The sequence below is a fragment of the Snodgrassella sp. M0351 genome, from assembly GCF_016100575.1.
GTDB lineage: Bacteria > Pseudomonadota > Gammaproteobacteria > Burkholderiales > Neisseriaceae > Snodgrassella > Snodgrassella alvi.
Genome location: NZ_JACFSG010000002.1, coordinates 325,288 through 382,958, shown reverse-complemented (window position 1 = coordinate 382,958; position 57,671 = coordinate 325,288). Strand labels below are relative to the sequence as shown.

Genomic DNA, 57,671 nt, shown 5'->3' with positions numbered 1-57,671 from the left:
CCTGATTTCAGATTATACTCAGGAATATCTTCAGTTAAACTTACTGTATCAAAAAGGGAATATTTCATAATATCTTCACTTTACATAGAGTGTTGTTAATCTAGGTATTGATGATCCAGGATCATATATCCAACCAGTTCGAACAGTTGCTGTTTTCCCATTCGGTCCAGTAATTGGCATATCAATAGTAATTCTTTGACCATGATTATCTGCTTTACCTAGAATGGCTGTATTTGTTTTTGCTCCCGATTGTATTTTTGATATTAGATCATTTGCGTTTGATTGGTTATATCCTAAAGCTGACTCAAAAACTTTTGCTTTGTTTCCCCCTACGGGATGCTCGGTATTTAATGCATAAGAAGTAACTTTATTCGGATCAATTACTGCTTTATCTGCATTTGCTAGCTTCCCAGAGTTTCCTGTTTTAATTACAGCCTCTGCATGGGTGTAATTGTTCCAATTCGCTGTTGGTCCTGAAAGTTTATCTTTAGAGGTTATTGTAGCAACATCATCTACAGCACTCGTCCCCTTTCCGGCTTTTGCTTTAGAACCCTGCTTTTGCATCATTACAGAATATCTATTTTTTATCAAACCTATTTCGTCATTGGTTAGTCTCCTTCCTTTTTTCATACTCAGTGCACGTATAACTGTTTCAACACTAACTCCTGAGTTGAGTAATGTATCAACTTGCTGTTGCATTATACTAACTGACCCTATGTAGCTCCCAGCAATTTGATATTGGAATACTCTTATGGCTATCTGTTCGTCAGAAGCTCCAGAGCGTTTCATTTTTTTGACTAGATTTAACATTGTAATTTGGTTGAAATCTGCATTGCCAATTACGCTCGCTGGTATCCATTCATTTGCATTTAAATCAAATATGCGTGAACCAAACCTACGCTGACTTTCTCCAGCCCCCCTCATCATTTTATTAGCATAGCTTGTCAATAATATTTTGGATTCTTCTTCTGTTATTTGTCCTGTCATATACAAATTCAATATGATTTTATTTGCTTCATCAGAGGCCTTTAAATATTCTTTTTCAACCTGAATCCTGCACTGATCTGTTTTGCATGCATCATATTTTCTTTGATAATCATCCGCACTTTGTACACCTGCTTTTTTCAGTTTTTCATTTAATATTTTTTCCTGAGTGTTAAGTTTACTTTCCCCCTTACTGTTACGAAGTGCATTATTATCAACCGCCGTATGCCCAGCCTGATTCCCCTGTGCCACATCAGCCATACTGCTGCCTACTGCCGCTCCTGTTGCTGCTCCGGCCAGCCCTATGATTGATGAAACCGTGGCTTTTTCATCTGCAGTTAAATCTTTTGATTCCTTGCCATACAGCCATTTCGATACTACCGGCGCCAGAGCTTCTGTTCCTGCCGCAGCCAGTCCGCCAGCCAGTGCATTATTTCCTCCTGCTGCCGCTACTGCTGCTCCTACTACTGCGTGCGCCACCAGATGCGCAGTGCTGCCTTCTGCATCTTTTCCTTTAAAGTACTGCCCTATCTGATATGAAACTATCGGGCTGGCTGTGGCCGCCACTATCCCTCCTATGCTGTTAGTCGGGGCGGACAGGCCTGCTCCTATCGCATTTAACAGTAATCCGCCTGCATTCCACTGCGACAGTTCTTTTTCATATTTTTCACGTTCTTCCGGACTCAGTGCTGTATTTTTTAGTTTTTCTTTAAGGGCATCTTTTTTACTGTTTATTATGGCAGAGGCTGTCTGCATGTTATCGCTGAATTCCTGACTGATTTCACGCTGTAAATCCAGCTCTTTCTGTACCTTGTCTTTATCAAAGTTATTATGCAGATATCCGGCCTTATCAGCATAATCTTCGCTGCTGATATCAGTATGGATGGCTGCTATGGTTTCTGCTACGGTTTTGCCGGTTTTCTGCTGCTGCACTACTTCATCAGTGATGATGATATTGCCGGTATTAATACCACTGTGGGTAATACTACTGGTATGACCACTGTCACTACCATAGCCAACCGTTCCTTTGACGTTGCTGACACTCTCGCCTGTTTGGTTGTTTATGCTGGAATTATCCCAGCCTCCGTGATAGTTACCACTGGCACCTATTCCAATACTGCTACCACTGTAATCGCTGTGATTTTTGATGTCACTGCTGGTAAGACTGCCGGTAACCAGGCTGTTTTTACCTGCTGCTTCTGCGGCACTGGCAGAGGTGATGATGGCTCCTTTCAGATCTGTATTGCCTTTGATTTTAATCTGATAGCCGTCATCTCCGGCTATGATGCCGCTTTGTTCGGTTACTCCGGCATAATCGGCTTTGATTTTGCTCTTGCTGTAGCTGGCGGATCCCGATGCACCGTAGCCTACAGTGACCTGTCCGCTGATATTCTCCTGTTTACTGTCATATTTTGCTTTGTCCTGCAGGCTGGCTATGTTCAGCTCGGCTGCATCTATACTCACGCCTTTACCGATTACCTGTGCACCTATGATGTTGGTAGCACCGCCACTGCTGAGGCTGGTACTGCCGCTACTACTGCCAACATGGCTGTTCCGGTAGCTGGTTTCGTCTCCGTTACCATGGCCTTTACCCAGATTGCCCCCGGCTGTAACACCCAGAGATGTGCCACCAGAGCCATAGCTGATAGCCACTCCGGCATTCCAACCGCTGGATTTATTACTGCTGCGCTCGCTGTGGCTTTGTTCGGCTGCAAGCAGGTTAATTTCGTTATCTGCCTGTAAATGGGTGCCTTTGCTGCCTGCCACATCTGATCCGATGATGTTGATATTAGAGTCTTTGCCTGCGCCCGTTGCCAGTAAATTGACTGTTCCGCCGGCATTAATCTGACTGGCAGAGGCCACGGTATCTTTTGTGTGATTTTCACTTCGACTCTTCTGCTGACCGATGGTTATGCTGACACTGACATTTTGGTCTGCTGATTGATCGCTGCCAAGTTTATTCAAAGCTTCGCCTGCTTTGTAGGTATCCATACCGGCATTGAAGGCAGCCATGGCATTGACGCGGTCATTTTTACTTTTACCTACGCGGTTAATGGCAGTATTCGCAGTCTGGATGGCATTCACCACAGGTACGTTGACAGCAACGGTGAGTCCGCTCTTTTCAAAAGTATGAATATTGTCTCGGTTATGTTTATCTTGCGCAGCTGCAATATTTATATCTTTAGCCGCTATGGTTACATTGCCTGCAGGTGTGCTCACGCTGCTGCCGGTCTGGTTGTAGTGATTATCTGCAATGATAACGGTATCTCCGTACAGGCTGCCGATGCTGCTGCCGCTGTGAACAAGAGATTTACTGGTGGTATCGTCAGTTTCTTTCTGTTTACCGATAGTGAAGCCGATACCGCCGCTGCCCATCAGACCGGATTTAGTATCTTTGTGATACTGACGATCAGCATAATGATTTTCTGCGGCGCTGATGCTGATATCGTTACCTGCCTGCATAATGGTACCGAAATCAGAGATGACGTTGCTACCACGGATATTAATGTCTTTATCGCTGCTGATGTTGATTAAAGCTCCGGTAATATTACTGGATACAGCTTCATCATGGTCGGCCTGATACTGATCAAGACTGGTTTTTTTCGACAACAGACCGCTGGATTTAATATATGTAGAATGATCCATCTCGGTTTGCTGGCGTCCTTCGCTGATATTAACGCCGTTTTTACCATAAAGGTTGATATTACCCTGAAGGCTGTTGATATCACCCTGCCTGATATTGAGTTGCTCTCCGGAAAGTATGTTAATGTCGCCGATGGCATTGATGCTGGTACCGGTTTCATTCTGATAACGGTTTATCCAGTGATTTTTATCGCTGCGGCTGCCTGAGGCCATATTGGTTGCAGTGGTCACTGTATTAAGATCGATAGTGCCCTCTCCGGAGCTAAGCTGAGTAATGCCATTCTCAGCTGTATTGGTAATGCCGGCACCGTGACTGGTAATACCGTGTATACCGGCCACACTAAGAATACTGTCTTTTTCACCAGTGACATATAATCCTGCGGTGCGGTCAATAATGGTGCCGCCATTATGTTCATCTCCATAGCTGACGGTAGTGCTGCTGAGGTTGATTTTATCGGCTTTCAGACTAAGCAGATCTTTACCTGTGGCCACTCCGCCATTAAAGTCGATGTTCTCTTTGGCAGTGAGACCAACTTTACTGCCACTGATAGTACCGCTGTTGCTGATATTCTGTGCACCGATACTGGTAATATTCTGACCGGCTATGGTGCCCTGATTATTTATATTACCGCTATTTTGCAGGTTAATATTGCGGGCACTGATGAGACTGCCGTTGTCATTGACATCTCCGCTGTGAACCATCAGGTACACTTTGGGTACAAGTACTGTCTGCTGGCTGCCATCTGCCAGAGTGACGGTCTGGCTGACCATCCACACGATGTTACTAGTCAGTTGTGCCATTTGCTCAGGGCTCAGGTCTATTCCCGGTGTCAGGTTAAATTTCTGTGCATATGCGATACCGGCATTCATCAGTGCTTTATATTGCTCTTCATTATTGCTGTAACCTTCGAGATAACGGTAACCGGTCAGTTTAGCTATCTGCTCGTTAATCAGCCGCTGTTCATAGTAGCCGTCACCAAGCCGTTTTTGCATATTCTCGGGATTCTGCCCCAGAGCGCTGAGCATATAATCACTGCCCATCCATTTTCTCATGTTGGTAAAGGCCGGATCGGTTTCTACCAGATAGCCGCTATTGTCCGGACTGATATGATAAAGGCTGTTGTTAGGCAGTTTGGTAGTGTAATCACTGAGGGTCTGTATGTTCTGGTTATGACTGTTTAACTGTGTCTGTGCTTTATCTTGCTGCTGTAGCTGGTTATTGTTTTGAACCTGCTCTGCATGTGCCTGATTGGTTCCTGTGCTGGTGTGTTGCTGCACTACACTAACCGGAGTCTCAAATTCGTGGCTGCTGATGATAGTTTTGTTATACGAGGTTTCTCCATTCGTTTTAATTTTTCCCTTTGACAGTTTTTTATTCACATATTTATAGCCACCCTCTTTTCCATGCTCTTCTACTCGCTGCCGGCCTTTGGTTTCTTTGTTCTCCAGATTCAGATTATCTGTACTCTGCAAGGTGCCACCAACGATAATATGGCTGTTGTCATTAAGCCAGTGTTCACCACTGACGGTTAAATCTCCGCCTATAATAATTTCTCCGGGCTGAGTTTCAGTTACTTTTTGCTTATAAATATCACGCTTGAAATCCCACCAGTGCAGTTTTGATACTGAATATTTTTTCCATACTTTCTTGCTTTTATCATTAAAGGTAAAACTGATTTTTTTTCTTTCTTTTTTATATTTACCGTCTACACCATCTATCCAGATTTCAGGGTTACCTTTCTCCTGATACTGATGAATTTGGTTACTGCTCTCCAGATATTCTTCTACGCTAAAATGGTTATTTTGATTTTTTAATTGTTTAACTGCAATATTGCCATTACCCTGCGCTTCTATCCGTGCACTGCTGTTAGTGAGGCTTTCTGCCATACCGCTGGCCTGATGCTGCTCATTCAGAATGCCTCCGATAGCAATATCACCTTCGCTGGATAACAGAGCATGCTCTTGATTTATGATATTGGAAGCACCAATATCCAGACGGTTTCTGGCTGCTACCACTGCCGCTTTGGTTTCGGTACCGGTGTTTTCTTCCTGATTAAACAAGTTATGAGTACCGATAGCCACATGATTACCATAAATACGGCCGGTACCGATGTTGTTGATGCTGCTGCCCGACTGTATCAGTGTAGTACCGTTACTATTGAGCAGGCCGCGATTAGTAATGCTGTCAGCTGCGTTCAGTTCGGTATGGCTGTTGCTCTGAATAATCCCATTGGTCTGGTTACTGATGTTCGCCGCTTTGATAATTACGCTATTGCCGCCGGTTACGGTATGGCTATTACTGATATTTCCCTGACTGCTGATACTCAGGTTATGACCGGCACTCAGATCTGTATCAATGCTGAAATCATCAATCAGTGCAATATCTGCATCATTCCCGGCAGCAATAGTACTTTGGTTGTTGAGATTTTTTGCATGCAAACTGAGATTCTGTCCGGCAATAATCCGGCCATTATCGCTATTATCTACATGGAGATTATTGCTACTGTTATCAGTACCGTTACCGCTAATTGATATGTCTTTAAGAGCGCTTATCTGCCCTTGCTGATTAACGAGAGACTGGTTAATTACGGCATCGATTTTTTCATTGGCACGTATAGCGCCTTGTCTGTTATTCAGATTATTACTGCTAATCCGGATGGCTTCTGCATCTATTGAACCCTGCTGATTGTTTAATTCGCTACTGTATATATCTGCCTGTTTACCGGCACTGATTTTACCATTGCTGTTTTCTATGCTTTTAGCATAAATAGTCAGCTGACCATTACTGCCAATTTGTCCGTCACGATTATCTGCCTGATTTTGTATCTTCAGTTGCTGATCAGCTATGCTGCGGACAGCACCCTGCCGGTTATTCAGATTTGCTGCATCTATCCTCAGGCTGTTACTGTCTATCGCTCCGCTGCTGTTGTTCAGACTGTCTGTTTCCAGCTCTGTCTGACCGCCGCTCCACAACTGCCCGGCATTGCTGTTATCAATGTAGCTGCTGCTATTAAGCTGCAATTTGTTCTGGGCTGCTATTACGCCGCTATTGCTGTTATTTGTTTCTGCGCTGTTAATTTCTATCTGTCCGGCTGACTGGATACGACCATGGCGGTTATCCAGTGCTTTTCCTGCGTACTGTAACTGCTCGCTGCCGCTGATTTCACCCTGCCGGTTATCCAGCCGGTCAGTTTTGATTTGTGCCTGTCTGACAATCAGTTTGCCCTGAGTATTATCCAGCAAATCTCCGCTTACCTGAAGGTGATTCAGATGCAGATTAGCATGGTTACTCAATCCGTTATGAGCATTAAGATCGATGCCGCCGTTACCTGTAATCTGCCCGTTATCATTGATAATTTCCTGCCGGCTGATGATTTGTCCGGCTGCAAACTGTTTAGGCTGGCTGAGCGCAGGTTTGGTCTGACCTGTTGCTGTTGCACTGCTTGGCGGATTGGTATTGCCGGTATTGCTGTCTGACGGCTCTCCGGTGTCAACCGGTTTGTCATGGGCTGGTTCCGTGCTGCTTTCTGCTGGTGCATAGCCAATCAGACCGTTGTTTTCATTGCTTAGTTTATCTGTTTCCAGACTCAACGCCTGCAAACCGCTCTGGATAATTTTGCCGTTACGGTTATGAAGGCTGTCACTGATGATGTCCAGACGGCCACCGTTGATTTCTCCCTGATTATCCAGTTGTTGCCGGTTACGGATATTCAGTTCGTCAGCACTGGTAATTAAACCACTGTTGTCCAGCTGCCGGCTCTGTAATTGCAGTTTACCCAGGCTGGAGACAGTACCGCTGTTGCTGATACTGTCAGCTTTGATGGCGGCTGCAGCACTGTCTGAGCCGACACTGCTCTTATCAGCAGCAACGATGCTGCCGCTGTTACTCAGTTTGCCATCGGCACTAATCTGTACGCCACCTGCCCCGGCAAATATCTGACCGGCATTATTAATGCCGACACCTTTGTCGTTGCTGACGAGTGTGATTTTACCTGCGTACATACCGGCCAGTTTGCTACTGTCTATGGCTACCCGGTTCTGGGCTGAGTTCTCAGCCGGATAGCTGGGCGTAATTGCTCCCTGCGAAGTAATATCGTTGCTGCCGGCAATAATATTGAGATTATTTGCCCAGATGCCGGCATTGATTTGAGCAGCTTTGGTCAGGATATTGGTGTAATCACTACCCCGGCTATCCAGCCCCTGTCCGTTGATGCTGATATTGCCTTCACGTACCTGAAAACCATCCAGACTACCATTATTGAGTATGGGTTTGCCGGTAGTCAGTGTTACACCGGCAGCATTAATAAAGCCGCCTCCGTTAACATTGATTCCGGCGGGGTTTGCCATGATAACTTCGGCACGTTTACCGGCTACTTCGATGTAGCCGTTAATCCGGCTGGGGTTGCTGCTATTAATCTGGTTAACGATGACTCTGGCTTCGCCTCTGGCCAGCCAGGGATTGCCCTGTACCCAGCCGGCCTGCTGTGTCTGAATGCTTTTTCGGCTATTGTTGAGAATAGCACCTTTTTGATTTACATCCAGCTGCCGGTACTGATTGACGGACACGCCGCCTTTACTTGGAGTCTGAATATTTATCTGTGGTACACCATTGGCAGTTTGTAATATGGTGGGCTGCTGATTCTTAGGTGCAGATGTATCTGCGTGAATGTCGGCCGCTATGGCTCCGTTACCGGTCAGTACGCATAAGCCCAGTCCTAACAGGATAGAGCCGGTGATTAATGGCAGTTTAGCCAGCAGGCTGCCGGTAATGCTGTTACTGCTGCTGCGGTCGGCTGTGCTTTTACCTTCGCGAGTGGTGTTTTCTGCTACGGCTACCAGCATGCCTCTTTTTTTATTGAATATGATTTTATAACGGTTTTTATTCATGATTGATCCTCTTAAATCTGGCTTTATATCTTTAATTCATAGCCATTTTTTGTTTCTTTAACAATTTACATTGAATAATTAAGACTGAAGCCTACATTGGTTCTGTCCGTACGGAAGTATTGCGGTTTGTATATTGGTTTACCGGCAAAGATGTCGTAATACCATTGTCCGCCGGCTTTGATTTGTCCTTTAAAGCCGATAACTGCTCCAGCCAGTGTTTTTCCCAGCTGCATTTCAGTTGACGGTCCGGAAACGTGGCCGACATCAAGTCCGAGATATACCTGATGGCGGCCTTTGTATTGCCAGTTCAGGTTATTATTCCAATACCAGCCGCGCTCACCCATCAAGGTAACTTCGCCATCAAAACCACGCACGGTGTAACGGCCGCCAATGGAAAGCTGATCCTGTGTGATTAATGGTGTTTTGTTCCACTGTCCGTGAAAGGAGCTGTCATAGCTTAACTGCTGATTACCCAGCGTGAACGGCCACAATAAACCGGCATCTACGGTAATGATTTTCATGCGTGAAGTACCTTCACCAAATTCTTCTTCAGGTGCACGCAAACTGTTATCCGCGCCAGTACCACGCTTGTAGCCCAGCCCCAGATTGACGACGGCATTACCGATATATTCCTGATGATTCAGATTGACAGCCCAGCCTGCAGTATGACGCTGCTGAACTTCAATTTCGGCATCGTTAATAAAATTATGCGATTCGCGTTTCCATACCTTAGCGGTAACATCGATTTTGCGATGGCTGTTGCGGTAAAGCATACGGGTTAAACCCAGATCGGTATTGTCACTGTTACCACTGTAATCATAGTTTTCGTTATAACCTGCTATTGCCTGATGATAGCGGTAATGATTGCGGTTGAAGGCAATCTGCCAGTTACCGAAAGGAACTGAGTAATGCAGGGCATAGCCGTGTGTACCACTGCCGGTACGATTGCCATCACTGTCAAAATAGCTGTCTTTGCTGCCCAGATCATGATTGTAGTTGATGTAGAATAAATCACTTAATCCAAGAGGATTATCTACCGACAGGGTGACACCCCCCTGATAACGTCCGGTTGAATGACTGCCGGAATCGTCTATATTGAAACTTAAACGCATTGGCACGGTACGCTGTGACCAGCTTATTACTATATCACTCTGATTGGGCTCGTCTGCCGGCACAATCTGAATATCGGCTTCAGCAGTCGGAACCCGGCGAAGGTTTTCAAGCCCTTGCTCCAATGCACGTAAATTCAGAATATCACCAGCCCTGACCGGAAATTCATTCTGAATATGGCGAATACGACCAACATGTTTGGAAGCAGAATCATCCAGATTATAACGAATAGCATGAACCCGTCCGGCAATAACACTCAGCTGTAATTGCCCGCTATTAATATCTTGCGGACTGGCCAGAATACGGGTAGTGGTATAGCCACGTTCTATAACGGCATTTTGCGCCAGAGTCATAATCTGATTTATCGCTTTTCCGCCCAGACACATACCGGGCGTAAACTGACTCTGACGAAGAGCTTTTTTCAGGGCAAACTGAAAATGACCTGCATCTTCTCCGACCAGACTGATGTCCTGGATAGCAAAACAAGGAGTTTCATCTGTTATCAGTTTACCTGTTCCGGAAAGATTTTCTTCCGCAGGCTGCAAATGTACGTTTACATCAGGCTGCATTTGCTGCTGGAATTGCTGCTGACGCTGCTGCTCGCGTATAATCTGCTGCTGTTGTTTCTTATCTATCTGTTCAGCCGCTTCGTTCATTGATGCAGCATTGGCTTGTAACAGACTTATCCCTAATAGATTTAACAATAAAACTGGTTTTTTTATACGCATTTATGCTTAATGAATGTTAATACTAGTTAATTTTAACGTTATTAAAAGTTAATTACAACTTTAAATATTCCATTATCATTTACATAAGTATACTGAATAACTTTAGTATTAACAGTATTTTTTATAGAAGCTTGCATTAAATCAATATTAAATATTATATAAATATATGTTTTAAAATAACTTTTTTTTAATTTAATTAAAATTAATGAACTATATAAAAGTTTTCAGATATAAAATTTATATCAAAATACAGTATTAGCTTTTTTATGTTTAAATTTATATTTAATTATCAATATTAAATTAATTTATTTAAAATCTTAAAATTTTATTTTTTAATTATAATAAAAAAGCAATATTAGTTCTAATTGTTCAAAAAGGGCTAAAATTATCATTTCAAAGCGGAAAACCGATAAAATCTGACCGGATCAGAGATATTCTGATCCGGCCGGCAGCATTTCAGAATTCATTTTATGCAGATATCTGATTATCTGATTCAGTAAAATACTTTAAATCGTTCCGTATCATCAATAAAGTTTTTTTCAGGGAAAGGTGCTTCATTGGAACCAAAAGGCATCATGGCACGCAGTTTCCAGCTTTCCGGTATTTTCCATTCTTTAGCAACTGCCGCATCGGGCAAAGGGTTATAGTGTTGCAGGCTGGCACCGATGCCGGCATTTGCCAGAGCAGACCAGACTGCAAACTGGGCAATACCGCTTCCCTGTTCCGACCAGACAGGAAACTGCTCAGCATAGCTGGGATATTGCTGTTGCAGGCTGGTAATGATTTGCTGATCTTCATAAAATAATATGGTACCGACACCAGCCGCAAAACTATTAATTTTGGCTTCTGTGGGGGCAAATTTGTCTGCAGGTACTATGATACGCAATTCATTCATGACAATATGCCAGAATTTTTCACTTTGCTGACCAAACAGGATTACAGCACGTGAACTTTGCGAATTAAAAGCTGACGGAGACAGTTTAATGGCTTCTTCTATTAAAGCAGTTATTTCTTCCTGTGCCTGAGTAATATTCCTGCCGAGTGCATACTGGGTACGACGTTTTTCAATGGCTTCTATTAATGTATTATTCATGCTCTTTCCTTTATCATTATGCAATTAAATTAATAAATTAGCTCCAACATACATTGATATACTAGCGGAAAAATTTAAGTCTACCCAGCCCTGTTTATCAGTACAAAAATTATTTATTTCAGATATTAATAAATTTTATTTTCTTAAAAAACAGAACATAACAAACAAAATAAATCAGAATTGATAATAATTGCGCCGGTTTGAAGTCGTTGTTACACAGCATTTCCTTACAGGAATTGATTTTTTATTTCTATGAAATGCCAGATTTTCGCTATTAAACAGAGTGTTTTTAATATATTTTTAGAAATTATTACTATTTTTGGGTCAGGAATACGCAGTATTTAGCTGAGCAGATAGTGACGCAGAAAAGCCGTAATAGCGATACTGAACATCACTGTTGGTAACAGTGAAAATCGCCACGCCAGTAATATCGTGATGATAACGGCTAAAAGATTAGCCGGATTGGTTGTGGCAAAAGCAGGAGCAATTACAGCAATCAGGACACAGCCGGGGACGGATTCAAGGACTTTGGTCAGGCGCGGACTAAGCTTACGTTTACGTAATAACAGATAACCACTGATTCGGGTGATGTAAGTAACTACCGCCATGGCCAGAATAGTGAATAAAGCTGATAAATCAATCATACGCAGCCATGATAAAAGCTACAGTTAAGCCTGCTATTGTACCCAGTAATACATACCATGCACCAGGCAGGAAAAGATAGCCGGCAATCGCTGCCAGCAGGCTTACCAGCCATGGAATAGCTGCAGTAAAACCTTTCCACATTCCTTTGAGTAAAACCAGAAATACTGCCACAAAGGCCATATCAAAGCCGTAATGAGTGACATCGCCAATAACCGGTCCGATAAGTGCGCCCACAGTTGTGAATCCGACCCAGACGACATACAGACCTATGCCGGCACCAAGATAAAAATAATAGCTGAATTTCTGCTTTGGTGAGTTTTTCGCATCAGTAAATGCCAGTGCCCAGCTTTCGTCACACATTAAAAACAACGCAGATAATACTTTTCGTCTGGGCAGATCTTTTAGATAAGGTGTCAGTGCCGCACTCATCAGAATATGGCGACTGTTTACCAGTAGTGTCATTAAAGCAATCAAGATTAAATGCGGGGGTGAAGTCCACAGATTAACCGCTACAAATTCGGAACCGCCGGCAAAGTTTACCGCAGTAAGCAGTGAAATTTCACCGGTACTCATTCCTTTTTGAATTGCCTGCGCACCTAAAACCAGTGAAAACGGAATAAAACTCAGCATAACCGGCAAAGCGGTAATCAACCCTCTCTTAAATTCCTGTTTTGGTTGTAATACGGCAGACGATGACACTGTTTAGTGCTTTCCGGTGTAATTTTAGTGTTGTGTATTATAAAAAGGATATTTGCACAACGTAAACATAAAATACCAATATTGATAATGAAATACAGCTTAAGCGGACGGACTCGATACAAATAAATAATTTTATGCGCTAATAATAATCTACTTCTGAATTTTTTATGCAAGTTAATTACAATTGGATTATTTTATCTATTCGCTTTTCTATTCTATTAATAGTATGATGCTGAATTGATATATAAATTTCTTTCTTTAAAAATACATTTGTCATTTTGCTAATCATAAATATAAGACAGCTAACTCGGTATAAAATTTTTTGATGCTATTAGTTTTCATTATTCAGGAATAGTACGGATATCTGTATTAATCCGTTTATCTGACTCATGATTAGTGATTGGTTAATTTGGTATGTGCCGGATAAAGTTTAGTTTCTATAATGAAACAGACCAGCATAATTAATGCCGGTCTGTTGGTTAATAACTAATAGTAATAAACAATATCAATTAAATCAGAGCGGGACATATCGCCCGGATTATTTCCGGGCTGACCCTCAGGTATCGGAATACCCATTTTCTGGAAATGCTTTACCCAGTAATCAGGAAATTCACCAGTATCTTTAGACTTAAAGGTCATTGCGCGTAATGGGAATACTTCCTGCCCGTTGTTGGCTTCTTTGAATATCTGATAAATCAGCTCAGAACAGTAATACTGATCGTTGGTGATATCAAAGGCATCATCGTATTTTTTACCTACTTTTTGCTGTGCATAAATCAGAGCAGAAGGAATCAGTGCCTGATAAGGTGCTTTCAATCTGCCCACTACTGCTCGCGGCTGACATTTTTTTTTGGGATGCAGATATGTTTTCAGTGATGTGATACGAACTTCAGGAGTGGTGGCTTCAATAACAAAATACTGATTTGGATTTTTCTGCCAGACAATTCCGACATGAGTAAAATTGTATCCGGCCAGACCACTGGTAGCAGCTTTAATAGCACTATTCATACCGCCGTCACAATTTTCCAGAAAAATAAGATCACCATTTTGTGGTTTAAAGGATTTCTGAGCATAGACATTCAGGCTGAAAAATAAACTGCACACCAGAGCCAGCAATAAACGGATAGTTTTTTTATTCATGTACAAACCATATCTTATTAGTAAATAATGATTAATTATACTGCATATACATTGATTAACAAGTTTTTATAGAATTTAGACTGTAAAGTACGCTTTTAAATCAATCGGTATCTTTACCAAGCTTGCGCTGGAAAATACGGTAGCTGGCTGCAAATGCAGCAATAGCCGCACCAATCAGCGCACCACCGATAAACATGGAAACTAAATCAACAGTTTTGCCCACATCCAGACTGTCCAGTATCTGTTTAGAACTCAGTTTCTGGCTGCCCGGGCTGCTCATGCCTTCAATCATATGGCGATTATTACATTTGGGCAGCAAGATATTCTGATCAGCAGCCTGTGGAAATGTTTGTCTGACTGCTGTTTCACACTGCTGAATCTGTGCCGGCGTAACCAGATTAAACCAGCCGCCGATATACAGCCCCCCGGCAAGCAGACAAATAGCAATAATACCTACCAAAATGGCAGAACCTCTTTTCTGCTGCGCAGCCACTCCTGAAGTTTTAACATTTTTCTGCTGTTCGGTCTGACGTTTAATTTGACGGGTTTTGTTACTCACTAGCGCTCATTTCGTTGTAATAATTTAAGATAAATACCGTGCCTGAAGGGGCAATGCAAACCCGCTGACAACCGGCAGAAACTTTATCTAGGTAATCATATTGGCTGATAATAAATCATACCAAAAGCTGTTTTTCTGCTGAAATTAATGTTGTAAAAATTTCAGCTTAACCCCTGCCTTGGTTTTTGCCAGCATTTCGCTTACATTTTCGCCCAGATGCAAGGCCAGGCCGATAGTCAGCATATCAACCACCATCAGCTGTAGCAGACGGGAAATCATCGGGGTATATTTTTCGCTGTCTTCAGGGGTAACAACACTAATGACACAGTCACAGGCTTGTGCGACGGGTGATCCGGCACGGGTAAGAGCGATTACTTTGGCGCCGTTACCCTTGGCAATTTTAATTGCATCAAGTAAATCTCGTGAAGAACCTGAATGCGAAATAACAACCAGCACATCTTGTGGTGACAATACGGCAGCAGCCATCAGTTGTACATGACTATCGGTATAGGCAACGGTAGACAAACCAAAACGAAAAAGTTTGTGCTGAGCATCCATTGCGACAATACCTGAATTGCCTGCCCCATAGAATTCTATACGGCGCGCTTTGGCCATCAGCCTGACTGCGGTTTCCAGGTCGGCCGCATTAAGGGATTTACGGCTGCCAAGCACCGTGGCTGCGGTACTGGCTATAACTTTATTCAGCACATCCTGCATAGAATCGGTGCTATTGAGTTCTTCATGGACATACGGCATACCGTCATGACCGATACTGGCGGAAAGATTGAGTTTAAATTCAGGTAACCCGCTATAGCCCATGGTACGGCAAAAACGAATAACCGTAGGCTGGCTCACGCGTGCCTCTTTGGCAATATTGGCTACAGCTGCGTGTACAAACCACTTGGTCTGCGCCAGTACACATTCAGCCACCCGGCGTTCTGCTGAAGATAACTCAGGTAATTTCTGACTGATTTTGGCTAACATTATGCTCTCCTGTTTTGTTGTCGCCACAAAACAGGAAGAGAAATATTGATAATTAATTTATACATGGTAAACCTGCTGATTTCTCTTGTATTGCGTGCCTATCCTAACACTGAAATAAACAAATGCAATATTCTGATGCGGATTATCGTTATCATGATGGTTATTAAAACCATAAATATTTATTATAGCGGTATTAGAACAGATTTTTGTTATTACTGTAAGATATTCTGATATTTTCTAGCAGCGATACTGACTTAATGCATTAAATATAATTTCAAGTAAACGCCGGTTATCTACCTGCTCCATTACATTAACAGGCTGATGACTGACCGGCGGCATACCAACAGTCAGTCTGAGCGCACCCTCTTTCCAGCGACGGCTGCTGGCACGGGTACAGTCACGCGCAGTAGATACATCAACAATATAAGGCGAGCTGGTAACAATGCTTTCATCAATCAGCTTGGCGACACACAATACATCATGAATCCAGCAACCGGCCAGCTGGCGTGTCTGAATAGAATAGTCCATCCACGGACGTGATGTACGGACAATAAAATCTGCAAGCGGATTGGCAAAGCTCTGAAGTTTATCCAGATCCTGATGGGTGAGCAGTGTCTGTGTAGTTACGTCCAGCGGTGCAAGGGTAATATTGGCTCCACTTTCGATAACAATTTTGGCTGCTTCAGGGTCAACAGCGAAGTTGGTGTCCTTAAGATAGCTGTCCAGCTGAAATACACCGCCCATGATGACAATTTCGGCAACAGACCGGGCAAAATCAGGATAAAGCTGAATGGTATGGGCAATATTGGTTAACGGACCAATAGCCACCACGGTAATTTCACCGGGGTTCTTACACACCAGTTCACCAATTGCCTGAGCCGCATGTGGCGCACTGTGATCATTTAATGGCGGCAGCGGTGGCAGATTGTCCCATAAAGACAATAATCCCTGTTTGCGTACATTATTATCCAGTTGTTCACGCCATGGGGCAGCCGGTTCAAGCAATGCCTGAGCAGCTCCTTTTACTACCGGGATGCTTTGATTCAATTCCTGCATTAATTGGTGCGCTACCTGAAAACCGGTATCCCGTGGTGTATTACCAGCCACAATGGTAATCAATTCCAGTTTAATTGAATCTGCAGCCAGTGCCAGCGCCAGCGCCAGCCCGTCATCTACATTCGCGCCTGCAACACCATTACCGGGATCACAGTCAATTACGATACGCTTCATAAATATTTACCTGTGCTTCAATTACAACGGAGTCAGTAGCTGACTCCGTTAGTGGTGATTCTATCAATTTGTTAAAGCAGTTAAATAGCGTCTTCTACTGCATTCAGGTCGCGTCCGCGAGTTTCCGGAGCATAGAATGTAGTTATAAAGCCAATGCCTGCCATTGCTGCAAAATAAATTGCAATCGGCCACCATGTACCATACTGAGCCAGCAATGCTGAGGCAACTAATGGCGCAATACCACCAGACATAATGCCTCCGAGCTCTTTAGCCAGAGCCATTTTGGAATAACGGTTACGCACCCCGAACAGCTCTACTCCATAGGCTGCCTGTACACCGAAAATACCCAGTGATGCCAGACACATACCAATAACAATAATACTGGCTACAATAAAAGGATCCCGTGTTTCCAGAAACATATAAGCCGGAACAGCATACAGCATCAGCAGAAAACAGAACCAGCGGTAAACAATACGGCGGCCAAACCGGTCAGATAACCAGCCGGCAAACGGAATCACAAAAAAGCCTAACAAAGACGCAACAAATACTGCAGAAGTAGCGACAGTTTGATTCACTTTCAGAAATTTGACCACATAGCCGATAACAAATCCCTGTGCCAGGTAAGATGGGCCGTTTTCACCGATACGCAAGCCCAGCATGACGAAAAATGCTTTATTACGTGCCAGAAAGGAAGTTTTTTCAGCTGTCACCGTAGTTTGTGAAGCTGATATTTCAGTTTTTTGCACCTGAGATTGTTTAACTTCATTTTGTTCCTGCTCGAATACCGGAGTTTCCCGTACATGGCGGCGAATAAGAGTAGCGGCAATAGCTATCAGTGCACTGAGAATAAATGGTATCCGCCATCCCCAGCTGGCTACATCTTCTTTATCCAGCATTAACACCAGCAGCCAGACAGATGAAGCGACCAGTGTACCACTGTTAGAACCGATGCCAATAATAGAAGCAATCAGACCGCGGTGTTTAGGTGGTGCATATTCTCCCAGCATTACTGTAGCGCCGGAAAGTTCGGCTCCGGCCCCGAAGCCCTGCATAAAACGCAGTACAGCTAAAAGAAGTGGTGCCCATATCCCGATAGTGGCATAACTAGGGATAAGACCAATCAAAGTAGTGGAAATACCCATCAGGGCAATAGTAGTTACCAGTACAAATTTACGTCCTTTAAGGTCGCCAAGACGGCCAAAAAATATGGCACCGATCGGGCGGGCAACAAAGCCGACTGAATAAGTGGCAAAACTAGACAGAAGAGCAATTGCAGGCGTTAATTCGGGAAAAAACACATCTCCGAATACCAGCCCTGCGGCCAGGCCGTATAAAGCAAAATCCACATACTCCATGGTGGTTCCGAGCCAGCAGGAAAGTGTTGCCTTAATAAATTCCCGTCGTCCTTCAGGTGTGGCTAAACGCTGTTCAGCTGCGCTCTGTTTCGGGCTGTCAACTGACGATTGTAAGTCACTCATTCAAATATCCTATGGTTACAAATCAGGGTGAAACTAGTTACAAAAAAGATTAAAACAAAATTTCCAGCACAAACTTGCTGCCAAAATAAGCCAGCATCAGGCTGACAAATGACACAATAACCCACCATGCCACTTTTTTCCCGCGCCATGCCTGCATATGATGTCTGAGCAGGATAACCAGATAGATTATCCATGACAGCACGCCGAATACCGTTTTGTGGTTAAAACGTGCCGGCTCACCAAATACAGCTTCGGAAAATACTGTGCCGCTGACAGCCGCTATAGTCAGCAGCACAAAACCCGCCTGCAGGCCCTGAAACATTAATTTTTCAATAGCCAGCAAAGGCGGCAGGAATGATTGCTGCGGAACAGTTTTACGCCGGTGCAGATAATGATTGCGTACCAGCATGAGCACAGCCAGCAGGGTTGTAATGCCAAAGAGTGCATAAGCCAGCAATGCCGACAAAACATGTATCATGAATGCTGTGTTGTGCATCGGGTAAGCAATAGCCTGCCCGGGCAGCAGTAAGGCAATCAACAGTACGAGTGCCGAACAGGGAAACAGCGCCAGCTGTAATCCCTGCAGGCGATAGCGAAAACTGCCCACCCAATACAGCATTACCATTAACCAGGTAATCAGATTGAGTGCCTGACCGAACCCTACCAGCAGTACATGCTGCTGCAGCATTGGCTGCCATACAACAAAGGTATGCAGCAGCAATATCAGCAGTAACAGTGACTGCTCACCCCGCAACGGATAAGGCACATCTGTATGACGTTGCCAGAACCGCCATGCCAGTACAGAAAGCACGACATAAGCAAGAATAAGCACCAGCAGCAATAAGCTCATGATTTTTCCGCAGCAATAGCGCGCCAAAAATTGGCGCGCGTAGTGTAAAATAGGTATTTATTATTGCTATGCCTGCTAAAAAATACAGGCAGGTATAGCAACGGGGTGCCATTTTATAACCAAATTGCTACTTATCATACCTATTTATTGTGCGAATTGACTGGCAACAGGCAATTTTCACCGAACATATACAGGCTGCTTACAATTAGCCGGAGATGGTTTCGATGTTAGACAATCTATCAGATCGCTTTAGTAAAATCGCGAAAACTCTGCGCGGACAGGCGCGTTTGAGTGAAGACAATATCAAAGATGCCCTGCGTGAAGTACGTATGGCATTACTCGAAGCAGACGTTGCCCTGCCAGTTGTAAAAACGTTTATGGCTTCGGTAAAAGAACGTGCAGTCGGGCAGGAAGTCATTGGCAGCCTCACACCCGGGCAAGCTTTTGTTGGTGTGGTAAACGATGCCCTTACCGAACTGATGGGCACACAAAACAGCAGTCTGAATCTGGCTGCAGTTCCACCGGCCGTGATTCTGATGGCAGGTTTGCAGGGTGCGGGTAAAACCACCACGGTGGGCAAACTGGCTCGGCTGCTGAAAAATGAGCAGAAGAAAAAGGTACTGGTGGTTTCTGCGGATGTATACCGTCCGGCGGCAATAGAGCAGCTAAAATTGCTGGCACAACAGGTTGAAGTGGATTTTTTCCCGTCACACGAAGGTGAACAGCCGGTGACCATTGCATTAAATGCTCTGGATCATGCCAAAAAACATTTTTATGATGTACTGATGGTGGATACCGCCGGCCGGCTGGCTATTGACCAGAAAATGATGGATGAAATCCGGCAGATACATGCAGCGATTAATCCGGTAGAAACTCTGTTTGTAGTAGATGCCATGCAGGGTCAGGATGCCGTAAATACAGCACAGGCTTTTAATGATACGCTGCCTCTGACAGGTGTGGTATTAACCAAAATGGACGGCGATGCCCGTGGGGGTGCCGCTTTGTCTGTACGCCATGTAACCGGCAAACCGATTAAGTTTATTGGTGTAGGTGAAAAAATCAACGGGCTGGAACCGTTTTATCCGGATCGTCTGGCTTCGCGCATTCTCGGCATGGGAGATGTACTCTCACTGATTGAAGATGTACAAAAAGGCATTGATGAAAAAACCGCGCAGCAGATGGCAAAAAAACTGCATAAAGGCAAAGGTTTTGACCTGAATGACTTTAAAGCACAAATTCAGCAGATGCGTAAAATGGGTGGAATTGAATCCATTATGTCTAAGCTGCCGGGCGATATGGGACAAATGGCCAAACAGGTACCGGAAGGCACGGCAGAAAAAGCTATGAGTCGTGTGGAAGCCATTATCAACTCAATGACTGCCAAAGAACGCGCCAATCCACTGCTGATTAAAGCCAGCCGTAAACGCCGCATTGCCAATGGTTCCGGCGTTACCGTGCAGGAAGTGAATAAAATGCTCAAACAATTTGAGCAGTCACAAAAAATGATGAAATCATTTACCAAGGGTGGTATGGGTAAACTGATGCGTCTGGCCAAAGGCATGAAAGGTATCATGCCGCAATAACCTGTATTTTTAATACACTGCCTGAATTCAGATTCAGGCAGTTTTTTTATTTTCTACTATCGCCTGAAGATAGCTTATGACAAGCATCCGGCATGGATAATCTTATATTTTTTACTGTAAAATATTCCGATCGGGTTGTGATTGCTGTTTAATTACATTATGTTTAAAAAGGAGTACGATAATGCGCAAATTTAATGATAAAGGCTTTTTTTGAGCCAACCAGCAAACGCTGCAGAGGCTTTCCGTCAGAAACCAACGTTAAACGCGGAATGATAAGAACTGTTCATGGTGACAAAGTTCTGCATGAAAAGCTGGGACGCAATGATCCCTGTCCATGCAACTCCGGCCGCAGCTTTTAAGAAGTGTTGTCTGAAAACCTGCTGCTTTCGATGGCAGCAACAGGCATGACTACTTCCGCTAATGTCTGCCAGTAATCACTGCTACTGAATTAATCCACTTTTAATTACTTCCCCCTGTATTCTACGCATACCGGGGGATAATTGATTGGGCTTCTGCACAGTTTTATCCCGCCTACACAGATAATAAACAGGTAAAGCAGCAGAAATATATATTTATTAGTTAATTATCCGCCTGTACTCATAATTTTCATTCATGACATTTGCTTAATAATTAATCGTTTATTCGACTCAACCTCTATTTTGAAAATAAGACTGTTTACTTTGATATCCGGATTCTGACAAAAGCGCATCGTCTTAAACCATGCCTCAGCGCATGGGTTATAATCAGAATCTTATTTTTTGATTTTTTTCCAATTCGTAACCATGTTAAACACCCAATATTCTCCGAGTGAAATCGAAACCCGTTTATATCAGCAATGGGAACAACGCGGCTATTTTGCACCGTCACTGGATTTAAGCAAACCTTCTTTCGCTATTCAGCTGCCACCGCCTAATGTAACTGGCACCCTGCATATGGGGCATGCATTTAACCAGACCATTATGGATGGCCTTACCCGTTATCACCGCATGAAAGGTGAAAATGTGTGCTGGATTCCCGGCTCTGACCATGCCGGTATTGCTACGCAGATTGTGGTGGAACGCCAGCTGGCGGTAGAAAACATTACCCGCCATGATTTAGGCCGGGAAGCATTTATTGCCAAAATCTGGGACTGGAAAAAATTCTCCGGCGGCACCATTACCGAACAGATGCGCCGTGTCGGCTGCTCTGTAGACTGGAGCCGTGAATATTTCACAATGGACGATGTGCGTGCCGAAGTGGTTACCGAAGTATTTGTACGCCTGTTTGAGCAGGGTCTGATTTATCGCGGTAAACGGCTGGTAAACTGGGATCCGGTACTGGGTACAGCTGTATCAGATCTGGAAGTGGAAAATATCGAAGAAAACGGCCATATGTGGCATATCCGTTACCCACTAGCCGATGACCCGGACAACGCTCTGATTGTTGCCACTACTCGTCCGGAAACTTTACTGGGCGACGTAGCCGTAGCCGTACATCCTGATGATGAACGTTATGCCGGTTTCATCGGAAAACAGCTGGTACTGCCATTATCCGGCCGCACTATTCCAGTGATTGCTGATGAATATGTAGATAAAGATTTTGGTACCGGCTGCGTTAAAATCACACCGGCTCACGATTTTAATGACTATGAAGTGGGTAAACGTCATCAGACTGCACTGATTAATGTACTCAGTCTGGATGCCAGAATACTACCGCAGGCAGAAGTATTTGATTTTCAAGGTCAGGCTCAGGCTGGTATTACGTTACCGGCACAATATGCCGGACTGGATCGTTTTGCTGCACGCAAACAGATGATCGCAGACCTTGAAGCTCAGGGTTTACTGGTAAAAGTGGAAGAACACAAACTGATGACACCTAAAGGTGACCGTACCGGCAGTGTAATCGAACCAATGCTGACCAGTCAGTGGTTTGTGGCTATGACCCGTAGTGCTGATAATAATGTTGCCAACCCTGAACCGGAATCAGAGTTTAAAGGTAAAACTCTGACTGAAAAATGTATTCATGCAGTGGAAAGCGGACAAGTACGCTTTATTCCGGAAAACTGGGTTAATACTTATAACCAGTGGATGAACAATATTCAGGACTGGTGTATCTCCCGCCAGTTGTGGTGGGGTCACCAGATTCCGGCATGGTACGATCAAAACGGCCGCGTTTATGTAGCGCGTAATGAAGCCGAAGCACAGGCACAGGCGGGTGAAGATGCGGTTCTGACCCGTGACGAAGATGTACTGGACACTTGGTTTTCTTCAGCTCTGGTGCCGTTTTCTACTCTTGGCTGGCCGGAAAAAACACCGGAATTGCAGGCATTTCTGCCCTCTCAGGTATTGGTAACCGGTTATGAAATTATTTTCTTCTGGGTTGCACGCATGATTATGATGACTACCCACTTCACCGGTAAAGTACCTTTTCATGATGTATATATTCATGGCATGGTGCGTGACCATGAAGGTAAGAAGATGTCCAAATCTGAAGGCAATGTCATTGACCCGGTGGATTTGATTGACGGTATCGATCTGGAAAACCTGCTGGTTAAACGTACTACCGGTTTGCGCCGCCCGGAAAAAGCGCCGCAGGTAATTAAAGCGACACAAAAACTGTTTCCTGACGGCATTCCGGTATTCGGTGCTGATGCTCTGCGTTTCACTATGGCCAGCTATGCCAGCCTGGGCCGCAGTATCAATTTCGATTTCAAACGTGCCGAAGGCTATCGTAATTTCTGCAATAAATTGTGGAATGCCAGCCGTTTTGTGCTGATGAATATTGAAAATCACGATTGCGGGCAGGATGAAAGTCTGCCGCTAAGTTACAGCTTTGTTGATAAATGGCTGCTGACCCGTTTGCAGCAAACCATTTCAGCAGTGAGTGAAGCACTGGACACCTACCGCTTTGATATGGCTGCTCAGACCTTATATGAATTCATCTGGAATGAATACTGTGACTGGTATGTAGAACTGGCCAAAACTCAGTTGCAACGTGGTGATGAAGCACAGCAACGCGCAACACGGCGCACACTGGTACGCGTTCTGGAAGTAGTGTTGCGTCTGTTGCATCCGATTATGCCGTTTATCACTGAAGAACTGTGGCAGACCATTGCACCACTGGCTAACGCAAAACATACTGACAGCATCATGCTGGCCGCATGGCCACAGGCTGACAGCAGTCTGAATAATGCTGATGCGGTAAATCAGATGCATTATTTGCAGGAGCTGGTTAATTCAGTTCGCAATTTGCGTGGTGAAATGGGGCTGGCGATGAGTGTAAAAGTGCCTTTACTGGTTGAAAGCAATACAGATCTGGGTGAAATTCTTCCATATCTGCCACTGGTGGCACGTCTGAGTGAAGCCAGACAGGTAACCCATTTGCCAGAAAGTGATGATGCACCGGTAGCAGTATGTCAGGGGGCGCGCCTGATGCTGAAAGTCGAAGTGGATAAAGCTGCTGAAACGGCACGACTGCAAAAAGAAGCAGAAAAACTACAGAAAAATATCGATAAAATCGAAGCAAAGCTGGCCAAACCGGGCTATACCGATAAGGCACCTGCGCATCTGGTAGAAAAAGACCGTACCGAACTGGCTCAACTACAGGACAGAATGTCTAAAATTGTTTTACAGTTACAAAAATATAATTAATTACAAATTATTTCTTCTCAACCACCAAACTACAAATACGGGTAGCAGCCGGAGAAATCCGGCAATCATTTTCATGTATTAGGGTTGGTGGTTTCTTTTTTTTACTTCAAGAATATTGCAATAATCAACTAAAAAATAATTTTTTATTCTAAAACAAGCTATTAATTAAACACAATGTACTTGTTTTGTAATTTATTTACACATAATTATTCAAATTTATAATAATATTATGTAAAATTCGTAAAAAATAACTTTTTCGCTTTATATTGAAAAGTTATATGAACCGGATATACTGAAAGATTGGAGCAAACAGGTGATTAATACATCTAAATACTCGTCCCTCAACATTGTCTTGATTCAGGCTCGTGAAGCATTATTATCTCATTTTCGCCCGATGCTGAATGATATCGGTATCACTGATCAGCAATGGCGTATTACCCGTTTACTAGCAGAAAATGGTATCATGGATTTTCAGGAATTAGCTAAACAGGCATGCATTCTTCGCCCAAGCCTGACTGGTATCCTGACAAGACTGGAAAAACTGGATTATGTAGTCCGTCTTAAACCGTCCAATGATCAGCGTCGAGTTTTTCTCAAGCTGACCCCGGCCGGAGAAAAATTGTATGAAGATTTGTGTCGTTCAGTAGATGCACGGTACAAAGTACTGGAACAGCGTTATACTCAGGAAAAATTACATCAACTGGGCAATATGCTGAAAGAATTTACCAATATTGCTGTCGATAAAGAAGAACCAGAAACTTAATAAAATGAATCAACCACCGTCAGCCGTAGCTTTACAATACCGTGAAGCGATGTCAAAAGTTGCCGCAGCAGTACATGTTATTACCACCGAAGGTTCAGCCGGCCGTTATGGCATCACCCTTACCGCAGTTACATCGGTAACAGATACACCTCCTACCTTATTATTATGCATTAACCGCAATGCCCGTATTCAACCGGTTCTCCGCGCCAACGGGCGTTTATGCGTTAACGTTCTGGCTTCATCTCAGCAGGATGTAGCGGAACATTTTGCCGGAATAACATCTGTTCCGGTAACCGAGCGTTTTCTGCAAAACGACTGGCAAAATCATCATCACTCCGCTCAGCCTCAGTTAGTAGGAGCACTGGCGCATTTGCACGGACACATTGTCGACAGCCATGATATGGGCAGCCACAGCGTATTTTATGTAGCAGTTGAGCACATAAATATTAATTCACAGGAAAATCAGGGATTACTGTATTTTCAGCGCCGGTTTACTCAGACTGCCATACCATTTTGTGAAGCAGACTGTGTCTGAATCAATTTTCTTGCCACACCGGCAGATAAACTAAAAAGCAGTATACAAACAATAATGGACTGTCCTTTCTCGAACAGTCCATTATTACATGTGAAAATACTTATTTTACAATCTGTACCAGCTCGCCGGCTGCGTAACGATTTGCCATTTTTTCCAAAGAAATTGGCTTAATCTGGCTCGCATGACCGGCAGCACCAAAGGCTACATAACGATCAATACAAACTTGCTTCATGGCTTTAATGGTTTCAGTAAAGTATTTACGCGGATCAAATTCTGCCGGATGCGTAGCGAGAAAACGGCGGATCGCACCTGTGCTGGCCAGACGCAAATCTGTATCAATATTAACTTTGCGTACACCGTATTTAATACCTTCGACAATTTCTTCTACCGGCACTCCATAAGTTTCCGGAATATTGCCGCCAAATTCGTTAATCACCTGTAACCATTCCTGCGGTACTGAGCTGGAACCATGCATAACCAGATGGGTATTAGGTAAACGTTCATGAATTTCACGGATGCGGTCGATACGCAGTACTTCACCTGTCGGCTTACGGGTAAATTTATAGGCGCCATGGCTGGTACCAATAGCAATGGCCAGAGCATCAACCCCCGTATCCTGTACAAAACGCGCTGCCTCATCCACACTGGTAAGCATCTGTTCATGGCTGAGTTTACCTGCCGCACCTACACCATCTTCCTCACCTGCATCTCCGGTTTCCAGATTACCCAGACAGCCGATTTCACCCTCTACTGATACACCACAGGCATGTGCCATATAGACAGTTTTGCGAGTGACATCTGCATTGTATTCATAAGTGGAAGGTGTTTTGGCATCACTCAGCAGCGAACCATCCATCATTACTGATGAAAAGCCCAGCTGAATTGAACGCTGACATACTTCCGGTGATGCACCATGATCCTGATGCATTACAACCGGAATATGCGGAAATTCTTCAATGGCAGCCAGAATAAGGTGCCGTAAAAACGGGGCACCGGCATATTTGCGTGCACCGGCACTGGCCTGCACAATCACCGGAGCGTTAACTTCATCGGCCGCTTCCATAATCGCACGCATTTGTTCAAGATTATTGACATTAAACGCCGGCAGGCCATAGCTGTTTTCCGCAGCATGGTCGAGCAGTTGGCGCATAGAAACTAAAGCCATGAGGTTCTCCGTGTGTACTTGCAATAATTGGTAAAAAAATCGGCGCAATTATACCACTATGCACCGTTTTTGTAGGCATGAGCATGCATTCTTTCACTAATTCAGTTTACTGCCAAACAGACACCGTATTATTGAAAGAAAACAATTTGTTGATGCTGTACCGTTAATGGCAGCCAGTCTCCTGCCTGCACAGCATAATGCAGCGGCAGCCACCAGCGTAATATTCCGTATTGCGGATGCAGCAACTGTACATCATATGATCTGGCTGTTAAACATACTTCTGTTACCTGCACCTGTGTTCCGTTTTCAGGATCATATTGCAGAGCGTTTTGCGGAATGTAACAAACATCGCTGACATTATCACAACCCAGTAAACGTGCAGCCCATGCATCAGCCGGTCGTGCCAGCAATTGTGCAGCGGTACCCTGCTGTATCCAGCGGCCATGCCTGAGCAGACAAATACGATCAGCCAGCGCAAAAGCCTCCAGCGGGCTGTGAGTAACCAGTACAGCCGGACATTTTTGCTGACGCAATAAACGCACAGTTAATTGCTGCAAACTAGCACGCAACGTTGTATCCAGTGCTGAAAATGGTTCGTCCAGCAACAATGCCTGCGGTTGCAGAACAAGTGCTCTGGCCAGTGCCACCCGTTGCTGCTCTCCGCCGGATAATACATCTACCTGCCGGGCAGCTGCTTCAGACAGCCCCACCTCGGCAAGCATTTGCATGGCCTGCTGTTGTGCTTGCGGTTTGCTTACCCCGTGCATACGCAGTCCGAAAGCCACGTTTTGCCACACATTCAGATGCGGCAATAAAGCATAATCCTGAAACATCAGCCCGATACGGCGCTGTTCCGGCAATAAAAAAGTTATATTTTCTTCGTTAATAAAAATATTGCCGCTATCAGGTTGTACCAGACCGGCAGCCATATTCAGCAAAGTTGATTTACCGCTGCCGCTTTCTCCCAGTACCGCCACCAGCTGACCGTCGGCCACCTCCAGGCTTAAATCCGCGGCAACAACTTTATCGGAAAATTTTTTATTAATGTGTTGCCAGCTCAGCATAGATGCGTTTCCTTTTTGTCCTTACTCCATTCCACTAATGCAAAAATCAGTATAGTCAGCATCATCAGCAGTAAGGTCAGCACCATCGCACGGTCATAATTATCCCGTCCGGCGGTACTCAGATAATGATAGATCAGTGTAGTCAGCGTCTGCCATTCCGGCCGCGACAGAAACAGCGTAGCCGCAAACTCACCGATACAGGTAGCCGCAGCCAGCGCCAGCCCGCGCTGCAAAGCCGGTCGTAACAGGGGCACAATAACATACAGCAATACTTGCATGCGGCCGGCACCGAGTGTACGCGCAGCCTGTGTATAACTGTCAGGCAAACTGTCCCATGCGGCCAGTACATCCTTAGTAATAAACGGATAAGCCAGCAGCGCATACGTACATATCAGCATACTTAATGATGCTGTCCAGCCGGGATAACACAACAACAGCCCGAATGACACACACACCGGTGATACCATAAATGGTAAAAATGTCAGACTGCGCACCCACATCAGCCGCTTTGCCAGCGCAGCATGCAAAAAACCCAGCAGTAATGCCAGCATGATTGCCATTAAAGTAAAGCTTAAAGTATTCAGTACTGCCTGCCACGTTGTACTTTCCAGTAATACCAGCCATGAACTGCCAGCCAGCAAAGCACGCCAGCACACAGCCAGCAGCGGCAGCGCACAACACCCCAGCAACAGCAGCAAAGCCAGTACCAGTCCTGCTTTCTGACTGGTTGTCGGCAATTGCGGCGGCAACATCTGTATCACTGCCTTCTGAGCCGAATATCTGCTCAGAACCGCATATATAATACCGGACAGAAAAGTTGTGGCCAGTACCCACAACACCAGCACACCGGCCTGTGCCATATCCAGCTCATAAGCTATCAGCTGATAAATCTGCACTTCCAGCGTAATGTAATGCTCACCGCCAAGCAATAAAGCCAGACCAAATCCGGAAAAACAATACAAAAACACCAGACACATACCACCGGCCAGCCATGGCAGCATCTGCGGAATTTCAATCCTGACAAAACGCTGCCACGTTCCGGCACCCAGTGTCTGTGCCGCATACATACGTGTTGCCGGTACCTGACACAAACCCTGATAGCCGGCACGTACCATTACCGGCAGATTAAAAAATACATTACCGTATAACAATAACCATGGCGTACCTTCCCAGCCGCGCCACAACAAACCCTGTGCCCCGAACAATGCCAGAATACCCACACCGGCTACTAAAGTGGGGATTACAAACGGCAGCATCAGCAAACGCAGTACCCAGTTTCGGCCGCTAAACTGCAAACGGGTAACCGTCCATGCTACCGGTACACCCAGCAACAACGTCAGCACGCTGCTGATAGCAGCCTGTGAAGCTGTCCAGCCCAGTAAGCGACGCATATATTCGTCCTGCCACACCATACGGAAACTGTCTGCATCCGTTTGTTGCAGCATTGCCTGCAATGGTAACAGCACCACAGCCAGCAAAAAAAACAGCGGCAGTAATGAAAACAGCCCCAGCAGCAATTTTTGCCCGAAACTGAGAACTTTCATCCCAATACCGTTTACATCTTTATTTACCAGACGATTACCTCAGATTCAGTATTTGTATAACCAAACAGGGCATACCCATGCCCTGTTTTTATTTCTTACTCCGGCCGCAATAAACAGCCGCATGGCGACAGTACAGGTTATTTGTTCAGCGCTGCACTACCTTTACCCATTGTTTAACCCAGCTTTGCTGCTTAGCTGCCATATCAGCCATACTTGGCTGCGTTACTGTAGTCGGAATTTTTACATGAGCATATACCGGTGGCAAAGACACACCTTTTACAGCCGGATAAACCCACATGGATGTCGGAATGGCATTCTGTACCTGATTGCTTTGCAGATATTGCACCAGTTTAGCGGCCAGTGCAGGCTGACTGGCATGATTCAGTACCGCAGCACCTTCTATATGACGGAACACTGCCCCTTTAAAGCGTAAATCGGCAGTTGGCGGTGTTTTGTATTTACCCTTACCATAATAAACTTCTGCTATCGGACTGGAAGCATAGCTTACCACCATCGGCCGGCTGCCTCCGTTCAAGGTAAATTCAGTGTAATAGGCCTCACTCCAGCCTTTAGTCACTTTTACACCATTCTGGCGCATTTTAGCCCACCATTGCCAGGCGCCCTGCTCTCCTAAGCCGCCAATATTCGCCAGCAGAAAACCCAGCCCCACACTGGAAGTGGCCGGGCTGGGCACAACGAGTAAATCGCGGTAAGCCGGGCTGGCCAGTTCTTCCAGCGAGCGCGGCACAGCTTTGCCATGTTTCTGAAACCATGCCTTATCATAATTAATCGTAATATAGCCGTAATCCACTGCCAGAGCCTGTGGCAGAGAAACATTAACCGGACGACCGGACGGCTGTGCCTGAGCAAACAGTTTAAACTGCTGAGCCTTAGCAATATTACTGTTATCCAGACCATATACTGCATCAGCAATCGGTTTAGCACGAGTTAAAATCAGCTTGTTGAGCATTTCATTTCCGCTACCGACTTTAATCACAGTCAGTTTCACATTATTATCATGCTCAAACTGAGCCAGAACATTTTTAGGTAAAGCAAATGAATCATGTACAGCCAGACGTACTTCTGTCTGTGCCTGTACAGCCATACTGAGTAACAGACACAGCACTCCGATTAACCACTTACCTGCTTTCATTCCGGTCTCCTGCCATTAAAATCATTAGGTATTCTTCATATACAATCATACCCGTTTTAGACGTTTATAGTAAAAATCTGACGCCATCTTACAAATCATGACAACTCATTACTGGCTATTCGATCTCGACAATACCCTGCATCAGGCTGATGCGGGCATATTCGGTATTATCAATCAGCACATGACAGCCTATATAGCCACCACCCTGAATATCGACGATATTGCCGCTTCCCGGCTGCGTCAGCAGTACTGGCAGGATTATGGCGCTACACTAGCCGGACTGCAAAAACACCATCCGGAAATCAATCTTCAGGAATTCCTGCTGGCGTGTCACCCGCTGGAACAAATTATGCCTCTGTTGCAGCCTATGCCGCAAATACAGCATACTCTGGCTCATTTGCCCGGCTATAAAGTCGTTTTTTCCAATGGTCCCAGCCATTATGTACAGGCACTGATCAGTACCATGCAAATTGAATCACATTTCCATGCCCTGTTTGGTACTGACAATGTACAAATGCTTTACAAACCTCATCCGCATGCTTACCACAGCCTGTGCCGGCAGCTGCATATCCGCACTGAGCAATGCATTATGGTCGACGATAGCCTGTCCAATCTGAAAACAGCACATACACTGGGCATGCGAACAGTATGGTTCGGAACACACAGCCATCCGGCTGCCGGAATCGATGCTGCTGTACCTGATATGCACAGTCTGCTACAGATTGCCCCGTCTCTGTTATAAAGCAACTATACGCAGGCACACAAATTCTCTACAATATCCCTGTACAAACGACTAACCTCAAAGGACAACACCATGCGTGCCGGAATCTGTTTAATTTGCGGTCTACTGGCCATCAGTGGCTGCACATGGGAAACCTATCAGGATGCCAGCGGACAGACAAAACTGCGCCAGAAATATGAACCGGGTACACGTGTGGTTTATCAGGATGGCACCTACTCACATAATATGCGCTATAACAGCATGCGCCCCGAACCGCACGTGATGAAACCCACTGTAGGGGATGCAGACGAAAAATTACCGGCACACACACACTGGTCGGATTCAAACAGTAGTGCCGAATAATTCAGATACATCAGTACAGGGCTGCCGGAATCATGCCAGATTACCGACAGCCCGTTTTCACATCTTAATATATACAAATTTATGGCTAATTCACCCTTAAATATCGTCATCCTTGCAGCCGGCAAAGGTACCCGGATGTATTCACGTCTGCCCAAAGTTCTGCATGAAATCGGTGGTATCAGCATGCTGGAACGCGTTATTAACACCGCACAGAGTCTGCATCCGGACAATATCACCGTCGTTATTGGTCACGGCAAAGAGCTGGTACGGGAACGAATTCAGGCAGACGTGTGCTGGGTGGAACAAGATCAGCAACTGGGTACCGGCCATGCAGTCAAAATGGCTCTGCCACATTTATCCGACAGCGGACGCACTCTGATTCTGTATGGCGATGTACCCCTTATCGATCAGCAAACACTGGAAGAATTACTCAGCACTGCCGGTAAAGACGTAGGATTACTGACCGACGTTCTCGACAATCCGGCCGGCTATGGCCGCATCATCCGTCAACATGGCAATGTTGTCGCCATTGTCGAAGAAAAAGATGCCAACGCAGAGGAAAAAGCCATTTGCGAAACCAATACCGGTATCTTTGTACTGCCCAATTGTCAGCTGACCCAATGGCTCAATGCGTTGCAAAATAACAATAGTCAGCAAGAATACTACCTGACTGATGTCATTGCACTGGCCCAACAGGACAATATTCCCGTTCATCCGCTGCAAGTGCGTGCATCATGGCTGGCAGCCGGCGTTAATAACAAACTGCAACTGGCACAGCTGGAGCGCATCCTGCAACAGCAGCAGGCTACAGCACTGCTTCAGGCTGGCGTAACCCTGCGTGACCCTGCCCGTTTCGACTTACGCGGACAGCTAACCCACGGACAAGACGTAATAATCGACATTAATGTCATTCTGGAAGGGAATGTAGATCTCGGTGACAACGTTTCCATTGGTGCCAATTGTGTGATTAAAAACGCCACCATCGGCTCCGGTACCATCATTCACCCCAATTCCCATCTGGAAAACTGCAATATTGGCAGCGATGCCCGGATTGGTCCGTTTGCACGTCTGCGACCGCAGGCACAGATTGGTGATGCAGTGCATATCGGTAATTTTGTCGAAGTTAAAAACAGCACCATTGGCTATGGCAGCAAAGCCAATCATCTTACCTATCTGGGCGATGCCACTATTGGTGAAAACAGCAACATTGGCGCCGGTACCATCACCTGTAATTATGACGGAGTTAACAAATACCGTACTACCATTGGCAATCATGTCCGCATCGGCTCCGGCAATATGCTTATTGCGCCCATCACCATAGGTGACCGTGCCACCACCGGTGCCGGCAGTACTCTGAGCAGAAACTGCCCGCCAGACAAACTGACACTGTCACGCAGTCGCCAGACGACTTTGTCAGAATGGCAGCGACCAGAAAAAAACAACGAAAAATAATCTCTTTATCAGCCCGCCAGTGTTATTCTGCCTGCCGGGCTGATTATCTGTATTCACTAATCTTTCCCGCCTTTACATCTGTTTCACCAAACCCGCCATACTTTAATCAAAAGCATTACATATCTGCGTTTAAAAAATACACAAACTAATTATAATTCGCAAAATAATCACTTTATTCACTATATTCTTCACAAAAGAACTAAACAAAGCATTTTCTCTTAGCCATTCATACAAGCAAATTAACAAGCAAAAGTAATATCATGTACAATAAAAATGATTCCCAATAATAACAAAGACACCTTACCTACTACTGAAGGTCAATCGCAGTGCCAATACTTACTCTCGATCAACTACCGTTTGGTCAGCCGGCAGTTATAACCCGACTGTTGCCCGAATCTCTGCCTTTCCGCCGGCGTCTGTTAGCCATGGGCATTACCCCCGGCAGCCACGTTACCGTAATCCGTACAGCACCATTAGGCGATCCGCTGGAAATCAAAACCCGCGGATTTTACCTATGCCTGCGGCGCAGTGAAGCACAAGCCATCAGCGTAGTTGAGGCTACACAATGAAAATAGCATTAATCGGCAATCCCAATAGCGGCAAAAGTACGCTTTTCAATGCGCTTACCGGTTCACGCCAACAGGTAGGAAACTGGCCCGGGGTAACTGTAGAACGCAAAACCGGTAGTATCCAGATAAACCAGCAACAGGTAGAAATAATCGACCTGCCCGGCACCTATGCCATAGAAAATCTCGACATAGCTGCTTCTCAGGATGAAATGATTGCGCGTGAGTTTGTTCTCAATGAACCAGACAGCCTGATAATCAACATTATCGACGCCACTAATCTGCAACGCAGTCTGTACCTGACTTTCCAGCTGCTTGACCTCAAACGGCCGATGCTGGTGGTTCTCAACATGATTGATGCCCTGCATAACATAGGGGAAAATATCAGCATCAGCACACTGAGCAAACAGCTTGGCTGTCCGGTTATCGCTATTTCCGCTGCACGAAAAACCGGAATACCGCAACTTAAACAGGCAATTGCACAGGCCATCACCAACCCTGTAGCTGCCCATCCCGAGCTGGATACTCTTGGTAGTAAACAAAGCACCATTATCCGCAACTATCTGGCTCAGCTTCCGGCCGATAGTGCCGTACACCAGCTCGACCAGTGGTCGCTGATCGAATTATTACTTAAACAGAACCCCGTTTCTCTTACTGAAACCGAAAAATATATCCTGCAACAATGCCGTGATGCCCTGTCTGACTGGTGTAACCATGAAATCGACGTTGCCCTTGCCAGTGCCCGTTATGATGCCATCGATAAGCTAAGCCGCTCTGTAATTGAAAAGCCGCGTGAAGCAAATCTGTCCTTATCCGATAAAATTGATCGTATTACCTTGGGCCGCTATACCGGCATCCCGTTTTTTCTGTTCGTCATGTACCTGATGTTTATGGTAGCGGTTAAATTCGGCTCTGTATTTATCGATTTCTTCGATATTCTCTTTGGCACCATATTTGTCGATGGCTTCTCCGCCCTGCTCACCAGACTCGGCTCTCCCGAGTGGCTGATTGCTATTCTGGCCAACGGAATCGGCAGTGGTATTCAAACAGTGGCCACATTCATTCCGGTTATTGCAGCCATGTTTCTGTGCCTGTCATTTCTCGAAGATTCCGGTTATCTGGCGCGTGCCGCAATGGTAGTCGACCGCGGCATGCGTGCCATTGGACTGCCGGGCAAAGCCTTTGTTCCTATGCTGGTCGGCTTCGGCTGTGGTGTACCCGCCATTATGGGTACCCGCACACTGGACTGTGCCCGTGACCGTCTCATGTCTATCAGCATGATACCTTTTATGTCCTGTGGTGCCAGACTGCCGGTTTATACCCTGTTTGCTGTTTTGTTTTTTCCTGAAAACGCCTCAACCGTGGTTTTTATCCTTTATCTGCTCGGTATCGGTGTTGCCATTCTTACCGGTATTATTCTCAAGCACACCCTGCTGCCCGGTGACATTACCCCTTTTATTATGGAAATGCCCGCTTATCGTTTGCCCACATTGCGCGGCATGCTTTACCTGACATGGTCACGTCTAAAAGGATTTATTTTCCGTGCCGGACAGGCCATCGTACTCATGGTAACCATTCTCAGCCTGCTTAACTCACTGGGTAGCGACGGCTCATTCGGCCACAATGACAGCAGCCAGTCTGTACTGTCGGTTGCCAGTCAGAAAATTACCCCGGTATTCACACCTATGGGTATCAATGAACAAAACTGGCCAGCTACGGTAGGTATATTTACCGGTATCTTTGCCAAAGAAGCCGTCATTGCCACCCTCAACTCCCTGTACTCTATGAAAGCAGAAGAGGATGGCGGCGAAGAAACCTTTAACTTTCAGGCCGGTGTCATCAAAGCCCTGAACACCATACCAGCCAACTTAAACGAACTGGCCGGTTCCTTTCTCGATCCTCTGGGCTTTAGTGCGCTGAATCAGAGTGCTGACAGCGTAAAGCAGGATATGGACATGACCGGACGCACAGTAACCAAACTGGAAACCTCTTTCGGCAGTAGTGCCGCCGCAATGGCCTATCTCATATTCATCCTGCTATATACACCGTGTGCGGCTGCGCTAGGCACCATTTACCGCGAAGCCGGCGGACGCTGGATGCTGTTTGTAGCCGGCTGGACATTCTTTACCGGCTGGAGCTGTGCCACCATTTACTACCAGTACCACCAGCTTAGTCACAGTACCAGCGCCGCATACTGGATTGGCGGAGTAGCCTGTCTGTTTATTCTTGTTGTTTGCAGCATGAAATTTATCGGCAGCCGGCGTCAGACTTGCCAGATAACCATGAAAAACTGCCCGCACAGCAAAAGTAGCTGCTGTCACTGAGTAATCAGGCATTTTTACTAATTACCAAAACTTATTTACCTGAACAGATAGTGATATTTGCAAAATCATCACTATCTGTTTGTATTCAGTTATTCAGACAGCAGGAACAAACCATCAGCCAACCCAGATAAAGGACTACCGGATATGCTTATCACTGCCATTCGTGACTACCTTATCACTATCGGACAAGCCAGCCTGCAGGATTTGTCCCGCCATTTTCAGGTACAGGAAAGTGCCATGGAGCAGATGCTTAACTTTTGGCTCAGAAAAGGGATCATCCGCCAGATAGATTCTTACCAGCCTTCCTGTCAGCAAAGTAAATGCAGCGACTGCTTTATTTGTCCTGAAAGTGCCAGAAAAATTTATCAGGCCGTCACCGGCACAGACAGAACCATTCCGATTACCCGCTTAGCCTGAACCAACAAAAATTTCAAATCTGACTTACCTGGATGCAGAACTGTCTTTTCAGGTGAAAACACATTAACAATTTGCCGGCATAAATCAATACCACTAACATATCCCTAAACCAGATACTTAATGACACCCACAGAACAAATGAATAAAATATCTGATATATATTAAAGATAATTTATCTACCAAACATCATCCTGAAAACCAATAGCATAAACATATCTGTCTGTTTATACAGCCGGCTGTAAACAAAGTTTACTGTACAAATTCGCCTTTTCCATTACAATCTTCATTTCAAATAAAACTGAAACAGCATCATCAGGCAGACGATACACAAAAACTGGAATCAGCAAGGCATAACCCGCAAACCGTAACAGCCGCATTCCAGCCAGGTAAAAACCGTAATTGCACTGCAACCCATGCCTGTTGAAAAAGGATAAACCATGTGTGGCATAGTTGGCGCCATTCGCGCACAGAATAACGTAGTAGAATTTCTTACCAGCGGTCTGGAACGGCTGGAATACCGCGGATATGACTCTTCCGGCATTGCCGTATGGACACCGGACGGTATTGAGCGCGTACGCCGTGTCGGCCGCGTTAAATTTATGGAAGAAGCCGCTCAGGCTGCCGGACTCAAAGGCAGACTGGGTATTGGTCACACCCGCTGGGCAACACACGGTGGTGTTACCGAACCCAACGCCCATCCGCATATTTCTAACAATATGATTGCCATTGTTCATAATGGCATTATCGAAAACTTTGAAAGTGAGCGTAGCCGGCTACAGGCACTGGGTTACGAATTCACATCCCAAACCGATACGGAAGTCATCGCTCACAGCATCCATTACGAATACACTCACACCAGCACCGGCAACCTGTTTCAGGCGGTACAAACTGCCTGCAAACGTTTTCAGGGTGCCTATGCCATCGGCGTGATTGCCAGAGACAATCCCGATAAACTTGTGGCTGCGCGTATGGGCTGTCCGCTGTTAGTGGCGTTGAGTGAAAATGAAAGCTTTATCGCTTCCGATGTTTCCGCCGTTATTGCTTATACCCGTCGTGTTGTCTTTCTCGAAGATGGCGACCTTGTTCAGCTATCCACACAAGGCATTGATATTCTGCTCGACAAACACAATCAGCCGGCAGAACGTGAAATCAAAATGTCCGAACTGTCCTTAGCTTCGCTCGAACTGGGGTTGTACAGCCATTTCATGCAAAAAGAAATTCATGAACAGCCCAAAGCCATCACCGACACCGCCGAAGTATTTCTGGTAGGCGGCTTTGAGCCGGAAAACTTTGGCGCCAGTGCTGCCGGCATCTTTGAGCGAATCCGTAACATTAAAATTCTTGCGTGCGGTACCTCCTACTACTCCGCACTCACTGCACGTTACTGGCTGGAAGCCATTGCGCAAATACCGACAGACGTCGAAATTGCCAGTGAATACCGCTACCGCAAAGTTATTGCCGACCCGGAACAGCTAGTCATCACGATTTCTCAGTCCGGCGAAACACTTGATACCATGGAAGCGCTTAAATATGCCCAGTCACTGGGTATGCAGCACAGCCTTTCTATTTGCAATGTAATGGAATCGGCTCTGCCGCGCGAAAGTGAACTGGTACTGTATACCCGCGCCGGTGCCGAAATCGGTGTAGCCTCTACCAAAGCCTTTACGACTCAGCTGGTGGCATTGTTCGGACTGGCGGTAACACTGGGCAAAATGCGCGGACTGGTTACCCCTGAAGAAGAAGAGCAATATACCAATGAGCTGCGCCTGCTTCCCGGCAGCGTGCAGCATGTACTTAATCTCGAACCGCAAATTGCCGGCTGGGCAAATCAGTTTGCCGCTAAAAATAACGCACTGTTTCTAGGTCGCGGTATTCATTACCCCATTGCCCTTGAAGGTGCTCTGAAACTTAAAGAGATTACCTATATTCATGCCGAAGCTTATCCGGCCGGTGAGCTTAAGCACGGCCCGCTGGCACTGGTAGACCAGAATATGCCTGTAGTGGTAATTGCGCCTAATGACAGCCTGCTCGAGAAAGTCAAAGCCAATATGCAGGAAGTAGCCGCACGCGGTGGTGAGCTCTTTGTATTCACCGATCTGGACAGCGAATTCAGCGCCGGTGAAGGTGTACACGTTATCCGTACTCCGCGCCATATGGGCGTACTTTCCCCGATTGTACACACCATACCGGTACAGCTACTGGCCTACCACACCGCACTGGCCCGCGGCACTGATGTAGATAAACCAAGAAATCTGGCGAAATCGGTGACTGTAGAATAAATAGCTTGTGAACGCTTTTTAATTCTTAAACGCCCTGTTGAAGAACAACAGGGCGTTTAATTTTCCTTAAATTAAAATATATTAAAATAAAACCTGAGCCACTTAATATCCTAATTAATCTGCATTTTCATTGAATAATCAGCGTTTTTATTACATATAATTATTTAAAAACTAATACCAGCTTTATTTATTATATTTTTAGCATAAAACCTCAAATCAACTTTATATTTTGTTTTTTACTTTAAAAATAGTTTTTATTAGCTTTAATCTTCTTATATAGAGTAACTGATTAAATCAAATTGAATTATAATTTCTCCATAGAAAAGAAAGCTCCGGTTTATTCAAGATTCTATGTCAGCGACAAATATTCCGGAGAAATATAGATTATTAAACAACAAGCTTTACCTTAATAAGGGTGACATTGAATGCAAATTTTTCAGCCAGACCAGAATAATAAAAACCAGATTGCCGTATTTTCTTTTCTGTCCGCATTAATCATCTATATTTTTGTTTTCGGCTTTGAGCTTACTCATTTTTCTTTGTCTATAGATGAAGAATTCAATAACAACATTCTGCATACTGTCGCAATTGGCAGATGGGGACATGCCTTATTGAAAGCCAGTATTTATCCAGAACCTTTTATCCCTTTTTTCACTGAAATTCTGACGTTTATTTTATTGGCCGCTTCATGTACAGTTATTGTAAAAATATTTTGTTTAAATCTGAATCAATCGCTTTTCTTTACTGTTTTATATGCCTCATCTGTACAGTTTGCCTATCAGTTACAGTTTCTGAACCAGTGTGACACACTGGCCACAGCAATATTACTGTCATCTGTTGCCGTATACTTGATTGTCAGAAAAAATTCCTTTCTGCATACTGTAATTTTTCCAGCCTTTCTGATCTGTTATTCAATAGCTATTTATCAATCATTAATCTTTTTCCCGTATTCATTGCTGATTGCATATTTATTAATCGATGAGGTCAGAGGTACAGAAAATACCCGGCATTTAAAACTGATAGCTGCATTATGTATTTCCTCAGTTATCGGATTAATATTGTATTTTGTACTGGGAAAATTAATTCTCATTTATTATCATCTGCAGTCTGAATCTTATTTAAGCGATATTGTTACCTGGTTTAATGAATCACCCGTACAAAACTTAAAAAATATCAGACGTTCTATAGAGCACTATTTCACTCTAAAAGCCCCCTACGGATTAAATACCTTTTTAATTGCGTTTGTATTTTTAATTTTGCCACTCCTGTATCCATTAAAAAGAAAAGCCAGATATGGGTTTTATGTACTTTTAAGCATTCTGACTTTGTTCTGTATGAATATTGTTGTCGGCAAAGGCTTGCCAGCCAGAACAATGACCAGTTTTACCGTATTCTTTGCCTCTGCAGGATTGATTGGTTTTATTATTATCCGAAAAAATAAATATTTATGGGCGGTGGCCGCTTTCTCATTTTTATATGGTATGGCCTGTTCCAGTAACCTATTTTATACAGACTATATTGCCTACAATAAAGATTATCGGCTGGCTTCATTTATTGCCAGTGATATCGTCAAAGAAATAAAAGTATCTCCGGATACCCCTGTCAAAGTATATTTCTTTGGTGCGGTGGATATTAAACGCGTAAACAGACCAAATAATTCAGATATGTTTGGTGCTTCATTTCTTAACTGGGATAGCGGTAATTCCGGAAGAATATCTGCATTTATGAATAAAGCCGAAATTGCCACTATCATTCCCGCATCCTATGATGATATTAAATCTGATTTAAATACCGTTCATGCCGCACCTGTGTGGCCGCAGAAAGGCAGTATTTTCCGGATAAAGGATGTGGTAGTAGTAAAACTCGGACAAAGCGTAGGTTTTTGCCCGAACGGCGTTAAGGAAAATACGATACCAAAACAATGTTTATAAAATCATCGGCCTGTTTTTATCTGTTTAATGGTTCAGCAATAAAGTATTTATTGCCTAATACGGCGGTAACAGCCGTCTGAAACCATGCAACATGATTATGCAGAAAAAAAGTATATTTCTGCATAATAAGAAAACATATGGTGGCTGTTTCAGACTGATAATCTGTTTCGGATGATGTTTTCTGTCAGCCAGTGCCACCGAGAGTTTGCGCAGATAATCCATACTCATCGGCCATTCTTTCACACCTTGCAGCCATTGTTCCGGAATACCTGCTTCGCCCGCATAAATACCAGCAAGAGCGCCGGCAATGGCTGCCGTGGTATCAGTATCGCCGCCCGCTTGTATTAATGCACTGACGGTTTGTTCGTAATTACCATAATAGCGCAGCCATGCATAGATAACAGCAGGCACAGTATTGTTAATATAGCCAGTAATTCCTTTTTTTTCCAGTTTCAGCGCCAGCAGATATTCATGCAATTGAGCCTGCTGCTTAAGTTTCTGCTGAGCCAGTTGCAAGTGACTGATAAGCTGCTCTCCGCTTAGCGCAGGCATAATCTCAGCAAAGAAACTGTCAGCAGACACCTCAGACTGCTGCCGGCTGGCATAGCCGGCAGCCATGGCAATCACCCATGCGCCTTCTTCTGCACGCGGATCAGTATGAGTTATGATGGTAGCTGCATGAATGCATTCACGCATGATGTCCGGATTACCGGTAAAAAACCAGCCTATCACCGGTGCACGCATTGCCGCTCCGTTACCGGCAGAATTATTACCGCTTTTAGCCGGATTTATACCCAGACACAATTTCAGGCAGGCTTTTAAAGTAGCCATACCCAAACCGGCCGGCATGGTCAGAAACCATCGCCTCATGCCTCTGCCCAGCCGGCTACTAAAATCCTTCGGATTCAGCTTACAGCTCAGCAGACATTGTGCCACCATCGCTGCATGCTCAGTATCATCACTGCATAACCCTATTCTCCCCCATGGAGTGACAATCAGGTTGTGCTGAATTTTATCGCCAAACATACGTCTGGCTCGCTTAGGAGCAATACCTTCACGGGCCAGCCCTATTGCATCACCAACTGCGGTACCAATAAGCAATCCGGTAATCTGCCGGACAGACTGGGTTTGTTGCATAATTTATTTCCGGTGGATGAATAATAAATTTACAAATGTTAACTATACAGTATTTTCTTTATTAATTCCTGTTTTAACTGTTGAGATTATCAAATTTTTATTTATTTTCAGCATATTCAATAATAATGCTTAGCCATAAAGATAACCTGCTGCCAATTAAATATATAGTCAGAATACAGAGTTTATATAATTACCATTTAATAAATACAATTAGTTCAAAAATCAGAACTTTAATCAATATTGATTTTTATAAATTCAGTTTTAAGCTTATAAAGCTTTAATTCAGAAAGATAAATTTATTCACACTCCCATCTGATTCAGCTGCATTCTTTTTACCCATAGATAACTGTTTGATGATAATAAATAATTTTTAGCAACAACTAAATTAGGATTTGCAAGAGAAACATTTATTTTAAATGTTTCTCTTGCCGTTTAAGATTTATTTTATTAATCAGAAATACAAGCATCAATAGCAGAACAGTGAAGCCATTTTTTAATTTTCCTATTTTTTTCTGTTGTATATTCAATTTCATAAAAATCATTTTTATAATTTAATAATTCTACCTTATCCTCTCTAATTAAATATATTTTTGTTTTATTTTTTAAATTTGGAGAATCATATAGATAACTCTTATCCACTGTAAGCTTAAATCCATATTCTTCGGGCTGATATTGAGTTAAAAGGAAACGATTCATACAATCATTAATATCTGTTGAAGTATAAAATGTGTTGCAAAATTTTGAAGCATATTTCTCTGTTAATAGATTGAAATAAATATTATATTGTTTTTGCTCTGGAATTTTAGTGATGTATTTTTGTAATTTAATATTTACTGGTATTTTATTATGATATATCAATAAAATTAATTCATTAATAAAAGAATTTTGTTCGCTAAGTAAACATAATGAATAACTGAGTCTATCCTCCTGACCGCAGAGGTAAACATCAATATTATCACGTACCCAGTTACATTTTTTATTCAACTCACTTTCCCATTCCTCCTGAAAAATATCAATATTTTTTTTTAAAAGAATTTTAGATAATTTATCTATTATAGTTGAATTATGTTTTATTTCTTTATTCATACCATTATTCACTTTATCTATTAAACTATCACTAAAAACATTGTTACTCATAAATATTAATATAATTAGTAGAATTTTCTTCATTACTATAATCCTTTTTCTCAAAATTTAGCTTCATCTTCTCTTCTTTTTACTAATCCATCTAATTTTTACCTTTAATCATTGATAGATGAATTCCAGCACGCATAAAATAGTTTTTGCACAACTATTCTACAGAATAAACATTTCTATTGGCATATTCATGTCTGTTGATATGTATCAATAAACAGGATATTGTTAAGTATACATGGTCATAAAACCATTGCCATATGATAATAATTATTATTTAATTCTTGCAGCTTTCAATTTATGTCTGTGTTATGAAATCATTGGATTTAAGCCGTTATTATGCTGCATATTCTGGTTTACCGTTTCAGGATCGCTGGGCTGTCATGCCATTACGCGCAAGTATGCCACTGGCTGCGGAAGATATCGAAAAGCAATGGCAACAATTACAGCAAACCAAACTTACCGGCAATAAAAATCTGATTTATATTCATATCCCCTTTTGTGATACTCACTGCCAGTTTTGTGGGTTTTACCAGAATCTGCTGCGCAAATTTGATACTGAAGCATATATTGATGCTTTACTAACCGAAATCACTCTGGAAATCAACAATCCGGCACTACAGTCTGCACCCATTCATGCGGTTTATTTCGGAGGTGGTACACCATCCGCTCTGCCCGCCGGTCAGCTAGCCCGGGTAATCAGTTTACTGAAACAGTCTTTACCTCTTGCACCTGATTGTGAAATTACTATTGAAGGACGAATTTCTGATTTCGATGAGGCACGTACAGATAGTTATATAGAAGCAGGTGCAAACCGGTTTTCAATCGGTATTCAGACTTTCGATACCAATATTCGTCAGAAGCTCGGACGCCTATCCAAACGTGAACAGATTATAGAAACATTTGAACGGATTGCCGCTAAAGACAGTGTAGCACTGGTGTGCGATCTGATGTTCGGATTACCCGGGCAGACGCCTCAGAGCTGGCAGACAGATTTAGAACTTGCTGCCGGCCTGCCGCTGGATGGTGTGGATTTGTATGCTCTAAATCTGCTTTCTTCCACACCGCTGGCTAAGCGGGTGGAAAACAGCCAACTTGAATTACCTTCAGTAGCGGACAAATGTCATTTTTATTTACAGGGTGAAGCTTTTTTACGCCGGCAGGGCTGGATGCAGCTAAGTAACAGCCATTGGGCTAAAACCACACGTGAACGAAATTTATATAATCTGCTAATTAAGCAGGGTGCTGATTTCTTTGCATTTGGCTCCGGTGCCGGTGGCCGGCTGGGCGGTCAGTCATTTATGCTGCAACGCGATCTGGCTGAGTACTACACACGGCTGAAACAAGGCAAAAAACCATTGATGATGCTTACCGGCCAATCTTTACTAGGAGAATGGTTATATCAGCTTCAGGCCGGTATAGAACAGGGTCGGGTTGATTTAGCTGCACTGACAACACAGGCTCACTTATTGGATCCGTTACTGGAACAATGGCAGCAGGCGGGTTTACTCGTCAATGATGCACGCTGTCTGTTGCTAACCCCATCAGGCCGTTTCTGGTCGAGCAATCTGTTACAGGCTTTGCAGCAATTACTATTGTCTTTGAATAATCCGGAACATCTTGAGCGACAGGAAAAAATGATGCAGATGCGCCAAAGCGGAAAACCCGCGCCAGGGCATACCGCTGCTCCGTAATATCTCAGCGTCAAAACAGTTTTAACTTAAGGAAATAAGAATGACTGAACAGTCTGCAAGTAATAATCTTAAACTTTTCATGCAAAGTAACCCGGAAGGTACACTGGAACAGATTGCCCGGCAATATCAGACTAGTTTAACAGCAGTAATTGAAGCCATGCCTGATGCAGTAATGACAGACGGAAGTCAATTTGATACTGTATGGCAGGAAGTGCTTACATGGGGTGAAATTACTTTTCTGGTTCACACTCCGGACATTATTGCTGAATTTTCCGGTGAACTGCCAGCTGGAAAATATGGTGCCGGTTATTTTAATTTGCAGCATAAGCAAGCATTCGGCGGGCATATCCGGGCAGAAAACTGTGCACATATCGCTTTTGTTGAGCGCAGTTTTATGCATATGGCTACCGCGGGAATTATTTTTCTGAACCGTCAGGGTGAAGCTATGTTTAAAATTTTTGTCGGACGTGATGAACAAAGACAATTAAAAGCACAGCAATTAGATAAATTCAGAATTCTGGCTCAACGTTTCCGTCCGGACTAAGGAAAAACTGATGAAAACGCTATTATTGTTCGGGGTGAGCCCCAAAAAAGGTACCGGCTATCAGGTATTACAGCTGGCATTACAGCAATCATCTGAATGGCGCTGCGCGGCACTGGTACGCGATGCCGCTTTTGCCGCTGAATTAAACCGGCAGGGTGTACAGACTGTGGTTGGTGATGCTACCGATGAATCCAGTGTCAAAGAAATATGCCGGCTTGCCGGCACCAATACCATAATTGTCTCTACTCTGGGCGGATCAGCTGGCGCACATTATCTGGCTCAGCGCCTGATTATTGATACAGCTGAACAAGCTGGTATCTCCCGAATGCTGCTGGTTACCTCTCTGGGCTGCGGCGACTCATGGCATACTATGTCTGAACGCGCAAAAACTGCTTTCGGGCATGCTGTACGGGAAAAATCTCTGGCAGAGGTATGGCTGCAAACCAGTAAGCTGAATTATGAAATTCTGCGTCCGGGCGGTTTGTCTAATGGTGACGTTACTGGCACAGGTAAATGTTTTTATCAGCAGGAGGTACATGGTTTTATTCATCGTACTGAACTGGCTAATGTCATTATGCAAAGAATCAGTGCCAGTGTTCTGGACAACCGCATCTATGCAGTCGTTGATCCGGGGTTAACTTCTGACAATAATTAGAGTATATTGGCGCCTGTATGTGGATAACTTAGTTATCCACAGATCAAAACCCACCCTGTCTGCAATTAAAAATTGGCAGACATGGTGGGTTTTGTGTACGTACCTTTTTAAAAAATATCAGGCCTTTTTCACAAAGCACGCTTTAAGCATGATTTTCATGCCGTCAATTTTGCAATCAATTTCATGATCGCCTTCAACCAGACGAATACCTTTAGCTTTGGCACCTTTTTTCAGAACAGTGCTGCTACCTTTAAGCTTAAGGTCTTTAATCAGAATAACGTCGTCACCATTAGACAACGGATTACCGTTACTGTCTTTAACATCAAGTTCTTGTGATGAGCCGGTATTGCTGGCAGCATCCCATTCGTGTCCGCATTCCAGGCAGACAGTAAAGCTACCATCAAAATAATTCTGTTCGCTGGCACATTGCGGGCAGATTGGGGTTGATTCAGACATGGTTACACCTTTGCGATGGTAAAAGCGGCGATTGTACCTAATTTTGCTACAACTACCACATTTTTATGTACTTGCTCTGCTTTTTTGCAGCTTTTGCACAGCTATACTGAATAATATGCCTAATTACGGTATTGCTGAGCTGTTTTTTCTGAACGTTTGAACACCAGTTCATCCTCACTTGATTCATGTGCAGCAAACTGGTAACCATGCTCATTGAATTCATGCAGCATTTTAGGTGAGTGCAGTTTATTGCGTACAATAAAGCGAGTCATCAATCCCATGGCCTCTTTCGCATAAGCATTAACATTCATGTATTTACCCGCTTTTTCATCCAGAAAAACCGGTTTAATTACCTGTGCTTTAAGTTTATCCTTATCTATTGCTTTGAAATAATTATCAAAAGCTAAATCAATGATGGTTTCAGTTTCGATTTGATTCAAATGGCTGGTCAGGGTTTCATGCCAGAAATGATACAAATTAATGCCTTTAGGATTCTCCAGACGTACATTCATGCTCAGACGGTAGGGCTGGATTAAATCCAGCGGACGCAATATGCCGTACAAACCGGAAAGAATACATACAGCGGTTTGCATATAATCCAGTTCATGCAGGGATAAATCACTGACTTTCAGGCTGGTGTAGATATCACCACTATAGGCAAAAATCGCCTGTAAAGCATTATCAGGGGTAAATGGCGTATGCCAGTCACGAAAACGCTGCTGATTAAGCTCAGCCAGATGCGGGCTGATGTGCATCAATTCTTCCAGCTGTTTCGGACTTAGCTGACGGCAATAATGTATTAACTGTTCGCTCTGTTTGAGAAACTGTGGCTGAGTATACTTTTCACTCAGGCGCGGATTAGCAAAGTCCTGACTGGTGGGTGCAGCGATAATGGTTAACATACGGCCTCCTGTTCAATCACTGGTACACATTTATGCTCATCATGGTGAAATAAAATATTATTATCAATCAGATAATGCATAAAAACTCGATATCACCACTTTACCTGAGAAAATATTGTCAGCAGAACACAATAGCCGGAATTTAGCATAATGCTACATATATATTACATTTCAGTAACGTATATGTCTCTCCAGGTAAACACTTTACTGAACCGAAAAACAGATTGCTAACCACAATGGAGAAAATAAAGAAAAAATTAATTTACTGACGGTCGGAGATAAAAAACAGGGCTGCACACTGTCAGCCCTGTTTTGCTTTATTTGCTCTGCTTAGAATTCACCGTCAATATCGGCAATACTTACCAGCTTAGCATTAACAAATTCTTTTAAGCCCAGATCCAGTAATTCACGTCCGAATCCGGAACGTTTCACACCACCGAAAGGTAAGTCAGCTTTTACCATGGTTGGATGATTAATAAATACCATACCGGTATCAATCTGCTGAGCCAGCTGTGCACCGCGTTCTTCGTCAGCAGTAAAGATAGATCCGCCCAATCCGTACGGGCTATCGTTAGCAATCTCGATAGCGTGTGCTGCATCTTTAGCACGGTAAATTGAAGAAACCGGACCAAAGAATTCCCAGTGACGTGCCGGATTATCCGGCTGAATATTGGTCAGAATAACCGGCCGGAAGAAACAGCCCTGAGCAGGCATGTCCAGCGGAATTTCCTCAGCGTGCGCACCGAGCTTAACTGCTTCATCCAGCTGCTGCTGTAAACCAGTAACAGCTGAGCGTGAAGACAGCGGAGCCAGTGTTGTGGCTGCATCCATCGGATCACCCATGCGCAATTGCTGCACACCCTGACGATACAAGCTCAGGAAACGGTCGTATACACCGTCTTCTACAATAATACGCTTGGCACTGACACATACCTGACCGGCATTCCAGTGACGTCCGAAAACAGCCCATTTAGCTGCTTTTTCGATATCTGCGTCATTGAGTACGATGAAAGCATCTGCACCACCCAGTTCGAGGGTACATTTTTTCACTGCGGCTCCGGCCTGAGCGGCAACAATGGCACCGGCACTTTCAGAGCCAGTCAGCGCTACACCGCGTACACGCGGATCAGCAATGATTTTGGCCAGCTGAGCATGAGTTGGATAGAGATTCTGGAAAGCACCGGCCATTAAACCGGCCTGAAGGAACATCGCCTCCATTTTCGCTGCACACTGAGGTACATTAGAAGCATGTTTCAGCACAATCACATTACCGGCAGCCAGTTGCGGGGCTGCAATACGTGCTATCTGGTAATAAGGGAAATTCCATGGCTCAACAGCCAGAATAATACCCTGCGGAGCAAATTCAATACGGGCACGATTACCTTTATTGGATGTAACCGGTAACACTTCCGGCTGAAGCTGCCGTTCAGCATTAACTGCATAATATTCAAGAATCTGTGCTGACAGTTCCGTTTCTGCTTTAGCTTCACTAAACAGTTTACCCATTTCCAGCGTGAGTAAACTGGCATATTCTTCAATATTAGCCCGCAGAATATCCGCAGCGTTTTGCAGAATACGCGCACGCTGGGCAAATGTAGTAGTTTTCCACTGATGGAAAGCGGCATCAGCATGATTTAATGCTGCTTCCAGCTCAATATCGGTAGTATCAGAAAATGCCTTTACCTGTTGCTCGGTATAAGGATTGGTACTAGCGTACGCCATATAATTACCTCTCATGAGTAAAAGTTACACCACGGTTACTGCCCTGTTGGCTATTTTTGGTGTGCCGCCGGTACGGGCAGGTTCTGAAACAATTACAGTGTTTACTATGAAGAAATGGTTGTGTGCCTGATGTGTGCTGCCGCTGTTAATTATCTTTTGTAAGCCTGATACAGGCTACCGGCAACATTAATTTTCCTGTCTGTTATCACTCTAGCATGATTATGTATTAATTGAGTTTAACAATAATTTACCACAACAGCAAGCGTACCGTAAACTAACAAATCCCGGCATGCTGTCTTAGTGCATTAGTGTATTGGCTAAATACCATAGCAACTGGTATGTGTAAGGATAATAATGCATCACTCAATAATTTCTTCGCAGGCAATAATCGAAATTTTTGTTTCCTGAAACTCTCTTGCAGTAGCAGCACAGCACGCATAAACTGTTTTAACATTTAATCATTCATAAGGATGTACAAATGAGTAAACTGGCGATAGTGGTTTTTTCCGGTTACGGCCATACTCGTAAAATAGCTGAAGCAGCTGCTGCAGATACCGATGCAGTACTGGTTGAAATTGATGCTAATGGTGATCTGGACAATGATCAGTGGCAACAGCTTCACGACGCCAAAGGGATTATTTTTGCCGCACCTACTTATATGGGCAATGTACCCTGGCAATTCAAAAAATTTGCTGATGCCACTTCAGGACTGTGGGCAGAGCGCGCATGGCAAAATAAAGTATTTGGCGGATTTACCAATAGTGCCAGTTTTAACGGTGACAAACAGGTTACGCTTCTCTGGATGCAGACACTGGCCGCACAGCACGGCGGTATCTGGGTAAGTCTGGGACTGTTACCGGCCAATAACAAAGAAGCAGACCGTAATGATATTAATGTACTCGGAGGCTCTGGAGGAGCGCTGATACAAACACCGGCAGATGCCAGCGTAGATGAAATTCCGCGCGGCGATATTGAAACCGTTAAAATCTACGTAGCACGGGTAAGCGAAATCATCAATAAATTAGCTTAATCGTTTTTAAGCTAATTTCGAATTTCAGCCCGTTATCTGTTTTTGCCGGTTAATGGCAGTAACAGATAACAGGCTGTTTAAATAAATATCACCTATTATTAATTAAGCTGATGGTTGTTGTCTGGTTTTCCACCATGAAGCAAGTATAGCAATCATTAAAGCACTAAACACGACAGTCAGTGAAGCAAAAGAAGGAATATGCCACCATTTGGCCACCAGCATTTTGCCGCCAATAAAAGTTAAAACCACAGCCAGCCCGTATTTGAGATAGATAAATTTTTCTACTACATTGGCGAGTAAAAAATACATCGCACGCAGCCCCAGTACCGCAAAGATATTGGAAGTAAAAACAATAAATGGGTCAGTGGTGACGGCAAATACTGCCGGAATACTGTCAACAGCAAAAACAACATCACTTAATTCAATCACAATCAACGTAAGCAGCAAAGGGGTGGCCATACGCTGACCATTTTCAACGGTAAAGAATTTTTCCCGGTTTAACTGCGCGCTAACACGCATATGCCGGTGCAGCCAGCCTATCAGCGGATTATCGGCCAGACCTTTATCTTCTGCCTTTTCAGGCAGCATCAGCTTAATCCCGCTATAAAGCAGGAATACACCAAACAGATACAATACCCATTCAAAACGGCTGACCAGTACTGCACCCAGAGCCACCATAATGGCGCGTAGTACAATAGCACCCAGTACACCGTACAGCAAAACACGATGCTGATACTCAGCCGGCACTTTGAAATAACCGAATATCAGAATAAATACAAAGATATTATCAACTGAGAGTGATTTTTCCAAAACATAACCTGTCAGAAAATCCATCACCGAATCTGCTGCTATAGCCGAACCGGCGGCGGGATTATGTGCCAGCTCAAAATACAGCCAGGCAGCAAATCCGAGAGAGACAGTAATCCAGACTGTTGTCCATAGCAAAGCTTCTTTGGTACTAACCCGATGCACTCCCTCTTTTTTCAATGTAAGCATATCAATTGCAATCATCACAATGACAATCACGATAAATACGCCATAGAATAAAGGTGTACCGACAGAATTCAGCTGTAGCTGCATAAGTTTTTCCTGCTAAATATTTTTATCATAAAAAATCTGGTAACCATACCAGTTATCAGAATCAGCAGTCGGGCAAATGGCTTTACACCGGCTGCTATTCGAACAATAGCATACTCGGCAGAAAAGATAATCCCCTTGTTGATAATTGTTTTAAGCAGATTCTGCATTCCGCCTCTGCCAGGAATTAAGAGAAGATATTCAGAATTATTTTTAGCGGAACAGATAACCTATGCCGTACGTGATTTTCTAATAGCTAAATATAATAATTCAGTCTGGTTATAAGATTACAAAGCCAGCTTTACTATTTTTCATATCCGGATATAAATTAGTCTGCTGGCAATTTATGTTTTTTGATTTTCGCATCCGGCCTGTTTTCCGGTACTGAACCTTTTAAAACTATAAAACCGGCAAAGTTTAAATAATTAATGATGAATAATAAAAGAAAAACAGGGCTGAACACCCTGTTATGATGATTACTTTCACATTATCTGTTTCAATTTATTTAGCATCACAATCAGATGGTACTAAATGTACACTAAATAATTCTTTATCTTCATCTTTAAAATAATAATGATGATTAATGCCATCCGGAAATGAATTTCTTAATTTCACGAGATCAGGATCTCTATTTTCACAATATTTATTTTTTAAGTTATCACTAGTCATTTTCTGAACATTAGATGATGAGAAATTTTTTTTATTTCCTGTTACTACATATTTATAATCTACTACATTATTTCCAATAGTGAGATCGACCAGCTGGGTAGTTGAGGAAACTCTCATAGGCAGTTGCCGTTTAAGCTCGCTAAAGTAGCTCTGAATAGTATCATCATCTAATTTATTGTTATCAGACTTACTAGCATCTGACTGTACTGCCTCACTACCTGCTTTATTTGGCTCTGCCTGCTTCGAGTTACCACACCCAAAAAGTATCATGCTCAGGGATAATAACAACACTGTTTTCAAAATTTTCATATTTATTTCCATATCTAATACTGGGAATTATTATTATTACAAAAAAATAAATTAACTTACAATATTTAGTATTTTTTATTACTTAATATTCAGGTTTATTCTTTATTCATTAGATATAAATCAAACTTATCTGATTCGCTTAGTTTTATAAATTTCATATAAAATTCGTTTTAATTAATCTGGATTATATTTGAAATATTATTCAGTAGATTGTTCAATAGCAGCCTTACATCCGCGTATTTTTTGTTACAGACAAATAACGCCCTGATATAAATATCTATTACATTCTGCCAGATACTATTTCGCCTGAATAGATACGGGATAATTACATTTTTATACTTCTGCAACCCAACTATCGCTTATTCTCTTTTATAATCATTCTAATATTCATAGTTACCGCTGCTGATAGTAATTTATCTGTTCAGCTAAAGTAAAAATAAAAAGGAGAAATCAGATGAACACAGCCTCAGTACGTCAGTACTGGCATCAGTTAACCAGTACCAATCATCTTTGTCAGTTTATTGATGTTATCCTGCGCAGCTACGGACAGGTTATGTTGCAAAACAATCCTGTTTCCGGGCTAATCTTTTCAATAGGCATACTATTTGGCAGTTACAGTGCCGGTAAGCCACAAACTGCTCTGGCCTGCTTACTTGCTGTAGTCTGTGCCAATGCAATAGCTTACATGTACCAGCTTAACCGCAAAGCCTGGCTGCAAGGAATTTATGGTTTCAATGCCTGTCTGATTGGTATCGCCTTATCTGTTTTCTGCGAAAATTCACTGTATTTATGGCTAAGTATCATACTTGCTGCCATATTATCAGTATTTATTACACAAGCATTCAGCTCAATATTACAGCAATGGTACTTACCCTGTCTGACAATACCATTTGTGTTGATTACATGGCTGTATCTGTTGGCTACACCATCATTCTCAGTACTGATACGCGAACCGTCTACGGAATTATCTGCACAGATTTCAAGTTTTAATCTGCTGCATCTGATACCGGATAGTATACTGGGCATTGCCGAAGTATTTTTATTTAACAGCACGCTGGCAGGTGTCATTTTTCTGGCGGGACTGGCAGTCAATTCAATCAGAATGGCTATCTATGCTCTGGCCGGCTCTGTACTGGCCATCGGTATTGCGCTGTTCTATGGCAGTCAGATAGAAATGATCTCTCTCGGACTCTATTCTTTTAATGCAATCCTGACAGCTATCACACTGGCTACTTTCAGTAATAATCAGGATTTTAAAACCAATATTTATATCGTCTTCGGTATTATCTTTACTGTTCTTACTCAGGCCGCATTAGCCACAATACTGAAGCCATTTACCATACCTGTATTAACCTTACCTTTTGTACTAGTAAGCTGGTTATGGTTATTAACCAATCAAACTTTAAGCCAGCGTTAGCGTTTATCGATTTTATATATTGAATAAAAGAAAAATAAGAAAAATTTGTATTTTTCAGATTTTAAAATTGGATAGGTAACAGAAAACAGCGATCCCGGTAAAACAAGATTAAATCAATGCTTTTTACTAACTATGAATCAGAAAATGCAAATTCACAATTTTGCGCGGAACTATCAAGAAAGAGTTTCGTAATATGAAAGGTAAATGTATACCCGTTTGAAATAATCAAACCAGTAAAATATTCGAATTTTTTGGCTATTTTTGCTGCTATATTGAACACAACATCAGATTATCTGATAAAAAAGACTGCCCTGGTGGCAGTCTTTTTCAGTGCAACATGTTGCAAATAAGAATTAACGTTTGAACATATTGCCGTATTTCTGATTGAACTTATCCACACGACCGGTAGAGTCAACGATTTTCTGTTTACCTGTGTAGAAAGGGTGACATGCAGAACATACTTCGATATTGAAAGTATCTTTTTCCATTGCGGATTTAGTTACAAAAGTGTTACCGCAAGAGCAAGTCACGGTTATATCATGGTAGTTCGGTTGAATGCTGTTATTCATAATATCGTCCTTGGTTGGCGGGCACAGGGGTTGTGCCTGTACCTCTTGAAACGGATGTCCAGAATCGGGTAATTATACTCGCATGAGTAAGATTTTCAAGTGAATCAGTATATAGCAGCTACTCTTCTTCACAGCTAAAACGATATGAAACGACCGGATTCCTCACATCCCACTATTTAAGTCTGACATTGCTGTCAAGACCATAATGCATTACAAAAATACACCCGGTCTGAGACTTAAGGCTGTGCTGTATACAAATTTAAGCACGACGCCAGCTAGTCCCGCCGGCACCATCTTCCAATACAATACCGGCTGCCGTAAGCTCATCACGAATCCGGTCGGATTCAGCCCAGTTACGTTCTGCACGAGCCTGCTGCCGTGCAGCTATCAGCGCTTCTATAGCTGCGCTATCCAGACCCTGAACCGTTTCCCCCACTTCTCCCTGAAGAAAAGCAGCCGGATCACGTTGTAACAAGCCCAGTAAACCTGCCAGCCCTTTCAGACATCCTGCCAGTTCGGCGTCATGTGTTTTATTAATTTCATTAGCCAGCTCAAACAATACTGCTACAGCTTCAACGGTAGCAAAGTCATCATTCATGGCTGCATAAAAACGGCGCGTGTAATCATTTAAGTCAGCATGTACTGCCACTTCTGCCGCAGCTGTATTTTTAAGTGCCGTATATAAGCGGGTTAATGCGCCTTTTGCATCATTCAGATGAGCATCCGAATAGTTCAAAGGGCTGCGATAATGTGCACGCAAAATAAAAAACCGCACAACTTCAGCATCGTATTTCTGCAACACTTCGCGGATAGTGAAGAAATTTCCAAGTGATTTAGACATTTTTTCATTATCAACACGAATAAATCCATTATGTAACCAATATTTAACATGGCTGGCAAAATGATTATGCTCTTCACAGCATCCGTTTTTTTCCGCTCCGCAACTCTGAGCAATTTCATTTTCATGATGAGGAAACTGTAAATCAGCACCACCTCCATGAATATCAAAATTTTTACCCAGTAGTGCTTTACTCATGGCAGAACATTCAATATGCCATCCCGGGCGTCCTCTGCCCCACGGGCTGCCCCATGCGGGCTCATGCGGCTTGGCTGATTTCCACAACACAAAATCCAACGGATCCCGTTTATGTCCGTCAACATCAACCCGTTCTCCGGCACGTAAATCATCCAGACTTTTCCCGCTTAACTGACCGTATTGCGGATACTCGCGTACCGCATAAAAAACATCGCCATTATCCGCCATATAAGCCTTATTATTAGCAATGATATCTTCAATCATAGCAATCATTTGCGGGATATATTGCGTGGCTCTCGGTTCGTGGTCTGGCGGCAGTACACCCAAAGCGGCTGCATCTTCGTGCATGGCCTGAATATAGTAATCGGTAAGCTCAGTAATACTAATCCCGCGTTCATTGGCACGGGCAATGATTTTATCGTCTATATCAGTAATATTGCGTACATAATCAAGCTGATAACCCAATTCCCGCAACCAGCGCGCCACCAGATCAAATACAATCATTACTCTGGCATGACCAAGATGGCAATAATCATAAACAGTCATACCACACACATACATACGCACCTGGTGCGGATTAATCGGTGTAAATTCTTGTTTGCTTCTGGTTAAAGTGTTATACAAGCTGAGCATGTCGTTTCCAAATGGCTAAAATGGTAGCACTGTACTAAGGTAATTAGTTTGTATGAGGTTAAACTGGTTGTTTTCAAGATATAACCAGCTTAAAAAGTTAATTATAGTAGTCTGAACGGTACTATAGCCAATAATTATTATGGTCTAAAGCAGTTTTCAACCAAAAACTTATCTTTTTATCATATAGATATAACCATTTTTCTTTTCAGTACATCATATTGCCAAAAAAGCATGACTCTTGCTTTTCTACTATAGAAAGCATAAAACAGAAACTGTGAAAAGCATAATCAAGCTTATATTCAAGAGAAGGAGTAAGTATGACTATTATGAAACCACTGGCTGCACTTGCAGCCGCTACCACCCTTACTTTAACCGGTTGTGTTACCGATCCGTCTACCGGTCAGTCTCATGCCAGTAAAACAGCAGTATATGGTTTAAGTGGCGCTGCCGTATGCGGCATTGTCGGCGCGATTACTCATAACAGCCGCGGTGCACGTAATGCAGCACTTGGTTGCGGTGCTATCGGAGCCGGTATTGGCGCTTATATGGATTATCAGGAAAAACTGTTACGCCAGAAACTGGCTAATACCAATGTCGAAGTTCAGCGTGAGGGTAATCAGATTAAACTGACTATGCCTGAAAACGTGACATTTGCGACCAATAGTTCAGATTTAAGTGGCGCGGCTACCTCTTCTCTGTCATCGGTGGCTGAAGTACTGGCTAAATATGTAGATACTACCATCACTATTGCCGGATACACTGATAGCACAGGTAATGACAGTATTAACATCCCGTTATCACAGCGCCGTGCACAATCAGTTTCAAATTTCCTGACTTCCCGTGGTGTTGCTTATAACCGTATCAGCGCTAACGGATACGGATCTGCCAATCCTATTGCCAGCAATGCAACTGTTGAAGGACGCGCACAAAACCGCCGTGTGGAAATCCGGTTAAATCCGGTACAGCAGGCTCAGACTACAACCACTCAGCAAACTACAACCTACGTTCAGTAATTACTGAATATGCCTGATTGATTACTACAGCAGCTTCTGCGGTCAGACAATTAAAATTTGGTATATATATTCAATCAAGCTGCAAATAAAAAAAGCACTTCAACATGAAGTGCTTTTTTTCAGACTGTATTTTATATATCCAGTGAGCGATGCAATTTGGCCTGTCGCTCAATACGTTTATTGATAAACCATTGCTGAGCCAGAGTCAGAATATTATTCGTCAACCAGTAGAGAACCAGCCCTGCCGGGAAGAAGAAAAACATTACAGAGAAAGCTACTGGCATGATTTTCATCATTTTCGCCTGAACCGGATCAGTTGGCGGCGGATTCATAAATGTTTGCAAATACATAGTCAGTGCCATGAGCACAGGCAGAATAAAGTAAGGATCCTGACGGCCTAAATCGGTAATCCAGCCAATCCATGGAGCTCCGCGCAATTCTACCGAAGCAAACAATGCCCAGTACAGACCAATAAATACCGGAATTTGCAACAGCATAGGCAAACAACCGCCAACAGGATTAATTTTTTCCTTTTTATACAGCGACATCATTTCCTGCTGCATACGCATACGGTCATCACCGTACTGATCTTTCAATGCCTGCAAACGCGGAGCCACAGCACGCATCTTAGCCATCGATTTATATGAGGCATGTGTCAGCGGAAACAGAATTGCTTTGACAGTAAGAGTAAGCAGGATAATCGCCCAGCCCCAGTTCTGTACCAGACTGTGCCACCAGTTCAGCAACCAGAATAAAGGAGAAGAAAACAGCGATACTTTGCCGTAGTCTTTAATCATCTGCAAATGATCAGCTACTTTAGTAATGACAGAATAAATCTGCGGACCGGCATACAGGGAAATACCGAAACTGCCAGTGGAGTTAGCACCAATATCCTTCAGCGGTACTCGTACACCGGCAGAATAAAGACCATCACTGCGTTTTCTGATATCTATCTGGCAGTCGCTGGTACTACAAACACTGTTACCTTCTTTCGGCTGCAGAATCCAGGTAGTCATAAAATAATGCTGGGTCATGCCAATCCAGCCGGTATTGGTTTTACGCTGATAATCTGCCTGATCACGACCAGAGGTGTAATCACTATCAAGATCTTTAAAGGCTACTTTTTCAAATTTGCCATTCGGGGTATACAGTACT

Annotated in this window: 45 protein-coding genes (2 of these 45 only partly in view); 19 read left to right on the top strand and 26 right to left on the bottom strand. The window is 43.7% G+C overall.

Annotation, left to right across the window (positions count from 1 at the left end):
* The 12 genes from H3V01_RS09420 to H3V01_RS09365 all read right to left on the bottom strand — a co-directional run.
* Positions 1–68: the beginning of a DUF4926 domain-containing protein gene (locus H3V01_RS09420; RefSeq protein ID WP_025331490.1), read on the bottom strand. 130 nt of this gene lie to the left of the window's left edge; the window shows 68 of its 198 coding nt (coding positions 1–68); it begins with the start codon at positions 66–68; its stop codon lies off the left edge, out of view.
* Between the two features lie 7 nt (positions 69–75).
* On the bottom strand, positions 76–8,514 hold the full coding sequence (locus tag H3V01_RS09415) for a two-partner secretion domain-containing protein (protein ID WP_198186623.1): 8,439 nt from the start codon (positions 8,512–8,514) through the stop codon (positions 76–78).
* Between the two features lie 65 nt (positions 8,515–8,579).
* The gene (locus H3V01_RS09410) at positions 8,580–10,352 is read right to left on the bottom strand and encodes a ShlB/FhaC/HecB family hemolysin secretion/activation protein (RefSeq protein WP_198186622.1); all 1,773 of its coding nucleotides are present in this window, start codon (positions 10,350–10,352) and stop codon (positions 8,580–8,582) included.
* A gap of 493 nt (positions 10,353–10,845) precedes the next feature.
* Entirely contained in the window at positions 10,846–11,445 is a 600-nt protein-coding gene (locus H3V01_RS09405) for a nitroreductase family protein (RefSeq protein WP_198186621.1), read from the bottom strand.
* 341 nt (positions 11,446–11,786) lie between these two features.
* The gene (locus tag H3V01_RS09400) at positions 11,787–12,089 is read right to left on the bottom strand and encodes an AzlD family protein (protein WP_198186620.1); all 303 of its coding nucleotides are present in this window, start codon (positions 12,087–12,089) and stop codon (positions 11,787–11,789) included.
* Entirely contained in the window at positions 12,082–12,789 is a 708-nt protein-coding gene (locus tag H3V01_RS09395) for an AzlC family ABC transporter permease (RefSeq protein ID WP_038649031.1), read from the bottom strand. Before H3V01_RS09395 ends, H3V01_RS09400 begins: the two co-directional genes overlap by 8 nt.
* Before the next feature lie 486 nt (positions 12,790–13,275).
* Positions 13,276–13,929: a YiiX/YebB-like N1pC/P60 family cysteine hydrolase gene (locus H3V01_RS09390; protein WP_198186619.1), complete on the bottom strand. Its 654-nt coding sequence runs from the start codon at positions 13,927–13,929 to the stop codon at positions 13,276–13,278.
* A gap of 100 nt (positions 13,930–14,029) precedes the next feature.
* Entirely contained in the window at positions 14,030–14,488 is a 459-nt protein-coding gene (locus H3V01_RS09385) for a hypothetical protein (RefSeq protein WP_198186618.1), read from the bottom strand.
* Positions 14,489–14,632: 144 nt separating this feature from the next.
* On the bottom strand, positions 14,633–15,472 hold the full coding sequence (locus H3V01_RS09380) for a MurR/RpiR family transcriptional regulator (protein WP_041880111.1): 840 nt from the start codon (positions 15,470–15,472) through the stop codon (positions 14,633–14,635).
* A 237-nt stretch (positions 15,473–15,709) separates the two neighbouring features.
* Positions 15,710–16,702, bottom strand: a complete 993-nt coding sequence (locus tag H3V01_RS09375; RefSeq protein WP_198186617.1) for a nucleoside hydrolase — start codon at positions 16,700–16,702, stop codon at positions 15,710–15,712.
* 80 nt (positions 16,703–16,782) lie between these two features.
* The gene (locus H3V01_RS09370; protein ID WP_198186616.1) at positions 16,783–18,180 is read right to left on the bottom strand and encodes an MFS transporter; all 1,398 of its coding nucleotides are present in this window, start codon (positions 18,178–18,180) and stop codon (positions 16,783–16,785) included.
* A gap of 49 nt (positions 18,181–18,229) precedes the next feature.
* Positions 18,230–19,030 (bottom strand): cytochrome C assembly family protein, encoded by an 801-nt coding sequence (locus H3V01_RS09365; protein ID WP_037394291.1) that lies wholly within the window; start codon positions 19,028–19,030, stop codon positions 18,230–18,232.
* A 224-nt stretch (positions 19,031–19,254) separates the two neighbouring features.
* Between H3V01_RS09365 and ffh the strand changes: the two genes are divergently transcribed.
* The 5 genes from ffh to hpaC all read left to right on the top strand — a co-directional run bounded on the left by ffh (position 19,255) and on the right by hpaC (position 25,540).
* Complete coding sequence (gene ffh / locus H3V01_RS09360) at positions 19,255–20,613, top strand: signal recognition particle protein (RefSeq protein ID WP_037394288.1); 1,359 nt, start codon at positions 19,255–19,257, stop codon at positions 20,611–20,613.
* A 194-nt stretch (positions 20,614–20,807) separates the two neighbouring features.
* Positions 20,808–20,972: an SEC-C metal-binding domain-containing protein gene (locus H3V01_RS09355; RefSeq protein WP_198186615.1), complete on the top strand. Its 165-nt coding sequence runs from the start codon at positions 20,808–20,810 to the stop codon at positions 20,970–20,972.
* A gap of 423 nt (positions 20,973–21,395) precedes the next feature.
* Positions 21,396–24,242, top strand: a complete 2,847-nt coding sequence (locus H3V01_RS09350; RefSeq protein WP_084552812.1) for a valine--tRNA ligase — start codon at positions 21,396–21,398, stop codon at positions 24,240–24,242.
* Positions 24,243–24,555: 313 nt separating this feature from the next.
* Positions 24,556–25,005 carry a homoprotocatechuate degradation operon regulator HpaR gene (gene hpaR, locus H3V01_RS09345; RefSeq protein ID WP_037394278.1) on the top strand — a complete coding sequence of 150 codons (450 nt, stop codon included), beginning with the start codon at positions 24,556–24,558 and terminating at the stop codon, positions 25,003–25,005.
* Positions 25,006–25,009: 4 nt separating this feature from the next.
* A complete protein-coding gene (gene hpaC, locus H3V01_RS09340; protein ID WP_025331512.1) occupies positions 25,010–25,540 on the top strand; it encodes a 4-hydroxyphenylacetate 3-monooxygenase, reductase component in 531 nt (176 codons plus the stop codon).
* Between the two features lie 100 nt (positions 25,541–25,640).
* Here hpaC and fba read toward each other — a convergent pair whose 3' ends face one another.
* The 4 genes from fba to H3V01_RS09320 form a co-directional block, all read right to left on the bottom strand.
* The gene (gene fba, locus H3V01_RS09335) at positions 25,641–26,705 is read right to left on the bottom strand and encodes a class II fructose-bisphosphate aldolase (RefSeq protein WP_084586077.1); all 1,065 of its coding nucleotides are present in this window, start codon (positions 26,703–26,705) and stop codon (positions 25,641–25,643) included.
* A 128-nt stretch (positions 26,706–26,833) separates the two neighbouring features.
* Positions 26,834–27,769 (bottom strand): ABC transporter ATP-binding protein, encoded by a 936-nt coding sequence (locus H3V01_RS09330; RefSeq protein WP_084552814.1) that lies wholly within the window; start codon positions 27,767–27,769, stop codon positions 26,834–26,836.
* On the bottom strand, positions 27,763–29,313 hold the full coding sequence (locus tag H3V01_RS09325; RefSeq protein ID WP_198186614.1) for an ABC transporter permease: 1,551 nt from the start codon (positions 29,311–29,313) through the stop codon (positions 27,763–27,765). Before H3V01_RS09325 ends, H3V01_RS09330 begins: the two co-directional genes overlap by 7 nt.
* Positions 29,314–29,458: 145 nt before the next feature.
* Positions 29,459–30,466: a thiamine ABC transporter substrate-binding protein gene (locus tag H3V01_RS09320; protein ID WP_084547486.1), complete on the bottom strand. Its 1,008-nt coding sequence runs from the start codon at positions 30,464–30,466 to the stop codon at positions 29,459–29,461.
* A gap of 97 nt (positions 30,467–30,563) precedes the next feature.
* On the opposite strand from H3V01_RS09320, the gene H3V01_RS09315 reads away from it, so the two are divergent.
* The 8 genes from H3V01_RS09315 to H3V01_RS09280 all read left to right on the top strand — a co-directional run bounded on the left by H3V01_RS09315 (position 30,564) and on the right by H3V01_RS09280 (position 40,519).
* Complete coding sequence (locus H3V01_RS09315; RefSeq protein WP_198186613.1) at positions 30,564–31,208, top strand: pyrimidine 5'-nucleotidase; 645 nt, start codon at positions 30,564–30,566, stop codon at positions 31,206–31,208.
* A gap of 72 nt (positions 31,209–31,280) precedes the next feature.
* Entirely contained in the window at positions 31,281–31,550 is a 270-nt protein-coding gene (locus H3V01_RS09310; RefSeq protein WP_025331518.1) for a hypothetical protein, read from the top strand.
* 81 nt (positions 31,551–31,631) lie between these two features.
* On the top strand, positions 31,632–33,002 hold the full coding sequence (gene glmU, locus H3V01_RS09305; RefSeq protein ID WP_198186612.1) for a bifunctional UDP-N-acetylglucosamine diphosphorylase/glucosamine-1-phosphate N-acetyltransferase GlmU: 1,371 nt from the start codon (positions 31,632–31,634) through the stop codon (positions 33,000–33,002).
* A gap of 326 nt (positions 33,003–33,328) precedes the next feature.
* The gene (locus tag H3V01_RS09300) at positions 33,329–33,571 is read left to right on the top strand and encodes a FeoA family protein (RefSeq protein WP_370570128.1); all 243 of its coding nucleotides are present in this window, start codon (positions 33,329–33,331) and stop codon (positions 33,569–33,571) included.
* On the top strand, positions 33,568–35,892 hold the full coding sequence (gene feoB, locus H3V01_RS09295; protein WP_198186611.1) for a Fe(2+) transporter permease subunit FeoB: 2,325 nt from the start codon (positions 33,568–33,570) through the stop codon (positions 35,890–35,892). The genes H3V01_RS09300 and feoB overlap by 4 nt, the downstream gene beginning before the upstream one ends.
* 144 nt (positions 35,893–36,036) lie before the next feature.
* Positions 36,037–36,309, top strand: a complete 273-nt coding sequence (locus H3V01_RS09290) for a FeoC-like transcriptional regulator (RefSeq protein WP_157785056.1) — start codon at positions 36,037–36,039, stop codon at positions 36,307–36,309.
* A 437-nt stretch (positions 36,310–36,746) separates the two neighbouring features.
* Positions 36,747–38,588: a glutamine--fructose-6-phosphate transaminase (isomerizing) gene (gene glmS / locus H3V01_RS09285; protein WP_198186610.1), complete on the top strand. Its 1,842-nt coding sequence runs from the start codon at positions 36,747–36,749 to the stop codon at positions 38,586–38,588.
* Between the two features lie 425 nt (positions 38,589–39,013).
* Positions 39,014–40,519 (top strand): glucosyltransferase domain-containing protein, encoded by a 1,506-nt coding sequence (locus H3V01_RS09280; protein WP_198186609.1) that lies wholly within the window; start codon positions 39,014–39,016, stop codon positions 40,517–40,519.
* A gap of 54 nt (positions 40,520–40,573) precedes the next feature.
* Here H3V01_RS09280 and H3V01_RS09275 read toward each other — a convergent pair whose 3' ends face one another.
* Positions 40,574–41,656, bottom strand: a complete 1,083-nt coding sequence (locus H3V01_RS09275) for an ADP-ribosylglycohydrolase family protein (RefSeq protein WP_198186608.1) — start codon at positions 41,654–41,656, stop codon at positions 40,574–40,576.
* A 447-nt stretch (positions 41,657–42,103) separates the two neighbouring features.
* Positions 42,104–42,826 carry a hypothetical protein gene (locus H3V01_RS09270; protein ID WP_198186607.1) on the bottom strand — a complete coding sequence of 241 codons (723 nt, stop codon included), beginning with the start codon at positions 42,824–42,826 and terminating at the stop codon, positions 42,104–42,106.
* Positions 42,827–43,101: 275 nt separating this feature from the next.
* Here H3V01_RS09270 and hutW point away from each other — a divergent pair, with 275 nt between their 5' ends.
* Genes hutW through H3V01_RS09255 form a run of 3 tightly spaced genes read left to right on the top strand, consistent with a single transcriptional unit; the run spans position 43,102 to position 45,683 of the window.
* Positions 43,102–44,484 carry a heme anaerobic degradation radical SAM methyltransferase ChuW/HutW gene (gene hutW / locus H3V01_RS09265; RefSeq protein WP_198186606.1) on the top strand — a complete coding sequence of 461 codons (1,383 nt, stop codon included), beginning with the start codon at positions 43,102–43,104 and terminating at the stop codon, positions 44,482–44,484.
* 40 nt (positions 44,485–44,524) lie between these two features.
* Positions 44,525–45,028 carry a heme utilization cystosolic carrier protein HutX gene (hutX, locus tag H3V01_RS09260; protein ID WP_025331529.1) on the top strand — a complete coding sequence of 168 codons (504 nt, stop codon included), beginning with the start codon at positions 44,525–44,527 and terminating at the stop codon, positions 45,026–45,028.
* 10 nt (positions 45,029–45,038) lie between these two features.
* A complete protein-coding gene (locus H3V01_RS09255; RefSeq protein ID WP_084547273.1) occupies positions 45,039–45,683 on the top strand; it encodes an NAD(P)H-binding protein in 645 nt (214 codons plus the stop codon).
* A 117-nt stretch (positions 45,684–45,800) separates the two neighbouring features.
* Here the strand turns inward: H3V01_RS09255 and H3V01_RS09250 are convergent, their stop codons facing one another.
* The 3 genes from H3V01_RS09250 to H3V01_RS09240 all read right to left on the bottom strand — a co-directional run bounded on the left by H3V01_RS09250 (position 45,801) and on the right by H3V01_RS09240 (position 48,763).
* Positions 45,801–46,139: a zinc ribbon domain-containing protein YjdM gene (locus tag H3V01_RS09250; RefSeq protein ID WP_078474983.1), complete on the bottom strand. Its 339-nt coding sequence runs from the start codon at positions 46,137–46,139 to the stop codon at positions 45,801–45,803.
* Between the two features lie 119 nt (positions 46,140–46,258).
* Positions 46,259–47,041, bottom strand: coding sequence for a peroxide stress protein YaaA (gene yaaA, locus H3V01_RS09245; RefSeq protein ID WP_198186605.1), 783 nt, complete (start codon positions 47,039–47,041; stop codon positions 46,259–46,261).
* Between the two features lie 330 nt (positions 47,042–47,371).
* Complete coding sequence (locus H3V01_RS09240; protein ID WP_025331533.1) at positions 47,372–48,763, bottom strand: NAD-dependent succinate-semialdehyde dehydrogenase; 1,392 nt, start codon at positions 48,761–48,763, stop codon at positions 47,372–47,374.
* A gap of 478 nt (positions 48,764–49,241) precedes the next feature.
* Here H3V01_RS09240 and H3V01_RS09235 point away from each other — a divergent pair, with 478 nt between their 5' ends.
* Entirely contained in the window at positions 49,242–49,793 is a 552-nt protein-coding gene (locus H3V01_RS09235; RefSeq protein ID WP_025331534.1) for a flavodoxin family protein, read from the top strand.
* A gap of 102 nt (positions 49,794–49,895) precedes the next feature.
* Here the strand turns inward: H3V01_RS09235 and H3V01_RS09230 are convergent, their stop codons facing one another.
* Together H3V01_RS09230 and H3V01_RS09225 are read right to left on the bottom strand one after the other, a co-directional pair.
* The gene (locus H3V01_RS09230) at positions 49,896–50,873 is read right to left on the bottom strand and encodes a TerC family protein (protein ID WP_304944969.1); all 978 of its coding nucleotides are present in this window, start codon (positions 50,871–50,873) and stop codon (positions 49,896–49,898) included.
* 498 nt (positions 50,874–51,371) lie between these two features.
* Complete coding sequence (locus H3V01_RS09225; RefSeq protein ID WP_025331536.1) at positions 51,372–51,848, bottom strand: hypothetical protein; 477 nt, start codon at positions 51,846–51,848, stop codon at positions 51,372–51,374.
* Positions 51,849–52,302: 454 nt separating this feature from the next.
* Between H3V01_RS09225 and H3V01_RS09220 the strand changes: the two genes are divergently transcribed.
* On the top strand, positions 52,303–53,265 hold the full coding sequence (locus H3V01_RS09220) for an urea transporter (RefSeq protein ID WP_198186603.1): 963 nt from the start codon (positions 52,303–52,305) through the stop codon (positions 53,263–53,265).
* A 353-nt stretch (positions 53,266–53,618) separates the two neighbouring features.
* On the opposite strand, the gene rpmE is transcribed toward H3V01_RS09220, so the two are convergent.
* Positions 53,619–53,834 (bottom strand): 50S ribosomal protein L31, encoded by a 216-nt coding sequence (gene rpmE / locus H3V01_RS09215; RefSeq protein ID WP_037394224.1) that lies wholly within the window; start codon positions 53,832–53,834, stop codon positions 53,619–53,621.
* A gap of 259 nt (positions 53,835–54,093) precedes the next feature.
* Positions 54,094–55,503: a cysteine--tRNA ligase gene (gene cysS, locus H3V01_RS09210; RefSeq protein ID WP_198186602.1), complete on the bottom strand. Its 1,410-nt coding sequence runs from the start codon at positions 55,501–55,503 to the stop codon at positions 54,094–54,096.
* 317 nt (positions 55,504–55,820) lie between these two features.
* On the opposite strand from cysS, the gene H3V01_RS09205 reads away from it, so the two are divergent.
* A complete protein-coding gene (locus tag H3V01_RS09205) occupies positions 55,821–56,516 on the top strand; it encodes an OmpA family protein (RefSeq protein ID WP_198186601.1) in 696 nt (231 codons plus the stop codon).
* A 131-nt stretch (positions 56,517–56,647) separates the two neighbouring features.
* Here the strand turns inward: H3V01_RS09205 and yidC are convergent, their stop codons facing one another.
* Positions 56,648–57,671, bottom strand: partial view of a membrane protein insertase YidC gene (gene yidC / locus H3V01_RS09200; protein WP_198186600.1) — the 3' portion only. 632 nt of this gene lie beyond the right edge of the window; 1,024 of the gene's 1,656 nt are visible here — the last part of the coding sequence; its start codon lies beyond the right edge, outside the window — the gene reads right to left on this strand; it ends in the stop codon at positions 56,648–56,650.

Excerpts from the sequence above, each read along its gene's own strand:
- H3V01_RS09415 (WP_198186623.1), bottom strand. The coding sequence starts at position 8,514 with ATGAATAAAAACCGTTATAAAATCATATTCAATAAAAAAAGAGGCATG.
- H3V01_RS09410 (WP_198186622.1), bottom strand. The coding sequence starts at position 10,352 with ATGCGTATAAAAAAACCAGTTTTATTGTTAAATCTATTAGGGATAAGT.
- H3V01_RS09405 (WP_198186621.1), bottom strand. The coding sequence starts at position 11,445 with ATGAATAATACATTAATAGAAGCCATTGAAAAACGTCGTACCCAGTAT.
- H3V01_RS09400 (WP_198186620.1), bottom strand. The coding sequence starts at position 12,089 with ATGATTGATTTATCAGCTTTATTCACTATTCTGGCCATGGCGGTAGTT.
- H3V01_RS09390 (WP_198186619.1), bottom strand. The coding sequence starts at position 13,929 with ATGAATAAAAAAACTATCCGTTTATTGCTGGCTCTGGTGTGCAGTTTA.
- H3V01_RS09380 (WP_041880111.1), bottom strand. The coding sequence starts at position 15,472 with ATGTTAGCCAAAATCAGTCAGAAATTACCTGAGTTATCTTCAGCAGAA.
- H3V01_RS09375 (WP_198186617.1), bottom strand. The coding sequence starts at position 16,702 with ATGAAGCGTATCGTAATTGACTGTGATCCCGGTAATGGTGTTGCAGGC.
- H3V01_RS09370 (WP_198186616.1), bottom strand. The coding sequence starts at position 18,180 with ATGAGTGACTTACAATCGTCAGTTGACAGCCCGAAACAGAGCGCAGCT.
- H3V01_RS09365 (WP_037394291.1), bottom strand. The coding sequence starts at position 19,030 with ATGAGCTTATTGCTGCTGGTGCTTATTCTTGCTTATGTCGTGCTTTCT.
- ffh (WP_037394288.1), top strand. The coding sequence starts at position 19,255 with ATGTTAGACAATCTATCAGATCGCTTTAGTAAAATCGCGAAAACTCTG.
- H3V01_RS09355 (WP_198186615.1), top strand. The coding sequence starts at position 20,808 with ATGATAAAGGCTTTTTTTGAGCCAACCAGCAAACGCTGCAGAGGCTTT.
- H3V01_RS09350 (WP_084552812.1), top strand. The coding sequence starts at position 21,396 with ATGTTAAACACCCAATATTCTCCGAGTGAAATCGAAACCCGTTTATAT.
- hpaC (WP_025331512.1), top strand. The coding sequence starts at position 25,010 with ATGAATCAACCACCGTCAGCCGTAGCTTTACAATACCGTGAAGCGATG.
- fba (WP_084586077.1), bottom strand. The coding sequence starts at position 26,705 with ATGGCTTTAGTTTCTATGCGCCAACTGCTCGACCATGCTGCGGAAAAC.
- H3V01_RS09330 (WP_084552814.1), bottom strand. The coding sequence starts at position 27,769 with ATGCTGAGCTGGCAACACATTAATAAAAAATTTTCCGATAAAGTTGTT.
- H3V01_RS09325 (WP_198186614.1), bottom strand. The coding sequence starts at position 29,313 with ATGAAAGTTCTCAGTTTCGGGCAAAAATTGCTGCTGGGGCTGTTTTCA.
- H3V01_RS09320 (WP_084547486.1), bottom strand. The coding sequence starts at position 30,466 with ATGAAAGCAGGTAAGTGGTTAATCGGAGTGCTGTGTCTGTTACTCAGT.
- H3V01_RS09315 (WP_198186613.1), top strand. The coding sequence starts at position 30,564 with ATGACAACTCATTACTGGCTATTCGATCTCGACAATACCCTGCATCAG.
- H3V01_RS09310 (WP_025331518.1), top strand. The coding sequence starts at position 31,281 with ATGCGTGCCGGAATCTGTTTAATTTGCGGTCTACTGGCCATCAGTGGC.
- glmU (WP_198186612.1), top strand. The coding sequence starts at position 31,632 with ATGGCTAATTCACCCTTAAATATCGTCATCCTTGCAGCCGGCAAAGGT.
- feoB (WP_198186611.1), top strand. The coding sequence starts at position 33,568 with ATGAAAATAGCATTAATCGGCAATCCCAATAGCGGCAAAAGTACGCTT.
- H3V01_RS09290 (WP_157785056.1), top strand. The coding sequence starts at position 36,037 with ATGCTTATCACTGCCATTCGTGACTACCTTATCACTATCGGACAAGCC.
- glmS (WP_198186610.1), top strand. The coding sequence starts at position 36,747 with ATGTGTGGCATAGTTGGCGCCATTCGCGCACAGAATAACGTAGTAGAA.
- H3V01_RS09280 (WP_198186609.1), top strand. The coding sequence starts at position 39,014 with ATGCAAATTTTTCAGCCAGACCAGAATAATAAAAACCAGATTGCCGTA.
- H3V01_RS09275 (WP_198186608.1), bottom strand. The coding sequence starts at position 41,656 with ATGCAACAAACCCAGTCTGTCCGGCAGATTACCGGATTGCTTATTGGT.
- H3V01_RS09270 (WP_198186607.1), bottom strand. The coding sequence starts at position 42,826 with ATGAAGAAAATTCTACTAATTATATTAATATTTATGAGTAACAATGTT.
- hutW (WP_198186606.1), top strand. The coding sequence starts at position 43,102 with ATGAAATCATTGGATTTAAGCCGTTATTATGCTGCATATTCTGGTTTA.
- hutX (WP_025331529.1), top strand. The coding sequence starts at position 44,525 with ATGACTGAACAGTCTGCAAGTAATAATCTTAAACTTTTCATGCAAAGT.
- H3V01_RS09255 (WP_084547273.1), top strand. The coding sequence starts at position 45,039 with ATGAAAACGCTATTATTGTTCGGGGTGAGCCCCAAAAAAGGTACCGGC.
- H3V01_RS09250 (WP_078474983.1), bottom strand. The coding sequence starts at position 46,139 with ATGTCTGAATCAACCCCAATCTGCCCGCAATGTGCCAGCGAACAGAAT.
- yaaA (WP_198186605.1), bottom strand. The coding sequence starts at position 47,041 with ATGTTAACCATTATCGCTGCACCCACCAGTCAGGACTTTGCTAATCCG.
- H3V01_RS09240 (WP_025331533.1), bottom strand. The coding sequence starts at position 48,763 with ATGGCGTACGCTAGTACCAATCCTTATACCGAGCAACAGGTAAAGGCA.
- H3V01_RS09235 (WP_025331534.1), top strand. The coding sequence starts at position 49,242 with ATGAGTAAACTGGCGATAGTGGTTTTTTCCGGTTACGGCCATACTCGT.
- H3V01_RS09230 (WP_304944969.1), bottom strand. The coding sequence starts at position 50,873 with ATGCAGCTACAGCTGAATTCTGTCGGTACACCTTTATTCTATGGCGTA.
- H3V01_RS09225 (WP_025331536.1), bottom strand. The coding sequence starts at position 51,848 with ATGAAAATTTTGAAAACAGTGTTGTTATTATCCCTGAGCATGATACTT.
- H3V01_RS09220 (WP_198186603.1), top strand. The coding sequence starts at position 52,303 with ATGAACACAGCCTCAGTACGTCAGTACTGGCATCAGTTAACCAGTACC.
- rpmE (WP_037394224.1), bottom strand. The coding sequence starts at position 53,834 with ATGAATAACAGCATTCAACCGAACTACCATGATATAACCGTGACTTGC.
- cysS (WP_198186602.1), bottom strand. The coding sequence starts at position 55,503 with ATGCTCAGCTTGTATAACACTTTAACCAGAAGCAAACAAGAATTTACA.
- H3V01_RS09205 (WP_198186601.1), top strand. The coding sequence starts at position 55,821 with ATGACTATTATGAAACCACTGGCTGCACTTGCAGCCGCTACCACCCTT.